This is a genomic window from uncultured Tateyamaria sp. (assembly GCF_947503045.1).
Lineage (GTDB): Bacteria > Pseudomonadota > Alphaproteobacteria > Rhodobacterales > Rhodobacteraceae > Tateyamaria.
Genome location: NZ_CANNCF010000002.1, coordinates 451,247 through 508,234, shown reverse-complemented (window position 1 = coordinate 508,234; position 56,988 = coordinate 451,247). Strand labels below are relative to the sequence as shown.

52 protein-coding genes and 1 pseudogene (2 of these 53 only partly in view) are annotated in these 56,988 nt (G+C 61.4%); 38 read left to right on the top strand and 15 right to left on the bottom strand.

Features of this window, described 5'->3' with window-relative positions:
* Both Q1A89_RS10905 and Q1A89_RS10900 read left to right on the top strand, forming a co-directional pair.
* Positions 1 to 194 carry the end of a filamentous hemagglutinin N-terminal domain-containing protein gene (locus Q1A89_RS10905; protein WP_299727535.1) on the top strand. Its footprint begins 11,710 nt before the window's first position, so 194 of the gene's 11,904 nt are visible here — the last part of the coding sequence; its start codon lies off the left edge, out of view; its stop codon occupies positions 192 to 194.
* The gene (locus Q1A89_RS10900) at positions 191 to 754 is read left to right on the top strand and encodes a hypothetical protein (RefSeq protein ID WP_299727532.1); all 564 of its coding nucleotides are present in this window, start codon (positions 191 to 193) and stop codon (positions 752 to 754) included. Before Q1A89_RS10905 ends, Q1A89_RS10900 begins: the two co-directional genes overlap by 4 nt.
* Here Q1A89_RS10900 and Q1A89_RS10895 read toward each other — a convergent pair.
* Positions 743 to 1,546: a ChaN family lipoprotein gene (locus Q1A89_RS10895; protein ID WP_299727529.1), complete on the bottom strand. Its 804-nt coding sequence runs from the start codon at positions 1,544 to 1,546 to the stop codon at positions 743 to 745. The two genes, Q1A89_RS10900 and Q1A89_RS10895, sit on opposite strands and share 12 nt — an antisense overlap.
* Positions 1,543 to 1,977 (bottom strand): invasion associated locus B family protein, encoded by a 435-nt coding sequence (locus Q1A89_RS10890; RefSeq protein ID WP_299729122.1) that lies wholly within the window; start codon positions 1,975 to 1,977, stop codon positions 1,543 to 1,545. The genes Q1A89_RS10895 and Q1A89_RS10890 overlap by 4 nt, the downstream gene beginning before the upstream one ends.
* A gap of 130 nt (positions 1,978 to 2,107) precedes the next feature.
* Between Q1A89_RS10890 and Q1A89_RS10885 the strand changes: the two genes are divergently transcribed.
* From Q1A89_RS10885 to Q1A89_RS10865, 5 genes are all read left to right on the top strand, one after another.
* A complete protein-coding gene (locus Q1A89_RS10885) occupies positions 2,108 to 3,988 on the top strand; it encodes a filamentous hemagglutinin N-terminal domain-containing protein (RefSeq protein WP_299727526.1) in 1,881 nt (626 codons plus the stop codon).
* Between the two features lies 1 nt (position 3,989).
* Positions 3,990 to 5,624 carry a ShlB/FhaC/HecB family hemolysin secretion/activation protein gene (locus Q1A89_RS10880; RefSeq protein ID WP_299727523.1) on the top strand — a complete coding sequence of 545 codons (1,635 nt, stop codon included), beginning with the start codon at positions 3,990 to 3,992 and terminating at the stop codon, positions 5,622 to 5,624.
* Between the two features lie 30 nt (positions 5,625 to 5,654).
* Positions 5,655 to 6,491: a tetratricopeptide repeat protein gene (locus Q1A89_RS10875; RefSeq protein ID WP_299727520.1), complete on the top strand. Its 837-nt coding sequence runs from the start codon at positions 5,655 to 5,657 to the stop codon at positions 6,489 to 6,491.
* Positions 6,492 to 6,708: 217 nt separating this feature from the next.
* Positions 6,709 to 7,401, top strand: coding sequence for a phosphatidylserine decarboxylase (locus Q1A89_RS10870; RefSeq protein ID WP_299727517.1), 693 nt, complete (start codon positions 6,709 to 6,711; stop codon positions 7,399 to 7,401).
* Positions 7,398 to 8,135, top strand: a complete 738-nt coding sequence (locus Q1A89_RS10865) for a CDP-alcohol phosphatidyltransferase family protein (protein WP_299727514.1) — start codon at positions 7,398 to 7,400, stop codon at positions 8,133 to 8,135. The genes Q1A89_RS10870 and Q1A89_RS10865 overlap by 4 nt, the downstream gene beginning before the upstream one ends.
* 15 nt (positions 8,136 to 8,150) lie before the next feature.
* On the opposite strand, the gene Q1A89_RS10860 is transcribed toward Q1A89_RS10865, so the two are convergent.
* Positions 8,151 to 8,705, bottom strand: coding sequence for a cupin domain-containing protein (locus Q1A89_RS10860; RefSeq protein WP_299727513.1), 555 nt, complete (start codon positions 8,703 to 8,705; stop codon positions 8,151 to 8,153).
* Between the two features lie 231 nt (positions 8,706 to 8,936).
* On the opposite strand from Q1A89_RS10860, the gene gabT reads away from it, so the two are divergent.
* The 8 genes from gabT to Q1A89_RS10820 all read left to right on the top strand — a co-directional run bounded on the left by gabT (position 8,937) and on the right by Q1A89_RS10820 (position 22,297).
* Positions 8,937 to 10,343, top strand: a complete 1,407-nt coding sequence (gene gabT, locus Q1A89_RS10855; protein ID WP_299727511.1) for a 4-aminobutyrate--2-oxoglutarate transaminase — start codon at positions 8,937 to 8,939, stop codon at positions 10,341 to 10,343.
* A 343-nt stretch (positions 10,344 to 10,686) separates the two neighbouring features.
* Entirely contained in the window at positions 10,687 to 11,649 is a 963-nt protein-coding gene (locus tag Q1A89_RS10850) for a TAXI family TRAP transporter solute-binding subunit (protein ID WP_299727509.1), read from the top strand.
* A 102-nt stretch (positions 11,650 to 11,751) separates the two neighbouring features.
* Complete coding sequence (locus Q1A89_RS10845; RefSeq protein WP_299727506.1) at positions 11,752 to 14,523, top strand: TRAP transporter permease; 2,772 nt, start codon at positions 11,752 to 11,754, stop codon at positions 14,521 to 14,523.
* Positions 14,524 to 14,713: 190 nt separating this feature from the next.
* A complete protein-coding gene (locus tag Q1A89_RS10840; RefSeq protein WP_299727503.1) occupies positions 14,714 to 15,688 on the top strand; it encodes a carbon-nitrogen hydrolase family protein in 975 nt (324 codons plus the stop codon).
* A 73-nt stretch (positions 15,689 to 15,761) separates the two neighbouring features.
* Complete coding sequence (locus tag Q1A89_RS10835) at positions 15,762 to 18,503, top strand: aminotransferase class I/II-fold pyridoxal phosphate-dependent enzyme (RefSeq protein WP_299727500.1); 2,742 nt, start codon at positions 15,762 to 15,764, stop codon at positions 18,501 to 18,503.
* A 14-nt stretch (positions 18,504 to 18,517) separates the two neighbouring features.
* The gene (locus tag Q1A89_RS10830) at positions 18,518 to 19,975 is read left to right on the top strand and encodes a biotin carboxylase (RefSeq protein WP_299727497.1); all 1,458 of its coding nucleotides are present in this window, start codon (positions 18,518 to 18,520) and stop codon (positions 19,973 to 19,975) included.
* Between the two features lie 12 nt (positions 19,976 to 19,987).
* Complete coding sequence (locus Q1A89_RS10825) at positions 19,988 to 20,959, top strand: C45 family peptidase (RefSeq protein WP_299727494.1); 972 nt, start codon at positions 19,988 to 19,990, stop codon at positions 20,957 to 20,959.
* Positions 20,960 to 20,971: 12 nt separating this feature from the next.
* Positions 20,972 to 22,297 carry an aspartate aminotransferase family protein gene (locus Q1A89_RS10820; RefSeq protein ID WP_299727491.1) on the top strand — a complete coding sequence of 442 codons (1,326 nt, stop codon included), beginning with the start codon at positions 20,972 to 20,974 and terminating at the stop codon, positions 22,295 to 22,297.
* 51 nt (positions 22,298 to 22,348) lie between these two features.
* Here the strand turns inward: Q1A89_RS10820 and Q1A89_RS10815 are convergent.
* A pseudogene (locus Q1A89_RS10815) lies at positions 22,349 to 22,902 on the bottom strand (ABC transporter permease); the annotation flags it as partial.
* Positions 22,903 to 23,024: 122 nt separating this feature from the next.
* Positions 23,025 to 23,915: a hydrogen peroxide-inducible genes activator gene (locus Q1A89_RS10810; protein ID WP_299727488.1), complete on the bottom strand. Its 891-nt coding sequence runs from the start codon at positions 23,913 to 23,915 to the stop codon at positions 23,025 to 23,027.
* A 220-nt stretch (positions 23,916 to 24,135) separates the two neighbouring features.
* Here Q1A89_RS10810 and katG point away from each other — a divergent pair, with 220 nt between their 5' ends.
* The 5 genes from katG to Q1A89_RS10785 all read left to right on the top strand — a co-directional run bounded on the left by katG (position 24,136) and on the right by Q1A89_RS10785 (position 31,839).
* Positions 24,136 to 26,313, top strand: coding sequence for a catalase/peroxidase HPI (gene katG, locus Q1A89_RS10805; protein ID WP_299727485.1), 2,178 nt, complete (start codon positions 24,136 to 24,138; stop codon positions 26,311 to 26,313).
* Between the two features lie 132 nt (positions 26,314 to 26,445).
* On the top strand, positions 26,446 to 28,296 hold the full coding sequence (gene aspS / locus Q1A89_RS10800) for an aspartate--tRNA ligase (RefSeq protein ID WP_299727482.1): 1,851 nt from the start codon (positions 26,446 to 26,448) through the stop codon (positions 28,294 to 28,296).
* A gap of 97 nt (positions 28,297 to 28,393) precedes the next feature.
* The gene (locus Q1A89_RS10795; protein ID WP_299727479.1) at positions 28,394 to 29,785 is read left to right on the top strand and encodes a DUF1800 domain-containing protein; all 1,392 of its coding nucleotides are present in this window, start codon (positions 28,394 to 28,396) and stop codon (positions 29,783 to 29,785) included.
* Positions 29,786 to 29,795: 10 nt separating this feature from the next.
* Positions 29,796 to 30,968 carry a DUF1501 domain-containing protein gene (locus tag Q1A89_RS10790; protein WP_299727476.1) on the top strand — a complete coding sequence of 391 codons (1,173 nt, stop codon included), beginning with the start codon at positions 29,796 to 29,798 and terminating at the stop codon, positions 30,966 to 30,968.
* Between the two features lie 145 nt (positions 30,969 to 31,113).
* On the top strand, positions 31,114 to 31,839 hold the full coding sequence (locus tag Q1A89_RS10785; protein ID WP_299727473.1) for a GNAT family protein: 726 nt from the start codon (positions 31,114 to 31,116) through the stop codon (positions 31,837 to 31,839).
* Positions 31,840 to 31,848: 9 nt separating this feature from the next.
* On the opposite strand, the gene Q1A89_RS10780 is transcribed toward Q1A89_RS10785, so the two are convergent.
* Positions 31,849 to 32,568 carry a response regulator gene (locus tag Q1A89_RS10780; RefSeq protein ID WP_299727470.1) on the bottom strand — a complete coding sequence of 240 codons (720 nt, stop codon included), beginning with the start codon at positions 32,566 to 32,568 and terminating at the stop codon, positions 31,849 to 31,851.
* 132 nt (positions 32,569 to 32,700) lie between these two features.
* Here Q1A89_RS10780 and mce point away from each other — a divergent pair, with 132 nt between their 5' ends.
* Positions 32,701 to 33,105 (top strand): methylmalonyl-CoA epimerase, encoded by a 405-nt coding sequence (gene mce / locus Q1A89_RS10775; RefSeq protein ID WP_299727467.1) that lies wholly within the window; start codon positions 32,701 to 32,703, stop codon positions 33,103 to 33,105.
* The gene (locus Q1A89_RS10770) at positions 33,105 to 33,380 is read left to right on the top strand and encodes a DUF1467 family protein (RefSeq protein ID WP_299727464.1); all 276 of its coding nucleotides are present in this window, start codon (positions 33,105 to 33,107) and stop codon (positions 33,378 to 33,380) included. Before mce ends, Q1A89_RS10770 begins: the two co-directional genes overlap by 1 nt.
* Here the strand turns inward: Q1A89_RS10770 and Q1A89_RS10765 are convergent.
* The 3 genes from Q1A89_RS10765 to Q1A89_RS10755 form a co-directional block, all read right to left on the bottom strand.
* Complete coding sequence (locus Q1A89_RS10765) at positions 33,367 to 34,056, bottom strand: EI24 domain-containing protein (RefSeq protein ID WP_299727461.1); 690 nt, start codon at positions 34,054 to 34,056, stop codon at positions 33,367 to 33,369. The genes Q1A89_RS10770 and Q1A89_RS10765 overlap by 14 nt on opposite strands.
* Positions 34,053 to 34,631, bottom strand: a complete 579-nt coding sequence (locus Q1A89_RS10760) for a nitroreductase (RefSeq protein WP_299727458.1) — start codon at positions 34,629 to 34,631, stop codon at positions 34,053 to 34,055. The genes Q1A89_RS10765 and Q1A89_RS10760 overlap by 4 nt, the downstream gene beginning before the upstream one ends.
* Positions 34,632 to 34,970: 339 nt before the next feature.
* Positions 34,971 to 35,456, bottom strand: a complete 486-nt coding sequence (locus Q1A89_RS10755; RefSeq protein WP_299727455.1) for a VOC family protein — start codon at positions 35,454 to 35,456, stop codon at positions 34,971 to 34,973.
* A gap of 266 nt (positions 35,457 to 35,722) precedes the next feature.
* On the opposite strand from Q1A89_RS10755, the gene Q1A89_RS10750 reads away from it, so the two are divergent.
* The 4 genes from Q1A89_RS10750 (at position 35,723) to Q1A89_RS10735 (ending at position 38,359) form a co-directional block, all read left to right on the top strand.
* Positions 35,723 to 36,868 (top strand): lytic murein transglycosylase, encoded by a 1,146-nt coding sequence (locus tag Q1A89_RS10750; RefSeq protein WP_299727452.1) that lies wholly within the window; start codon positions 35,723 to 35,725, stop codon positions 36,866 to 36,868.
* A 371-nt stretch (positions 36,869 to 37,239) separates the two neighbouring features.
* A complete protein-coding gene (locus Q1A89_RS10745; protein WP_299727448.1) occupies positions 37,240 to 37,551 on the top strand; it encodes a metalloregulator ArsR/SmtB family transcription factor in 312 nt (103 codons plus the stop codon).
* Entirely contained in the window at positions 37,544 to 37,969 is a 426-nt protein-coding gene (locus tag Q1A89_RS10740) for an SRPBCC domain-containing protein (protein WP_299727445.1), read from the top strand. Before Q1A89_RS10745 ends, Q1A89_RS10740 begins: the two co-directional genes overlap by 8 nt.
* 12 nt (positions 37,970 to 37,981) lie before the next feature.
* A complete protein-coding gene (locus Q1A89_RS10735; protein WP_299727442.1) occupies positions 37,982 to 38,359 on the top strand; it encodes a DUF1761 domain-containing protein in 378 nt (125 codons plus the stop codon).
* A 27-nt stretch (positions 38,360 to 38,386) separates the two neighbouring features.
* On the opposite strand, the gene trpS is transcribed toward Q1A89_RS10735, so the two are convergent.
* A complete protein-coding gene (gene trpS, locus Q1A89_RS10730) occupies positions 38,387 to 39,406 on the bottom strand; it encodes a tryptophan--tRNA ligase (RefSeq protein WP_299727440.1) in 1,020 nt (339 codons plus the stop codon).
* Between the two features lie 69 nt (positions 39,407 to 39,475).
* On the opposite strand from trpS, the gene Q1A89_RS10725 reads away from it, so the two are divergent.
* Positions 39,476 to 40,159, top strand: coding sequence for a rhomboid family intramembrane serine protease (locus tag Q1A89_RS10725; protein WP_299727438.1), 684 nt, complete (start codon positions 39,476 to 39,478; stop codon positions 40,157 to 40,159).
* 223 nt (positions 40,160 to 40,382) lie between these two features.
* On the opposite strand, the gene murJ is transcribed toward Q1A89_RS10725, so the two are convergent.
* The 3 genes from murJ to Q1A89_RS10710 form a co-directional block, all read right to left on the bottom strand.
* Positions 40,383 to 41,921 (bottom strand): murein biosynthesis integral membrane protein MurJ, encoded by a 1,539-nt coding sequence (gene murJ, locus Q1A89_RS10720; RefSeq protein WP_299727435.1) that lies wholly within the window; start codon positions 41,919 to 41,921, stop codon positions 40,383 to 40,385.
* Positions 41,922 to 42,036: 115 nt separating this feature from the next.
* Positions 42,037 to 43,143, bottom strand: coding sequence for a Gfo/Idh/MocA family oxidoreductase (locus Q1A89_RS10715; RefSeq protein WP_299727432.1), 1,107 nt, complete (start codon positions 43,141 to 43,143; stop codon positions 42,037 to 42,039).
* Positions 43,144 to 43,155: 12 nt separating this feature from the next.
* Complete coding sequence (locus Q1A89_RS10710) at positions 43,156 to 43,854, bottom strand: GntR family transcriptional regulator (protein ID WP_299727429.1); 699 nt, start codon at positions 43,852 to 43,854, stop codon at positions 43,156 to 43,158.
* Between the two features lie 133 nt (positions 43,855 to 43,987).
* On the opposite strand from Q1A89_RS10710, the gene Q1A89_RS10705 reads away from it, so the two are divergent.
* The 7 genes from Q1A89_RS10705 (at position 43,988) to Q1A89_RS10675 (ending at position 50,355) form a co-directional block, all read left to right on the top strand.
* Positions 43,988 to 45,142 (top strand): LLM class flavin-dependent oxidoreductase, encoded by a 1,155-nt coding sequence (locus Q1A89_RS10705; protein ID WP_299727426.1) that lies wholly within the window; start codon positions 43,988 to 43,990, stop codon positions 45,140 to 45,142.
* Positions 45,142 to 46,032, top strand: coding sequence for an aldo/keto reductase (locus Q1A89_RS10700; protein WP_299727423.1), 891 nt, complete (start codon positions 45,142 to 45,144; stop codon positions 46,030 to 46,032). The genes Q1A89_RS10705 and Q1A89_RS10700 overlap by 1 nt, the downstream gene beginning before the upstream one ends.
* Positions 46,029 to 46,544: a flavin reductase family protein gene (locus tag Q1A89_RS10695; RefSeq protein ID WP_366524481.1), complete on the top strand. Its 516-nt coding sequence runs from the start codon at positions 46,029 to 46,031 to the stop codon at positions 46,542 to 46,544. Before Q1A89_RS10700 ends, Q1A89_RS10695 begins: the two co-directional genes overlap by 4 nt.
* A gap of 126 nt (positions 46,545 to 46,670) precedes the next feature.
* Complete coding sequence (locus Q1A89_RS10690; protein ID WP_299727420.1) at positions 46,671 to 47,252, top strand: TRAP transporter small permease subunit; 582 nt, start codon at positions 46,671 to 46,673, stop codon at positions 47,250 to 47,252.
* A complete protein-coding gene (locus tag Q1A89_RS10685; RefSeq protein ID WP_299727417.1) occupies positions 47,253 to 48,725 on the top strand; it encodes a TRAP transporter large permease in 1,473 nt (490 codons plus the stop codon).
* Between the two features lie 32 nt (positions 48,726 to 48,757).
* Complete coding sequence (dctP, locus tag Q1A89_RS10680; protein WP_299727414.1) at positions 48,758 to 49,816, top strand: TRAP transporter substrate-binding protein DctP; 1,059 nt, start codon at positions 48,758 to 48,760, stop codon at positions 49,814 to 49,816.
* 122 nt (positions 49,817 to 49,938) lie between these two features.
* Entirely contained in the window at positions 49,939 to 50,355 is a 417-nt protein-coding gene (locus Q1A89_RS10675) for a VOC family protein (RefSeq protein ID WP_299727411.1), read from the top strand.
* Here the strand turns inward: Q1A89_RS10675 and Q1A89_RS10670 are convergent, their stop codons facing one another.
* On the bottom strand, positions 50,356 to 53,112 hold the full coding sequence (locus Q1A89_RS10670; protein ID WP_299729116.1) for a [protein-PII] uridylyltransferase: 2,757 nt from the start codon (positions 53,110 to 53,112) through the stop codon (positions 50,356 to 50,358). It lies immediately after the preceding gene.
* A 43-nt stretch (positions 53,113 to 53,155) separates the two neighbouring features.
* On the bottom strand, positions 53,156 to 54,346 hold the full coding sequence (locus Q1A89_RS10665; protein WP_299727409.1) for a penicillin-binding protein activator: 1,191 nt from the start codon (positions 54,344 to 54,346) through the stop codon (positions 53,156 to 53,158).
* 89 nt (positions 54,347 to 54,435) lie between these two features.
* On the opposite strand from Q1A89_RS10665, the gene rsmI reads away from it, so the two are divergent.
* The 4 genes from rsmI to Q1A89_RS10645 form a co-directional block, all read left to right on the top strand.
* Entirely contained in the window at positions 54,436 to 55,293 is an 858-nt protein-coding gene (rsmI, locus tag Q1A89_RS10660) for a 16S rRNA (cytidine(1402)-2'-O)-methyltransferase (protein WP_299727407.1), read from the top strand.
* A gap of 14 nt (positions 55,294 to 55,307) precedes the next feature.
* Entirely contained in the window at positions 55,308 to 55,730 is a 423-nt protein-coding gene (locus Q1A89_RS10655; RefSeq protein ID WP_299727404.1) for a YraN family protein, read from the top strand.
* Positions 55,731 to 55,840: 110 nt separating this feature from the next.
* A complete protein-coding gene (gene gshB / locus Q1A89_RS10650; RefSeq protein ID WP_299727401.1) occupies positions 55,841 to 56,776 on the top strand; it encodes a glutathione synthase in 936 nt (311 codons plus the stop codon).
* Positions 56,773 to 56,988, top strand: partial view of an alpha/beta hydrolase gene (locus Q1A89_RS10645; protein WP_299727398.1) — the start only. 702 nt of this gene lie beyond the right edge of the window; 216 of the gene's 918 nt are visible here — the first part of the coding sequence; its start codon is at positions 56,773 to 56,775; the stop codon falls past the right edge of the window. Before gshB ends, Q1A89_RS10645 begins: the two co-directional genes overlap by 4 nt.

Below are 56,988 nucleotides of genomic sequence, written 5' to 3'. Positions count from 1 at the left end.
TGAAAACCGGGAATGCTACCCTTTCTACCAATCAGACCTTGATCTATCCGCAAATCCGGAATGGTTCTTCCATTCCAACCGGGGATGTTGCTCGTTCTTTGGGTCTGCGGCCCGGTGTGCGGTTGAGGGATCAAGGCTACCCGAATGGTATCAATATCTACGAACAGAGCTTTCCAGGATTGAATGGGCAATGACGAAGGAGGTCGTCGACCAAGCTGCAATATCTTTGTCGGGACGGGGATGGACCATTTCCAGAGACAAAACAGAAGTTGTGGCGCGAACATCCAAAGCTGCTGAACAGGCGCAGATCATCATCCAGGCGCGTCCAGCACGGGGTGAAACAAGAGTTACATTTATTTGCTCGGCCGCGCCGGAACGGTTCAATCATGCTGTGGCGAAGATCTCAGGTGATGGAGTGCCCGCGCAGGAACCCATTGAGCAATGCCGGATTGTTCGGAGCCGTTCCGAATATATCGACGAAGATTTTGCCGGGATGGAAACTGAGTTTCAGGAGTGGTGGTCTCAGCGGAATCTGGATGAAACTGTCCGAAAGCTAGTGACACAATACTCCGAGTTTGGCTCAGGTCCGCTACACCATCTTGCTGCATTGGCTGTTTGCCAGGAAAATGAAACGCTCAATTTGATCAAGAGTAGATTCGAGGATGGAGACAAATCCGGGTTTCTACCCTACATAACAGTTGACTATGTGGATCGGGCAATCGAAATCGCACAGAAAAAGCATTCAGCAGTTTGATGGACCTTGAGCAGAAGCGTCGTGCCAAAGGAAGCCTGGGGTATACCCGTCCAGCATCCCAAGCCCTACTGTTGTCGCGGTACTTTCCCGCGCAGTTAAGAGTTTTTCAATTGGTTCCATATGGCGGTTCCCGACAAGAGCGACCAATGGACTGTGCGCTTGTACAATCATAGCAGAAATGTGTCGATCCCGGACCGTCTGTCTGGTGGCAACATTTTCGATCCATCGGTCGGAAATCGGATTGCACTGAATAGATGCTACAATAGGTTTCCAATAGTCGATCAACCATGAAAACTGTGACGGAACGATTTCGCCGTTTTGGTCAATGTCCCGCTGCTCCTCTCTCGGCAAATCCGCCGCCACCACGTCCAGCTTCGCCCGGAACGCCGCGCGGAAGATCGGCTCGTAGAAACTCCATGCCGGCCAGCCGGTATTCGCCCAGTCGAGTGCAGCGCCCAATGCGCCTACATATTCGGGGTTGTCCGCCCGGTAGGCCTCCAGCGCGGGCATTTGGGCGGGTTCCAGCATCTCGAGAGCGAGGGTCGGAAAGCGTCCGCGCAAGGCCAGTTCTTCGAGGATCAGGGCGACCAGGTTCTGATGAGGGGCAAAGCCGTGCCGTTCGCCGATCAGGATCGTGTCCGCCTGTTCAAGCTGGTCAAGCAGCTCCTGAAATCCGAGCGTTTTGCCTGTGGCAGTCTCGATGATGTCGCCGCTGGTCAGGTCTTCGGTCCATGCGCGCAGGGGCAGGGCGGAGGCGGCGGTGCCGGACAGAAACGTGCGCCGCGAAATCATTCGCTGCGCGCCTCGGTCAGGCGCTGCATGCCGTTGGTAAAGCCGACCAGTGACAGCGACAGGGACACCTGTTCCTGGGTGCCGTCGACAAAGGCGATCTCGGCCTTGAGCCCGCGTTTGAGATCACGCAGCAACCCGTCATCGAGAGGCACACCTGCGTGGCAGCCAAACTCATCACAGATTTCAAATGCGAAGGCCCTTGGTGCCCCGTCATCGATGGCCATCAGCAGACCCGGTTTCAGAAAGCTGCCCAGCGGCACGGTCAGCACCAGTGTTGGCGTTGCGCTGTCAAAGACGCGGGCCATCAGAACCGTGGTTTCGGACTGCGCCAGAACGAGGCTTTGGGCCAGGCGGCAGCCCTGATCGTCGCAGATTGCCTGCCAGTCTCCGGTGCTTGGTTGGTCCTGCGCCGCAAGCGGTTGAGCGGCCATCGCAAGCACGACAGCAACAGCGTGTACGCACGTGGATCGTACAACTTTGAATAGCCTTGCCATGATTTTTGGGGTCCTTTACACGTTCTGCGAGTTCACGCGATGTTGGTGATGTTCAGGGGTTCAAAACATGAAATCTTCGCAGGAACTGCTTGCCCTTGTCACTGTCTGTGCCGCGATGTTCACATCGATGCCCGCGCTGGCGCAGAGCATAACTTTAGACGGGCAAACTGCAACATCTCTTCGGTCAGGGACAGGCGGGCGGATCGAAATTGAGATTGCGCCGCCCAGCAATGGCGTGTCTGTCAATTCCTTTGATCGCTTCAACGTGCCCACGACTGGCGCCGCCTTTGACAACACTTCGACCGGGGCCAGCGCGATTGTGGCGGATGTCACCGGGCGCGAGGCCAGCCGCATGGAAGGCACGCTGGAAGTGCTGGGTGCGCGGGCCGATGTCATCGTGGCCAACCCCAATGGATTTTTGCTGAACGGTGCGCGGTTTGAGAACATGCGCGGACTGGCGATGGTCGCGGGGCGGCGCCAGGCCGGGACGCTGGCCTATGAAGTGGCTCCGGGTGGCGGCGCGATCGAGGTGGGCTCTGCCGGGGTGGTCGCCGATGTGCGCCGTCTGGACCTGATCGCGCGCAGCATCCGCGTGAGCGGGGCCGTGGGTGAATCCGGAAGTGCGCCCTTTTTGCGGTTCAATGCAATCGCCGGGGCCGGAGGTGCGACGTTTGATCCCAATGCGGTGTCTGTTGATGTTGACGGGTACCTCGCCCTTACCGGACGCGGCCAGCCGGTGGGCGACGCAGTGTCCCTGACCCTGACTGAAGGCGCGATGGTGTCTGGAGGTCGGCTGACCCTGACGGCGGATGGCCGCGGGGCCGGGGTTGTCATGGCCGGTGAGGGTCTCGCCTCGGCCGGGGATTTCACGATGACGGCGGATGGACGGATATCGCTGGGTGGCGCAACCATCCGCGGTCTGACGGGCGTTAAGATCAAGGGCAACGAGATTGCCGCCACCGACACGACCATTGGGTCGGATTTCGAGGGTGCAGACCTTGAGGCCGTGGCGGGGATGTCATTGGCCGATACGGATATTGCGGCCGGCGACATCGCCCTGAACGCAGGCGGGTCGCTGTCGATCACCGCAGGCACAATCGAGGCGCTGGAGGATCTGACCGTCTCCGCCGCGTCGCTGAGCCTGACCAGCCGCAGCGCGGCCGATATCGCCGTTTTGCGCGCGCAACAGGACGTCGTGCTGCGCCTTGGTGGTGAATTCACCAACAATACCGGGCTTGTGCAAAGCCGGGGCGACACCGAGATCGCGGTCGGCGGCACGCTGCACAACGTGCTGAACACCGATGCGCGAAATGAACCGATTGCCGGGCTCAACCTGGCGACCTTGCAGGCGGATGGCACGCTGAGCATCACGGCCAATCACCTGCACAATGATGGCGGGCTGATCCGGGCTGGCAGCGGTCTGTCGCTGGCGGGCGGAGATGTGACCAACACCCTCAAGCGCATTGGCGAGGTGCAGGTGAACCGCAGCTGTTTCCTGTTTTTGTGCCGCAGCTATGCCACGGGTGCCTTCCGGTTCTCTGGGGGCGGGATCGAATCTGATTCAACCATCTCTGCCGACCTGAGCGGCGCGTTCCGCAATATCGGCGGCACGGTTAGCGCGACCTCGGGGCTGTCGATTGATGCGGCGTCCATTGATTTCCAGCCCCTGCGCTATGACAGCTTTTACACGCTGCCCCGTGGTCCCAGCACCCTGTTCTTTGGCAAGCGGACGCGGCGTTTTGCGACCTATGAGACTGGCCAATTGTTTGCGCCGAATTTCGGATTTTCGATGATCGCGCGCACCGGTCCGTTACGGTTTGTGGGCACCGATGTGTCGCCGAATGAATTGTTGGACAGCCTTGCGGAGGCCGAGATTGTCGCCGTCCCGCCAGAGGTGATCCGTGCCAACGGTCAGGGGTTCGGGGTCTTTTCCGGGATTCTGGATTGAGATGCGCTGGCTTGCTGTCCTAACAGCCATCGCGGGACTTGCCGCAACGTCGGCATGGGCGCAAGGCGTCGGTCCGGGCGGGCAGACACTAGCCAATACCGTGCGCGACGAGGCCGCCCGCGCCGCCGCCCGCCAATCTGCCGAAACGGCCAAGCCCGGGCTTGCCATCGACATAACACCGGTTGATCCGGTCGAGGCGGAGGCGTTTTGCCTGCCGATCACGGCAATCAATGTGGAAGGGGTCACGCTGGTCGCGGACGAATTGGTCAACGAAACCCTTGCCCGCTATGCCCGCGACTGCATGGGGCCAATCGGTGTTGACCAGCTTTTGCAGGCACTGACTGACCTATATCTGGAAAGCGGCTATATCACCTCGCGCGCATATATCCCGGAACAGGATGTGAGCGGAGGCACCCTGACCCTTGTGGTGGTCGAGGGGTTCGTCGAGGCGGTTGCGATCAGCTATGTGGTCAACGGCCAACCGGTCGCGGATGTGCCTGCCAGTCGGTTGTCTCGTGCGCTGGGATTGCGGGCGGGCGATCCGTTGGAGTTGCGCACACTCGAGCAGGGCCTTGATCAGGTGAGCCTACCGGGCTCGGCGCAGACGGCGCTCGATATTCAGCCCGGCACGCAAATCGGTGGGTCAGTTCTGGTGCTGGAAATTGCTGACGACGACCGTGTGCGGGGCAACCTGTCGCTTTTGACAAGTGTGCAGGACGGGGAAGTGGCACCGCGCCTCAGCTTTAACGTGACGGCGGACAACCTGTTGCAGGTCAATGATATCTGGTCGATCAGCTTTTCTGGTACAGAGTCCAGCAACGCCCTGACCGGCAACATCGCGCTGCCCCTGCACCGGGCGACTTTTGATCTGAGTTTTGGATTTTCTGAACAGCTTTCGCTGATTTCTCCCACGGTCGAATTGCTGGAACAGACACCCTCTGTCGGCCTTGGCTATACGTTTCTGATCAACCGCAATGCCAACAGCAAGACCCGCCTGTCGCTGCGTCACGCGCGGGAAAAGACCTTTCGCTATGCCAACGGTGTGTCGCTGACTCCGGTGGGTGTCTGGCTGACCCGCATCGGGGTTGCGCGTGACATCATAGGCAACGGTACCTTTACCGGGCTGAGCGCTGCATTGTCGCAAGGGCGCGCGGATGGCGGCGGGGGATACAGCATCTTTGAGGCGTCTGCCCGGCACTTTCGAGGCTTTGAGAATGGTGGGCAGTTGTATGTGAGCGCCGCCGTGCAGGCGGCCTCGGACGAATTGCCAAGTGCGCACCGCATCTTTATCGGCGGCACCGGGCAGGTACGCGGGTTCGAGACGGGATCGTTCGGCGGTGATCACGGTCTGACCCTCAGCGCCGAATACTCCGCACCCCGATTGTTCGAGTCCAAAAGCGAGACCAAGCTGATGATGGACTTCGCCAATCTGCGTCCGTATATTTTCACCGATGCGGGCACAGTGCGCCAGATCAATGGCGTGGATACGGTGATGATGTCCGTGGGCGGAGGCGTGCGCGGAAACATCGGGCGCATGACCCTCGACATGGGATTGGCACTGCCGGTTGCAGCAAGCGGTTTCGCCAGAAAACAGGGTCTGGGTGTGCGCCTGACCCTGGGAACGAAAATATTCTGATTCACTCTGACAAGAACGGAAAGACACTCAATGACATCCAAGTTCATCACGGCGGTTTTCGCCACCTTCCTGACCTCCACCGCCGTGCTGGCCGATCTGAATGAAGGGCTGGCCGCGCTTGAGGCCGGGGATTTCCCCGTTGCCGCAGAGCAGCTGGCCGCCGCAGCCGACGCGGGCGAGGCGGATGCAAATTTCTACCTTGGCCGTATGCTGGAACTTGGCATGGGGGGACAGGCGGACCTGCCGACGGCGATTGAGCTTTACAAACTGGGTGCCGAAGGCAACAGCGCGCTGGCCCAAAACCGTCTGGGTCTGTTGTATCTGCAGGGTGAATTCGTGCTGCAGGATTATGAACGCGCGGCCGAATTGCTCTGCGGGTCTGCCGATCAGGGCGACGCCAACGGTCAATTCAATTGCGGTCTGCTTAAGCTGCAAGGGCAGGGTATGGAGGCGGATGCCGAAGGTGGCATCGCAATGCTGAAAGACGCCTCGGGCCAAGACCACATTGGCGCGATGAACGTTTTGGCACAGGCGCTGATTGCTGGTGAGATCACTGAAAAAGACGAGGCCGAAGGCCTGCGCCTGATCCAAAAGACCGCCTCGTTCGGAAATCCGGTTGGGCTGTTTTCCCTGGGGCAGGCCTATGCCGTGGGTCTGGGGATCGACAAGAACCTCGTCGAGGCCCACAAGTATTTCAACCTCGCCGCCGCGAATGGCCATCCTGATGCGCTGCAGGCCCGGCAGGTGGTCGAGCAACAACTCGAGTCTGATCAGGTGATCGAGGCGCAGCGCGCCGCACGGATCTGGCGCCCCGAAGTGGTGGCGCCGCGGTCGCTGCAGGATACGGACGCAACGGTTACGGAATAAGTGACAGCAGGCGATGGCAATGCGCCTTCGCCGCAATTCGAACGGTCAATGCCCCTCCATGGATGGGGCATTGACGAAGACACCGAAACGATGATCGCCCCTGTTCCGGCGATATGGACTGCCATAACCTCTGCATTCGCGTGCATGCCTTGGGCAATTGGATTATGTCTGACAGAATTGCCGCCGCACACTGTCGTTTAGACCCGAAAGATTTCTCATGAATATGCTGAAAATTGTTGCGGTTCCCATGCATGAAGAGGGCCGCAAATTCGTGGCGATCTTTGCCGGGATCACGGTTGCGCTGTCCTTTGTCTGGATGCCGCTGTTCTGGCTGGGTGTGGGCGCGACGGTGTGGTGTTATTACTTCTTTCGCGATCCGGTGCGTGTCGTGCCCCAGCAAGAGGGGCTGGTGCTGTCCCCGGCGGATGGCATCATTTCCCTGATCGAGGATGTCGCCCCATCCGCTGATCTGGACCTTGGCGATGATCCGGTGACGCGGGTGTCCGTGTTCATGAACGTGTTCAACTGCCATGTGAACCGCGCGCCCATCTCAGGCAAGGTGACCCATGTGGTGTACCGGCACGGCAAGTTCCTGAATGCATCGCTGGACAAGGCAAGCGAAGACAATGAGCGCAACAGCATCACAATCGAGGCAGTGGATGGCGTCCGGATCGGGGTTGTGCAGATCGCTGGTCTCGTGGCGCGCCGGATTGTCTGTTTCGTGAACGAAGGGAGCAGCTTGGGCGTCGGTCACCGCTTTGGCCTGATCCGGTTTGGCAGCCGTCTGGACGTCTACCTGCCCAAGGGCGTGTCACCCCTTGTCGCGGTGGGACAGACGGCCGTTGCCGGGGAAACGGTGCTGGCTGATTTGTTGGATCCATCGCGCGTCCGCATCGGGCACCCTGAATGAGCGGCGCGTCCCGCATCAAGCTGCGCCATATTGTGCCGAGCGTTGTTACGGCCTTTGCCATTTGCGCGGGCATGTCCTCGATCCGGATGAGCCTTGAGGGCCATGTGGAAATGGCGCTCTATTTTATCTTACTGGCGGTCTTTCTGGATGCAGCGGATGGAAAACTGGCCCGGTTCCTCGATTCAGCCAGCCCGTTCGGGGCTGAACTGGACACGCTTGCCGATTTTTTCAACTTTGGCATCGTTCCGGGCATATTGCTTTACAACACGCTTTATATCGACACGCCTTATGCCAGCTTTGGTTTTCTGGCGACGCTGGTACTGGCGGTATGTTGTGCGCTGAGGTTGGCGCGGTTCAACCTGTCTGTAAAAAGCACGGATGTGAGCCTGAAAAGGGACAATCATTTTGTCGGCGTTCCGGCCCCGGCGCTGGCCTGTCTGGCGCTGTTGCCGATCTACATGCACCTGCACGGGTGGCAGGATACGGACCTGCCGGTTGCACGTGCGTTCTACATCATCGGGGTCGGGATGCTGGCTGTCAGCACCCTGCCGACGCTGTCGATCAAACATGCCAGCATTCCGCGGTCCTATCTGCCGATTGCGATTGTCGCGGCCATGGTGCTGGTGATGTGTTTGACGGTCTTTCCCTGGCCGACGCTGATCGCCGCGAACTGCCTTTATCTGGCAACCCTGCCGCTGTGCTACGTCGCGCAGTTGAGGCAGGCCAGGGCCTGACAGCGCTTGCGTGCATTAGAAGGTTGGCGGGGTGCAGGCGCTCACGATCCGGCAGGTTGTCTTGCCGACATTACGGAACCGATGGAGCTGGCGGCTGTCAAATAGGTATCCGTCGCCCGGGCCCAGCACCCTGACCTGATCGCCGACGGTGATCTCGATCTCGCCTTCCACGACCAGCCCGCCTTCTTCGCCCTCGTGGCTGAGCAGTTCGGGGCCGGTATCGGCATCGGGTGGATAGGTTTCGTCAAGGATCTGGAGCGTGTGTGTGGTCGCGTCACCCAATTGCCGCAACGAGACTGCAGCAGGACCGGATTGCGGCGCAACTTCTGTCAGCTCTGCCGCGGTGAAAAATATCTTGGTGTCATTTGAGTCTTCGAGCGTTGCAAAGAACTCGGCGATGCTCATGGGAATCGCATCCAACAGGCTCTTTAGCGACGCGATCGACGGGCTGGTCTTGTTCTGTTCGATCAGCGAAATCGTCCCGTTGGTCAAACCGGCCCGTGCGGCAAGTTCCCGCTGAGACATGCCCTTTTCCTTGCGAATGGCCAGTATTCTCTTGCCGATGTCCACAAAGCCGCCCCTTTGTCTGTGAATTTATCTTGTGGATACAAGGTAGTGCAAAGTTCTGTGCCCCGTAACCCGCTGGCGTCGAAATAACGACCTGCAAATCGCATTTTGATGTGGTCACAAACGCGGTCTCAAATAGCCATTGACAGTTTATTTAAACGGATTATGAGAATTTTAAACGCTGCCTTCAGGATTGGCTGGGGGCGCATTTCAGTCTGAAAAGGGATCTGAACCATGCCAAAGACGTCCAAAGCCAAGCGTACCTCCTCGACCACGAAACGCGCCACTTCGGCTGCAAAGCGCAAGCCGCTGATCGCGGTTGTGCCGGACGCGGCGAGTGAAAAATCCAGCAACGCGGCCCTGCTTGAGCGTCGTGAAGCTGCTGTTCCACGCGGTGTCGCCTCGGCTGCACCGATCTTTGCTGAGCGCGCCGAGAATGCGGAACTGTGGGATGTCGATGGCAAGCGTTACATCGACTTTGCAGGCGGCATTGCCGTTCTGAACACGGGCCACCGCCACCCCAAGGTCATCGCCGCCGCCAAGGCGCAAGAAGACCTCTATACCCACACCAGCTTTCAGGTTGTCCCTTATGAGCCCTATGTCGCGCTGGCTGAAAAGCTGAATGCGCTGGCCCCGGGTGATCATCCGAAAAAGTCGCTGCTGGTCACCACTGGTGCCGAAGCGGTCGAAAACGCGATCAAGATCGCGCGTGTTGCAACGGGCCGTTCCGGCGTCATCGCCTTTAGCGGTGGCTACCATGGCCGCACGCTGCTGACGCTGGGCATGACCGGCAAGATCAGCCCTTATAAAAAGGACGTTGGTCCGTTCCCAGCGGATATCTACCGCGCGCCGTTCCCGTCCGTGCGGGATGGCATCAGCGTGCAGGACGCCCTGACCGGCCTACAAAACCTGTTCCTGACAGATGCGCAGCCCGACAAGGTCGCGGCCATCATCATCGAACCCGTTCTGGGCGAAGGTGGCTATACGCCAGTGCCGTTCGAGATGATGCAGGCGCTGCGCCAGATCTGTGACGAACATGGCATTCTGCTGATCGCCGATGAGATTCAAGCAGGCTTTGGCCGGACCGGTACGTGGTTTGCGATTGAGCATTCCGGCGTGGTGCCTGACCTGATCACGGTCGCCAAATCCATGGCCGGTGGGTATCCGATTGCCGGTGTGATCGGACGTGCCGACGTGATGGACGCGACATTGCCTGGCGGTCTGGGTGGCACATACGGTGGCAACCCGGTGGCTTGCGCCGCCGCCCTCGCCGCAATCGAGGCGATCGAGGAAGAAGGTCTGCTGGCCCGCTCTACGGCGTTGGGCGAAACGTTCCGCGCCCGCTTTGCCGACATGGGCGCCCGCGTGGCCCCGTTCCGGATGTGGGACATTCGTGGGCTCGGCGCGATGCTGGCCATCGAATTCGTAACCGATTTCGAAACGGCCACGCCTGACGCGGCCCTGACCAAGGCGGTCATCGCGCATGCGCTGAAACGCGGTCTGATCCTGCTGGCCTGCGGCATGCACGGCAACGCGCTGCGCATCATGGTGCCGCTGACAGCCAGCGACGAGATCATCGCCGAAGGGCTCGAGATGTTCGAGGCGGCGCTGGCCGACGCGATGGCAGAACTGCACGGGTAAACCCCCGACCGAACAAGACAACACGAAGGCGGGCCAATGGCCCGCCTTTTCCGTTGTGCGTGAACGCTCGCGCCTGCGTTTCGTCGATGTTCCGGCAAAACGCTGATGCCCTGTTTAACCAACTTGCTAAAAATAATTAACAGCGCTAGCCTTCCCCGATGATGCTTCCTTGGTCATCTGCAACCAGAACAGGAGCGAGAGCATGCGCTGCAACGCAGCTTTTGGTTGAGTTCTTTTGAGAATCCGCTGACTAATGGAGCATGGAGGGTGCGCAACGCGCCCGAAAAGAGACAGACCTTCGTCAAAGAGGGCAGAGATCATCACGATAATCCGGGAGAAAAAAATGAAGTCTTTTAAATATCTTGCGTTCGCTGGGGCCATGATGGCCGGTGGCGCGGCCACGGCCCAGGAACAGTTCATCACCATCGGGACCGGTGGTCAGACGGGTGTCTACTTTGTTGTGGGTCAGTCGATTTGTCGTCTGGTGAACCGGGGCACAGCCGATCACAACCTCAAGTGCACCGCGCCCTCGACAGGTGGGTCCATTGCCAACATCAATGCGATCAAAGCAGGTGACATGGATATGGGTGTGGCCCAGTCCGACTGGCAGTTCCACGCCTATAACGGGTCGGCCAAATTCGAAGAGGACGGCAAGTTCGAGAACCTGCGCGCCGTATTCTCGGTGCATGGAGAACCCTTTACCGTCATCGCGCGCGCGGATGCGGGCATCAAGACGTTTGACGACCTCAAGGGCAAGCGTGTGAACGTGGGCAACCCCGGATCCGGTCAGTTGGCCACGATGCAGGTTGTTCTGGACGCCAAGGGCTGGTCGATGGACGATTTCGCACTGGCCTCTGAACTCAAGCCAGCCGAACAGGCCGCCGCACTGGGCGACAACAAGGTGGATGCCATCGTCTACACCGTTGGCCACCCCAACGGCTCGATCCAGGAAGCGGTGTCCACAACCGAAGCCAACATGGTGACGGTTGACGGCGAAGCAATCGAAGGTCTGATCGCGAACAACCCGTTCTATGCTGCAGCCACGATCCCCGGCGGCATGTATGAAGGGTCGCCCGATGACACGTCCACATTTGGCGTCAAGGCGACATTTGTCACATCCGCAGATGTGGATGACGACGTGGTCTATCAGGTGGTCAAGGCCGTCTTTGACAACTTTGACCGCTTCAAGCGCCTGCACCCCGCCTTTGAAAACCTGACCGAAGAAGAGATGATCTCCGGCGGTCTGTCTGCTCCGCTTCATGACGGTGCGGCCAAATACTACCGCGAAAAAGGCTGGATCGAATAAGCAGCAATGCCTGTTTGATCGATTGAACATCAGCGCGGCGGTGCATTCGCCGCGCTGACACATCCATACAAAGGCCGGTTAACGTGCCGTCGGGGGGATATCATGACTCAAGATCCAAACCAGCAACAGGCGGCTGCCGTCGAGAACGAGGCTGCCGGACGCGGAGGACTGTCCCAGGAAGAGCTGGACGCACTGGTTGCGTCCTCTGACACTGGTGGACGGGGCGCAACGGGCCCGGTCGGAGTTTTCCTGACATGTGTGGCGCTTGCGTGGTCGCTGTTTCAGCTTTGGATCGCCTCGCCCTTTCCTTTCATCGTCGGCTGGGGCGTGTTCAACGACACCGAAAGCCGCTCTATCCACCTGGCTTTTGCCATCTTTCTTGCCTTTGCCGCCTTCCCGGCGTCGCGCACCAAATTCCAGCTGGGCCTTGGCATCGTCGTGCCGGTTGTGCTGGCCTATCTGTTCATGACAGGCGCCAAGGCCGAGACCACGACGTGGTGGATTCCCGTTGTTGCGCTGGGTGTGATCGGGGCTGTTGCCCTTGGGTCCCCCAAGGATCGTGTGCCGGTCTGGGAATGGGCGCTGGCCATCATCGGTGCCATTGCGGCCCTCTATCTCTTTGTCTTTTACCGCGACATTTCGGGCCGGGTCGGTGCGCCCATCCTGCAGGATTTCGTCGTGGCCGTGATTGGCCTCATGCTGCTGCTTGAGGCGACGCGACGTGCGCTTGGGCCTGCGTTGATGATCGTGGCCTCGGTGTTTCTGATCTACACCGTACTCGGGCCCGTCATGCCCAGCATCATCGCCCATAAGGGCAACAGCCTGTCCGAGATTGTGAACCACCAGTGGATCACCACCGAAGGGGTGTTTGGCATCGCGTTGGGGGTGTCGACCGGGTTCGTTTTCCTCTTCGTGCTCTTTGGGTCGCTTTTGGACCGTGCGGGTGCTGGCAACTATTTCATTCAGGTCGCATTCAGCCTCATGGGCCACATGAAGGGTGGACCGGCCAAGGCTGCTGTCGTTTCCTCGGCCATGACCGGTCTGATCTCGGGGTCTTCCATTGCCAACGTTGTGACCACCGGTACGTTCACCATCCCGCTGATGAAAAAGGTCGGCTTCAACTCAGAAAAGGCGGGCGCGGTCGAGGTGGCCAGTTCCGTCAACGGGCAGATCATGCCACCCGTGATGGGCGCGGCTGCGTTCCTGATGGTCGAATATGTGGGCATTCCCTATTTCGATGTGGTCAAGCACGCGTTCCTGCCTGCGGTGATTTCCTACATCGCGCTGGTCTATATCGTGCACCTAGAGGCGCTGAAGGCCGGGATGGAGGGTCTGCCTCGCGCCTACGTGCCCAAGCCCATTGTGCAGCGACTGATCGGTATCGCCTTCACCATCGCCGCAATCTGCGCGATTTCCTTCGGGGTCTATTACGGGATGGGCTGGATCCGGCCTGCATTCCCAGACACGGCCGGGTATATTATCTTTGCCTTCCTCACCATCGTCTACGTCGCCCTGCTATATGTTTCGAGCAAGGAAGAGCCGTTGGAACTGGACGACCCCAACGCGCCGGTGACGGCGCTGCCCTTGCCGGGGCCGACAATCCGGTCGGGTCTGCACTTTGTGCTTCCAGTTGTGGTGCTGGTCTGGGCGCTGATGGTGGATCGTCTGTCGCCGGGCCTGTCGGCCTTCTGGGCGACGTCCTACATGATCTTTATCCTGCTCACCCAGCGTCCGCTGACCGCGCTGATGCGCGGTGAGGGGCGTCTGGCCAGTGCCATCGGCAACGGTGTGACCGACCTGATCGACGGGTTGGAGACCGGCGCGCGCAACATGATCGGGATCGGCATCGCCACGGCGACCGCTGGTATCATCGTGGGCGCGGTCAGCCAGACGGGGGTCGGTTCGGCCCTTGCAGACGTGGTCGAAGTGCTGTCGGGGGGTAATATCCTGGCCATCCTGTTCCTGACGGCGATCCTGTCTCTGATCCTCGGGATGGGTCTGCCGACGACGGCCAACTACATCGTGGTGTCGGCCTTGTTGGCGCCAGTCATCGTGACGCTGGGCCAGCAGAACGGTCTGATCGTGCCGCTGATCGCCGTGCACCTGTTTGTGTTCTACTTTGGGATCATGGCGGATGTGACGCCGCCCGTGGGGCTTGCCAGTTTCGCCGCTGCGGCGGTGTCAGGGGGCGATCCGATCAAGACGGGTGTGGTGGCGTTCTTCTATTCGCTGCGCACCGCCGCCCTGCCGTTCCTGTTCATCTTCAACACGGAGTTGTTGTTGATCGACGTCAGTTGGGTGCAGGGCATATTCGTCTTCATTGTCGCAACAATAGCGATGTTGCTGTTCGCAGCCGCAACCCAAGGCTTCTTTCTGGCGCGCAACCGCTTTTACGAGACGATTGCGCTGTTGCTGATCGCCTTCACCCTGTTCCGGCCCGGTTTCTGGATGGACATGGTGTCGCCGCCCTATAGCGAGGAACAGCCCGCCGAGATTGCCGATGCGGCGTTGGCAACCCCCGTGGGTGAGGACCTGCGTCTGCGCGTGGCCGGTGTGAATGATCTGGGTGATCCGATCGAGTTTGTGGCCGTGCTGACCATTCCGGACGGCGCAACCGGCGAAGAACGCCTTGAAAACGCGGGCCTGTTGTTCCGCAACGAAGGCGAGACGCTGTTCATCGACGATGTGTCCTTTGGCAGTGCGGCGGAAACGGCGGGGCTGGATTGGGATCAGGAAGTGCTGCGCGTGCTGCGCCCGGTGGGTCAGCCCAGCAAGTATTTGATGTTCCTGCCTGCGTTGCTGCTGCTGGCCGGTGTCATATTCCTGCAGCGGGGTCGGGCTGCCCGAGCGCCCGCCAAGGCAGTGGCGACATAGAGGAGGACGCCGTGACCCAACCCGTCTTTGCCACCGTGCATGTGGCCGCGCCAACCCATGGGCGAGAAACTGACGGAATGGTGTGCAAATCACCTGTTTTCGTTCGTTGCGTAAGGGCGTAGGGCATGTGCAAAGCAGTGCTTGAATGGGTCCGACATGGACCGGCCTGCGTGCATGGAGATATGGACGAATGACCCCTTTCGCAATTGCTGGCGTGCAGATGTACGTCAACGCCTTGCAGCCCAACGTTGACGGCATGATGCAGCGTCTTGACGTGTTGATGGCGCGCTTTCCCTGGACCCAGATGGTGCTGTTCAGCGAACTGGCCCCCTTTGGCCCGCTTGAGCGGTTCAAGCTGCCGCAGGAAAACGACATCATCAACAAATTCTGTGATGCCGCACGGCGTCACAAGGTCTGGCTGATCCCGGGGTCGATGTTTCTGACCCATCCCGAGGACGGGCGCGTCTATAACACGTCGCTGGTGATCGACCCCGACGGCAATGTCATCCGCCGCTATGCCAAGATGTTTCCGTTCCTGCCATACGAGGCGGGCATCGCGCCGGGCGCCGAATTCTGCGTCTTTGACGTGCCGGGTGTGGGCCGATTCGGCCTGTCGATCTGCTATGACATGTGGTTCCCCGAAACGACCCGCCAACTGACCAGTCAGGGCGTCGAGGTGCTGTTGCACCCGGTGCTGACCGGCACCACGGACCGCGACGCCGAACTGGCCATCGCACGCGCCACGGCAGCCCAGTTCCAGTGCTATGTGATCGATGTGAACGGCCTTGGGGCCGGGGGCGTCGGCAAATCCTGCGTGGTCGATCCGACATCGCTGGTGCTGCACCAGTCCGGCGGGCAAGAGGATATGTTCCCGATCGAGGTGGACCTGTCGATGGTCCGTCGCCAGCGCGAAACGGGGATGAAGGGCCTTGGTCAGGTGCTGAAAAGCTACCGGGACCGGGCTGTCGATTTTTCGGTTTATGACCGCAGCAGTGGAACGGATGCGTTCCTGCACACGTTGGGTCCATTGGAGGTACCACAGCAGGGCTCGCGTGCGGGGTTGCATGTCGATGTGCCCGCAACACTGGAGGCTGAACGAGCGGCGCGTGCGCCGATCTTTGGCCGCGACGCTTCGCCCGCCATGGGCAAAACAACAAGCGGCTGATCCGCAGGGTCTGCCAGCGGCAACGCTGACGGGCCATTCATCGCGGATCAGCCCATAATAGGGAGGACGACCGATGGATTCCGTCAGCGACTATTACTCGGCAACGCAATTGCGCACCGACAGATGGAGCGCCTTGCGTGAAGTGTCCGCAGAACTTGCGCGCAACGCACCTGCCAAAATCTCTGCCAAGAACCGCGCCAAGGTGCAGGAGCTGTTTGACTCGCTGGCCCTGATCGAACCCTATTGGGCCTTTCCGGGCATGGCCGCCTTTGATCACATGCGTCGTCTGTTTGATCACGGCAGTTACGAGGATCTGTCCTTTTCCGTCCACCGTGTCACACGCGCGCTGACCACTGGCGCCTATCGACGGCGCCACATTCCGCTGGAACGCGACAGCATCGACAAGGAAGAACATGACGACGAGGCGCTGTTGTCCCCCGAGGCACGGGCGCTGACCAAACCCTATTTCGAAGTGCTGATCGTCGATAGTGTCAGCGAACAGCAGGAACGCTGGCTGAAATCCAACGTCTCGCGGATGCGCCGGGTCGAAGACCCGTTCACCTACGAGGCCGTCGTGGTCCCCAGCCTTGAGGACGCGCTGATCGCGGTTCTGTTCAATCACAACATTCAGGCCATCGTCGTGCGCCCCGGGCTGGTGCTGAAATCCAAGCTCGACAATGAAATCCTGCACAGTTTCCTGAACCGCGCAGGCGGGTCCGAAACCATCGATGCGATGCAGCCCGAGGATTACGGCCCCGAACTCTGTCGCCTGATCGCCCGGGTCCGTCCCGAGCTTGATGCCTATCTGGTCACCGAACGTTCGGTCGAGGATATTGCCGGGCTAGATTTGGGGATTTGCCGCCGCGTCTTCTATAATCAGGAAGACTTTATGGAACTGCACCTCAACATCCTGCGCGGTGTCGAGGCGCGCAACAAGACGCCGTTCTTTACCGCGCTAGTGAATTATTCCAAGCAGCCCACGGGCGTGTTCCATGCCATGCCCATCAGTCGCGGCAAGTCGATCACCCGCAGCCACTGGATTCAGGATATGGGTGCGTTTTACGGGCCCAACATCTTTCTGGCCGAAACCTCGGCGACGTCCGGGGGCCTCGACAGCCTGTTGGAACCACACGGGCCCATCAAGGAAGCCCAGGAAATGGCCAGTCGGGCCTTTGGGTCCAAACAGACCTTCTTTGCCACCAACGGGACGTCGACCTGCAACAAGATCGTGGTGCAGGCCGTGGTCCGCCCCGGTGACATCGTGCTGGTAGATCGCGACTGCCACAAGTCGCACCACTACGGCATGGTGCTGGCGGGGGCCGAGGTGGTCTATCTCGACAGCTATCCGCTCAATGAATACTCGATGTATGGCGCGGTGCCCCTGCGCGAAATCAAACACCAGTTGCTGGAGCTGAAAGCGGCGGGCAAGCTGGACCGCGTGCGGATGCTCTTGCTAACCAACTGCACCTTTGACGGGCTGGTCTACAATGTTGAACGGGTGATGGAGGAATGCCTCGCCATCAAACCCGACCTCGTATTCCTGTGGGACGAGGCGTGGTTTGCTTTTGCCCGCTTCAGCCCGACATACCGTCAACGTACGGGTATGCGTACCGCCAACAACCTGCGCAAGCGGTTGCGCACGGACGAACACAAGGCGGCCTATGAGGCCCAGCAAAAGGAATTGGCCGATGCCAGTGACGAGGCCTTGCTGGACGCGCGCCTGATCGCACCGCCGAATGCGCGCATCAGGGTCTATGCCACGCAATCCACCCACAAGACGCTGACTTCGCTGCGGCAGGGGTCGATGATCCACGTGAACGATCAGGACTTCAAGGGCGAGGTCGAACAAAGCTTTCACGAAGCCTACATGACCCACACCTCCACTTCGCCGAACTACCAGATCATTGCCTCGCTTGATGTCGGGCGCAGGCAGGTGGAACTGGAAGGGTTCGAGTTCGTGCAGCGCCAGATCGAAGCGGCGATGTCCATGCGCCGTGCGATCACGTCCCATCCGTTGCTGCAAAAGTATTTCAAAGTGCTGACTGCAGGCGACATGATCCCCAACCAGTACCGGCAAAGCGGCGTGACCAGCTATTACGACACCGAACAGGGCTGGACGGATATGTGGGATTGCTGGGCGCAGGACGATTTTGTGCTCGATGCAACCCGCGTGACCCTGTCCGTCGGCGGCACCGGCTGGGACGGCGATACGTTCAAGAACGACGTGCTGATGGATCGCTATGGCATCCAGATCAACAAGACCTCGCGCAACACCGTGCTGTTCATGACCAATATCGGCACCACGCGGTCCTCGGTCGCCTATCTGATCGAAGTGCTTGTCGAGATCGCCAATGAGCTTGATGACCTTCTGGATGATGCCTCAAAGATGGAGCGGCTGTCCTTTGATCGCAGGGTCAAGAACCTGACGGAAAACTACCCGCCGCTGCCGGATTTCAGCCGCTTTCACGACGCGTTCCGACCCGACAATGAGACGCCCGAAGGGGACATCCGCACGGCCTATTACCTCAGCTACGATGAAAAGAACTGCGATTACCTGGAACTCGACGGCTCGCTTCAGGCGTCCCTTGAGGCGGGCGAGGAAATCGTCTCGGCCAGCTTTATTATCCCCTATCCGCCGGGCTTTCCGATCCTTGTGCCGGGGCAGGTGATCAGCCCCGAAATCCTCGCCTTCATGCGCGCGCTCGATGTCAGCGAAATCCACGGATACCGCCACGATCTGGGCCTGCGCGTCTTTACTCCTCAGGCCTTGGCCAGCGTGCCAAAGGCCAAAACACTTAAAACTGCAGCCGAATAAGGAAGGGCCACACCATGCCAACAGTTCTCAAGAATATCTCGGAAATCCGTCGGTTCTTTCATCGCAACGACGACCCGATCTATTTCATCTCGGCCACCAACTTTAATCTTCTGGGCCTCGACGAATGGGTCAAGAATTTCAAATATATCTGCTACATCGACTGCTATGGCGGCAAGCATCCCAACGTGTTCTGCCCGTCCGAACAGCCCCATGCGGAATTCCAGTCCATCGAGGACATCAACAATTATCTGCTGCAGCACAAGGAAGTCATCGACTTTATCAAGCGCCGTGGCGGCAAGCCCAAATTCGTCTTTCTGATGTTTGATGAAGAGACCGAGCGTTTGTCCAAGGAGCTGGGCGCGCAGGTCTGGTTCCCAAAGGCCAAGCTGCGGTCTTCCATGGACAACAAGATCGAAACCGTCCGCATCGGCAACAAGGCCGGGGTTCCGTCCGTGCCAAACGTGCTGGCCGAGGTCACGTCCTACGAAAACCTGCGCGAGACCTGCGAGAAGGCCAATATCGGCCACGATCTGGTCTTGCAGTCCGCCTTTGGCGACTCTGGTCACACCACGTTCTTTATCAAGTCCGAGGCCGATTTCCGTCGACATGAACACGAGATCATCGGCGAGGGTGAGATCAAAATCATGAAGCGGATCGACTGCCGTGGATCGGCGATCGAGGCCTGCGCGACCAAAGAGGGGACAATTGTCGGCCCGTTGATGACCGAACTTGTCGGTTTCAAGGAATTGACCCCCTATCGGGGCGGCTGGTGTGGCAACGAAATCCTCTCCACCGCCTTCCCGCCCAAAGTGCGTCAGAAGGCCCGCGAGATGACGTTCAAATTCGGTGAGCAACTCCGCAAGGAAGGCTATCGTGGCTATTTCGAGCTGGATTTCCTGATCGACAAAAAGACCAACGACATCTGGCTGGGCGAGCTGAACCCGCGCATTACCGGGGCCTCGTCCATGACCAACCATGCGGCCTTTGCCCATGCCGACGCGCCGTTGTTCCTGTTCCACCTGCTTGAATTCTCGAAAAAGAAATTCGATCTGGATACGTCCGAACTGAACGACCGGTGGGCCAACCCCGACATGATCGACAGTTGGTCGCAGATGGTCATTAAGCACACCGACGACACCGTCGACATCTGCACCAGTGCGCCTGAAACCGGTATCTACAAGATGCTCGAAGACGGGCGCGTAGTCTTTGACCGGTTCGACTATCACCGTCGCGCCGTGGAATCCGAGAGCGAGGCGTTCTTCCTGCAGATCATGCAGCCGGGCAGCTATCGCTATGAGGGCGCCGATATCGGTATCCTCGTGACCCGTGGCCGCTCCATGACCAAAGGTTTCCAGTTGAACGAGCGCGCGAAAAAGTGGATCCACGGCATCAAGCAAACCGTGGACGGCAAGGCGCTGCCCGTGGCCCATGCCGAACCGGCGATCGCGGACCCAGCGTTCAAGATCCTGTAAAGGAAAACACCTATGCTTTGGCGCGCCCTTCGCGAAGACACGCCCGGTCCCAAGTGGGCCGGGCTGTTTGCCGAGTATTGGCCGGATTACAAACGCTGGTGGCTGAAAGAAGGGGATGCGGCCCGCCCGTCCTATCTGGAAAGTCGTCGCGCGCTTGAACAGCATATGCCCGAAATGATGCCGCTGTACGATTCCTTGTGCGAGCTGGCCGGGGGTGGCGATCAGGCGGCGCGTTTCCTCAGTTTTTACTGCCCGCCGCCCTACCTGTCGGCATGTTCACAGGCGATCTGGACCGGCGAAGAACCCGTGCTGGTGCGCAATTACGACTACAATCCCAACGCCTTTGACTGCCTTTTGTTGCGTACAGGCTGGCAGGGACGGCAAGTCATTGGCACCTCGGACGGGCTGTGGGGGCTTGTGGACGGGATGAACGATGCGGGCCTTTCGGTCTCTTTGACCTTTGGTGGGCGCAGCATAGTAGGCAGCGGCTTTGGCGTGCCGCTGATCCTGCGTTACGTGCTGCAGACCTGCGAGACGGCCGAAGAGGCGGGCAAGGTGCTCGCCCGAATTCCGACGCACATGAGTTACAATGTCACCGTGCTGGATGCCAAACGCCACTATCTGACGGCCATGGTTGCGCCCGACCGCCCGGCCGTGATCACCCATGCCGCCGTGGCCACCAACCATCAGGAAAACGTCGAATGGGTCAGCCACGCGCGGTTCACCGCCACCGTTGAACGCGAGCGGTTCCTGCTGCAGCGCCTCACGCTGCACCGTGATCCCGAAGACAAGTTCATCAGCGCCTTCCTGCGCCCGCCGCTTTATTCCACCGCCTTCGAGGCGGGGTTCGGCACGCTTTACACGGCCGTCTATCGCCCCCGTCTCGGCGAGATGGAGGTGCGCTGGCCCGGCACCGTCTGGGCGCAGTCATTCACCGATTTTCAGGAAGGTGGCCGCCGCGTGCAAATCCCCGGAGCCGCATAACAGGAGAAGCCGATGTCGCATATTTTTCCCCGCCATACCAAACAGTTACCCCCAACGGCTGTGCGCGGAGAGGGGTGTTACCTATTCGACGAGACCGGCAAGCAATACCTGGATGCCTCGGGCGGCGCGGCTGTGTCCTGCCTTGGCCATGGCGATCAGTTGATCATCTACGCGGTCAAGGCGCAGCTCGACAGTCTGGCCTATGCCCATACCGGCTTTTTCACCTCGGACCCTGCCGAGACATTGGCCGATCTGCTGATTGAGCACGCTCCTGGTGATCTTGACCGGGTCTATTTGGTCTCCGGCGGGTCCGAAGCGATGGAGGCCGCGCTGAAGCTCGCCCGACAATACTATGTCGAGAAAGGAGAGCCGAACCGGGGCCGCGTGATCGCCCGCAAGCAAAGCTATCACGGGAATACGATGGGTGCGCTTTCGGCGGGCGGAAACGCGTGGCGACGCGCGCAATTTGGCCCCTTGCTGATCGACATGAGCCATATTGATCCCTGCTACGAATACCGTCTGCGCCGCGATGGCGAAACGCTGGAAGAGTACGGGATCCGGGCCGCCAACCTGCTGGAAGAAGAGTTGCTGCGTGTCGGTCCCGAGACGGTCATGGCCTTTGCCGCCGAACCCGTGGTGGGCGCCACCGCAGGCGCGCTGACCGCCGCGCCGGGCTATTTCAAGCGCATCCGTGAAATCTGCGATCAATACGGCATTCTGCTGATCCTTGATGAGGTCATGTGTGGGATGGGGCGCACCGGCAGTCTCTTTGCCTGCGATCAGGACGGAGTCGCGCCGGATATTCTGTGCATCGCCAAAGGGTTGGGGGCTGGGTATCAACCCATCGGTGCGATGCTGTGCAGCCGCCACATCTACGAAACGATCGAGAATGGCAGCGGTTTTTTTCAGCACGGGCACACCTATCTGGGCCACCCGACCGCAGCGGCAGCGGGCGTTGCAGTGGTCAACGCCATGCTGGACCGCAACCTGATTCCGCGTGTGAAGACGCAAGGCGACAAGCTGATGGCGGCCCTGCAGGCCGAGTTTGGTCAGCATCCGAATGTCGGAGACATCCGGGGCCGGGGCCTGTTTCAGGGTGTTGAGTTGGTCGAAGATCGCGAGACGAAGACGCCCTTTGCCGCTTCGCGCAAGATCGCCGGGCGCATCAAGACGGCGGCCTTTGAGGCGGGCCTGATCTGCTATCCCATGAGCGGGACAATTGACGGGCAGAACGGCGATCACGTGCTGCTCGCGCCGCCCTTCATCATCAGTGACGACCAGGTCGACGAGTTGGTCACCAAGCTGTCAGGCGCAATTGAGACCGCGCTGCAGGCCTGAGGTTCAATCCGTGGCGTTGAACACGAACAGCGACAGCGCGATGAAGACAAAGTCCCCTTTCGAGGTTTCAAGGGCGATGGCGGTGGTCAGCACGCGCGGGATGTGATCGATATTGCCGCCCGCGATGATGATCGCACCCATCCAGCCAATGGCGCGCCCGAACCCGACCAGCGCGGCGGTGAGCAGCTCACGTCGCCCGTCCCACAACAGCGTGCGGACCCGCTCGCCCGGCGTCGTGTTCAGGGATATCAGCAGGTCGTGACATTCGGCCCACAATTCGCGAATGGCCTGATAAGTGATCGACATGATCAAGGGCGGGATGATGACAACCTGGGCAATGATCATGGCGGTGGCGGTGAACAGCAGGCCCATAACGCCAAACGGCCCACCGCGCGGCAACAGCAGGTAGCCGATCAGGCCGAGGACAACGGAGGGCAGACCCATGAGAGCATTGAGCGTCATGATGGCTGCAGGGCGGTATTTGAACCGGCGCATGGCCAGCCATGTGCCCGCTGTCAGCGGGATGATGCAGGCCACGAATAGCGCCTTGAGCTCACATGCAGTGAGCGCCGCGTGATTTCCACTAGGTCCGCATCAAGCCGCATGATCAGCTAACAGGCCGCGCGCAGGCTGTCCAAAATCTCTATCATGCGTGACCCGCCTTGTCGTCGGGGTCCGTTGGTTTCGGGTGTGGCTCAACGCGTCGCGTGGACCGTGCAAAAGGGGCTCAGGGCCGCGCGGCGGTCTTCACGATCGCGCCAATCTGCGCTAGCGCATCAGCCATCGGGTTCGTCTTGCGCCAGACAAGCCCCACCGTCCGCATCGGCGCTGGCGTTTGGAAACGGGTCACGCAGACCGGGGCTGAGCGGGTTTCGACCCCCACAGCCATGTCGGGGATCAGGGTGACGCCAATGCCCGCGCCCACCATTTGCACCAGCGTAGACAGCGAACTGCCGTCCAGCCCATCGCGCGGGCGGGACGGGCTGATATTGCAGAAGGACAGGGCCTGATCGCGGAAACAGTGCCCTTCCTCGAGTAGCAGCAGGCGCATGTCCTCAAGCGCGCCCGGTGGTACAGGCGGGGCACCTGCATCGCGTTCGGGGCGCACCAGCACCATTTCCTCGGTGAACAGGGGCAGTTCGCTCAGCGCGGGTTCCTCGATCGGCAGGGCGACAATCGCCGCATCAAGCTGCCCATCCAGCAATTCGGCTGTCAGGCGCGGAGTGACGGTTTCGCGAATGTGCAGGTCGATCTGGGGAAAGGCGTCGGTGACGTCCGCGATTATCCGGGGCAGCACATAAGGCGCGATGGTGGGAATGACCCCAAGGCGCAAACGCTCGAACGTGCCAGAGCGTGCGGAGTCAGCCCATTCGCCCATATCCGCAACCTCGCGCAGAATGGCGTTGGCGCGTTTGCCAAAGGCCTCGCCGCGCGCGGTGAGGCGGACGTGACGGGGCCCGCGTTCGAACAGGGCAAAGCCGAGGCTCTCTTCGAGGTCCTTGATCTGCACCGACAGGGCGGGTTGCGAAATGGCGCAGCGCTCTGCGGCGCGGCCAAAGTGCCCCTCGCGGGCGAGGGCATCGAAATAGCGCAACTGGCGCAGGGTGAGGCTCTTCATAAGGCAAAGCTATTATCACGATAAAGAAATGCAACTTAAACTAATGAATTTCCCTTGGTATGGTCGCCGTGATCAATAAGGGGGGAAGACAGGGCGTGGCCGAATCAAAAGTATGCCTGCCCCACATTCGTGACCTTGTTGGACCAATTGCGATGTCAGGCTGGACTGGGTTCCGCCCTGGCTTACTTCGCTGACTGATAACCTTTGATCGGAGACACACATGGACGGAAATGACAGCGGTAAATGCCCGGTGATGCACGGTGCGAGCCTCGCGAGCACCTTTGGCGGGCGCACCAACGAAGACTGGTGGCCCAATGCGCTGAAAGTTGACGTGCTGCACCAGCATGGCAAGCCCACCGATCCGATGGACGCCGACTTTGACTATCGCGAAGCGGTCAAGGGACTGGACTATGACGCGATCAAGGCCGACCTGCATGCGCTGATGACCGACAGCCAGCCGTGGTGGCCAGCCGATTGGGGGCATTACGGTGGCCTGATGATCCGGATGGCGTGGCACGCGGCGGGGACCTATCGCACCTTTGACGGGCGTGGTGGCGGTTCGACCGGAAACCAGCGCTTTGCGCCGCTGAATTCGTGGCCTGACAATGCCAGCCTCGACAAGGCGCGCCGTCTGCTGTGGCCGATCAAGAAGAAATACGGCAACGCGATTTCCTGGGCTGACCTGATGCTGCTCGCGGGCAACATCGCCTATGAATCCATGGGGTTCAAAACCTTTGGCTTTGGCTTTGGCCGCGCGGATATCTGGGCACCGGAAACGGACATCAACTGGGGCGTGGAAGAGGAATGGCTGGCCCCGTCCGAGAACCGCTATGAGGACCTCGAAGACACCTCGACCATGGCCGACCCGCTGGCGGCGACACACATGGGCCTGATCTATGTGAACCCCGAAGGCGTGAACGGCGAACCCAACCCGGCGCGCACCGCGCTGCATGTGCGTGAAACCTTTGCGCGCATGGCGATGAACGACGAGGAAACCGCAGCCCTCGCGGCAGGCGGCCACACGGTCGGCAAAGCGCACGGCAATGGCGATGCCTCTGTTCTGGGTGCCGAGCCCGAGGGTGGCAGCATCGCGGATCAGGGCTTTGGCTGGGCCAACCCGAACCAGACGGACAAGGCCAGCTCGCTTGTGACCTCCGGCATCGAAGGGGCGTGGACGACCGAGCCCACCAAGTTTGATATGGGCTATTTCAAGCTGCTGTTCGGCTATGAGTGGCAGTTGACCAAATCACCTGCCGGGGCAAACCAGTGGGAACCGATCGACATAAAGGAAGAGGACATGCCGGTCGATGCCTCTGATCCATCCGTGCGCCGCATGCCGATGATGACGGACGCGGACATGGCGATGAAGGTCGACCCGATCTACCGCGAAATCTGCGAAAAGTTCATGGCGGACGAGGCCTATTTCCGCGACACCTTTGCGCGGGCGTGGTTCAAGCTGACCCACCGCGACATGGGCCCCAAGGCCAACTATATCGGCCCCGATGTGCCCGCCGAGGACCTGATCTGGCAAGACCCGATCCCCGCCGGCAAGTCCGATTATGATGTGGCAGCCGTCAAGGCCAAGATCGCGGACGCTGGCCTCAGCCAGTCCGACATGATCACAACCGCATGGGACAGTGCGCGCACGTTCCGTGGGTCGGACAAGCGGGGCGGGGCCAATGGTGCCCGCATCCGTCTGGCACCGCAGCGCGACTGGGAAGGCAACGAAAGAGACCGCCTCGACGGCGTGTTCAAAAAGCTGGAGCCCATCGCCGCAGAAACCGGCGTATCGCTGGCAGATATCATCGTGCTGGCGGGCAACATGGGGGTCGAAGCGGCGGCCAAGGCGGCAGGCTTTGACGTCAAGGTGCCGTTCAGCCCCGGACGGGGCGACGCGAGTGAAGAGATGACCGATGTGGACAGCTTTGATGTGCTCGAACCGCTCTCGGATGGGTTCCGCAACTGGCATTCCGACCGCGCCCACAAGAGCCGCGAAGATTTGCTGCTGGATCGGGCGCAATTGCTGGGCCTGACGGGGGCGGAACTGACCGTGCTCTTGGGCGGCATGCGGGTGCTGGGCACCAACCATGGCGGCACGGACCACGGTGTGTTCACAAACCGGGTCGGGCAGCTCACGCAGGACTTTTTTGTCACTCTGACGGACATGTCCTATGTCTGGAAACCGGCAGGCGAGGGGGTCTACGAGATCTGTGATCGCGCCAGCGGCAAGACCAAGTATACCGCCACCAGCGCGGACCTCGTGTTTGGATCGAACTCGATCCTGCGGGCCTATGCCGAGGTCTATGCGCAGGACGACAATGCCGCCAAATTCGTGCACGACTTTGTCGCTGCATGGGCCAAGGTGATGGACAACGACCGCTTTGACTTGGCGGCCTGATCGGCCCCAAGCCTGACAGAACCCGCGCGGGCCTCGAAAGGGGCCCGCGTTTTCAGTTTGCGCGCTTGACTTTCCTGCCCCCGGGCGGTGTATCTGCGCCGAATTCCGACACGCGCCGAAAGGGCCTTTCCCATGCATGCATACCGCTCACACACCTGTGCCGCTCTGACGTCGGCCAATGTGGGCGATACCGTGCGCCTGTCGGGCTGGGTCCACCGCGTGCGCGACCATGGCGGTGTGATGTTCATCGACCTGCGCGACCACTATGGAATGACGCAAGTGCTGTGCGACCCCGACAGCCCGGTCTTTGCCGACGTCGAAAAGGTGCGCAGCGAATGGTGCGTTCGCATCGACGGTGAAGTGAAGGCGCGCGATGCGTCGCTGGTGAACCCCAAGATCCCCACGGGCGAGATCGAAGTGTTCGTGCGCGACATGGAAGTGTTGGGCGATGCGGGAGAATTGCCGCTGATGGTGTTCGGCGATCAGGAATACCCCGAGGAAACCCGCCTGACCTACCGCTATCTCGACCTGCGCCGCGAGAAAATGCAGGCCAACATGAAGCTGCGTTCGGATGTGGTTGCATCCTTACGCAAGCGCATGTGGGATCAGGAGTTCCGCGAATACCAGACGCCGATCATCACTGCGTCCTCGCCCGAGGGTGCGCGCGACTTCCTCGTGCCGTCGCGTCTGCATCCGGGCAAGTTCTATGCTCTGCCGCAGGCTCCGCAACAGTTCAAGCAGCTGTTGATGGTGTCGGGCTTTGACAAGTATTTCCAGATCGCGCCCTGTTTCCGCGACGAAGACCCACGTGCTGACCGTTCGCCCACCGACTTTTACCAGCTCGACCTCGAGATGTCCTTTGTCACCCAGCAGGATGTGTTCGACACAATCCAGCCGGTGCTGACTGGCGTGTTCGAGGAATTTGGCGGCGGCAAGAAGGTCGATCAGACGTGGGAACAGATCAGCTATCGCGATGCGGCCTTGTGGTATGGGTCGGACAAGCCCGACCTGCGCAACCCGATCAAGATGCAGGTGGTCAGCGAGCATTTTGCAGGTTCCGGTTTTGCCATCTTTGCCAAGCTGCTGGAGCAGGATGGCACTGAAATCCGCGCAATTCCCGCGCCGAAAGGTGGCAGCCGCAAGTTCTGTGATCGCATGAACGCCTATGCCCAGAAGGAAGGGCTGCCGGGGATGGGTTACATCTTCTGGCGCGAAAAGACTGCCGATTCCGTGGCTCAGGAACTGGGTATCCCGGTGAAAGAGGCGCAGGCCAAGCTGAAATCCGGCGAGGTCGAGGGTGGCATGGAAGCCGCAGGCCCGCTGGCCAAGAACATCGGACCCGAGCGGACCGAAGCGATCCGCCAGCAACTTGGTCTTGGTGTCGGCGACGCGGCGTTCTTCCTCGGCGGCAAGCCCAAGACTTTCGAGGCCATCGCAGGCCGTGCACGCAACGTGATCGGGGCCGAGTTGGGGCTGACGGACGAAGACCGCTATGCCTTTGCCTGGATCGTCGATTTCCCGATCTACGAGCGGGACGAGGAAACCGGCAAGATCGACTTTGAACACAACCCGTTCTCCATGCCGCAGGGCGGGATGGAGGCGCTGCAGGGCGATCCGCTGGAGGTTCTGGGCTATCAATACGATCTGGCCTGCAACGGCTACGAACTCGTGTCCGGCGCGATCCGGAATCACCGCCCCGAGATCATGTTCAAGGCCTTCGAGATCGCAGGCTATGACGAAAGTGAAGTGCGCAAACGTTTTGGCGGCATGGTCAACGCTTTCCAATATGGCGCGCCCCCTCACGGTGGTTGCGCCGCCGGAATCGACCGGATCGTGATGCTGCTCGCGAACGAGGCGAACATCCGCGAAGTCATCCTGTTCCCGATGAACCAGCGGGCCGAAGACCTGATGATGAACGCGCCCTCCGAGCCGACAAGCGATCAGCTGATGGAACTTGGTCTGCGCGTCATTCCGCAGGACTAGGCGATCCTTTGCACATCGTGAGCGCCGGTCGGGTGCGCGCCGCAGCACCTTGTGCTAGGTTGCCTCATCTCGTGAGGTAACGCGCCGGGTACCGTGAATGCGCAGCTTTGATCCCCAACTGGCGGAAATACGGTTCGGCTATGGGCTGTCACCGGACATCGCGGCCCCGCGCGATGCGACGCAGATTCTGGACGGGCTTGCCGCACCGGATGACATGGCGGCGCGCTATCCGACCGAACCGTTCCGCACCTTTCTCGACCGCTCGGTCGCGGCGCAAGCCACCCGCGTCATGGAACGCAAGAACCGCGGCACCCCGCAGGAAAAGCAGGCCAGGCAAGAGCGTCAGCAACTCAACCGGGATGCGCGAAAGGCATGGATCGGCTGGGTGGGGCAAAACCTGTGGCGGCGTAGTTTCACGGACACGGCCTTTCGCGAACGGCTGGTGGCGTTCTGGGCCGATCACTTTACCGCGCGGGGCAAGGTTGGCGTGTTTCGGCGCGCCACGACGCCTTATATCGATGATGCCATCCGCCCGGCGATCACCTTGCGCTTTGCCGATCTGCTGCAATCGGCGGTGATGCATCCGGTGATGCTGGACTATCTGGATCAGGCGCGCTCGATGGGGCCAAACAGCCGTGTGGCCAAACGCAGGGCGGGGCGCAAGCCCTCGGGAATGAACGAGAATCTGGCACGCGAAGTGCTTGAGCTGCACACATTGGGCGTCGGTGCGCCGTATACACAGACGGACGTGACCGAGCTGGCCAAGCTGTTCACGGGCATGACCTATCAGGCCAAGAAAGGGTACTATTTCCGCGCCGGTTTTGTCGAACCGGGGGCGGAGAGAGTGCTGGGTCAAACCTATGCGGATGCGTGGGATGACGGGTCTGTGCGCGCCGCGCTCGAGGATCTCGCGATGCACCGTTCCACCGCGCGCCATATCGCGTGGAAACTGGCGGTGCATTTCACTTCGGACGATCCGGAAGCGGCGCTGGTCGATGCGCTTGAGGCGACATATCTGGCCCATGACGGGGCGTTGATGCCGGTCTATGCGACCCTGCTGGATCACCCCGCGTCGTGGCAGCCGCAGTTGGTCAACGCGAAACCACCCATTGATTTCGTGTCCTCCGCCATCCGGGCCCTATCGCCCGCACAGGACGTTGCCGGTGCGGCCACACCCAAGCAGTTTATCAAGTTTATCCTCAGACCACTGGCCCAGATGGGGCAGGCGTGGGAGCAGCCCATCGGCCCGGATGGCTGGTCCGAAAACGATGCGGACTGGATCACGCCGCAGGGGATCGCGGCCCGTGTCACATGGGCGATGCAGGTCCCGCGGCATGTGCGCAACCCGCTGCCTGACCCGCGCGTGTTTGTGGAGACGACCCTTGGCGGTTTTGCGGATGAGCCGGTGCGCTTTGCCGCCGCCGCCGCCGAAAGCAAGCCCGAAGCCATCGGGATTGTTCTGATGTCACCGGCCTTTCAACGCAGATAGGAGCCTGATCATGCCCGCCGCCCTGTCCCGCCGCGACTTCTTGTTCCGCTCAGGCCTTGTGGGCTGTTCGCTGGCGGCCAGTCCGCTGCTGACCCCGGTCAGCTTCGCCGCCGCGCCTTGGGACACGCGCCTTGTGGTAATCATCCTTCGCGGCGGAATGGATGGTCTGGACGTGGTGCAGCCTTATGGCGACCCGGCCTTTGCCGCGTTACGCGCGACCCTCTCGGGGGGACCTGAGCAAGGCGCACATGATCTTGATGGCTATTTCGCGCTGCATCCGGGGCTCGGGGCGCTGATGCCCATGTGGCGCGCTGGGCAGTTGGCCTTTATGCATGCCGTCTCGACCCCTTATCGCGACAAGCGTAGCCATTTCGACGGTCAGGACCTGCTGGAGGCGGGGACGGCCACCCTGTCGGGTGCGCGGGATGGTTGGCTCAATCGGATGCTGCAGGCGGTGCCGGGGGTGACTGCGCAGACGGCCTATGCGATCGGGCGCGACAACATGCGCTTGCTGACCGGTGCGGCGGATGTAGCGAATTGGTCGCCGGATGCCGAACTTACACTCAGCCCGCGGGCCGAACGGCTGCTCGATCTGGTCACGGAACCCGATCCGGCCCTGCACGCCGCGTTGTCCGAGGCGCGCCTTTTGGCGGCAAGCGGGCCGGGACCGGACAAGAAGCGCGCAGCCGATCATGTGCAAGTGGCGGAATTCGCTGCGCTCCAACTTTCGGCAGAATCGCGCATCGCAGCGTTTTCACTGAACGGATGGGACACCCATGGCGGTCAGAAACGGGCGCTGGGCAACGCGCTGGGGCGGCTCGCTGACACGTTGCTGACGCTGGAAAAACGGATGGCGGGTGGTGTCTGGGACAAGACGGCTGTGGTTGCGATGACCGAGTTCGGGCGCACCGTGCGCCAGAACGGGACCCAAGGCACCGATCACGGAACCGGTGGTTTGATGGTGCTGGCCGGGGGCGCGGTGCGTGGCGGACGCGTCTATGGCCAGTGGCCGGGCCTGGGCGAAGGAGACCTTTATCAGGATCGTGACCTCATGCCGACGGGAGATGTGCGTGCCCATGCCGCCTGGATCATGCGTGGGCTGACGGGTCTTGATCACGCGGCGCTTGAGGGGGCGGTGTTCCCTGGACTCGATATGGGGCGCGATGCCGGGCTGTTGCTGTAAGGCATCTGGTTTGGCGTGATGGGATGGCTGAAATCACGTCTCGAACAACCTGCGGTAGCCCGATACGGCATCGATTCTCAGAATTCGGATGCGCAAGGTGACAATGATGTTTCAGCTCGGCAGGCAAGTGCTGTAACGTCCCGGTATGTTTGAGCTTTATCGCCCCCACAACAATCTGGTTCCGGACTGGACTCCGCCGCCTGCGCCGGACGACACCCTAGTCCTTGACGGCGCCTATTGCTGTCTGGAACCGCTGGTGGCTGAAAAGCACGCCGCGTTGCTTTATCGCTCATATGTGGGTCAGGATCATGTGTGGGACTATCTGCCTTATGGCCCGTTTTCGTCGTCGTCCCAGTATCACCGCTGGATTCGCGAAACCGAAGAGGACAGCAGCGTCGAGTTCTTTGCCGTCATGAACAGGATCAGCGGCGCCTATGAAGGTGTCGCCAGTTTCCTGCGCATCGCCCCACAGGCAGGCAGTATCGAAGTTGGGCACATCAATTTCAGCCCGGCCCTGCAGCAGACCCGCGCGGCGACTGAGGCGCTTTATATGATGATGGCGTGGAGTTTTGACGCGGGATACCGCCGGTTTGAGTGGAAATGCGATGCGCTGAACGTGGGATCGCGCCGGGCCGCGCAGCGTCTGGGCCTCAGCTATGAAGGGGTGTTTCGTCAGGCGACCGTGGTCAAGGGGCGCAATCGGGACACCGCCTGGTTTGCCGCCATCGACGCGGAATGGCCAGCGTTGAAAGAGGCGTTTCGTGTCTGGCTGGACCCGGCCAATTTCGATGATAAGGGCCGACAGAAAGAGCGCCTGTCAGACCTCACGCAATTGGTGCGGGCCGCCGAGGACCCTTCGCTTTCGGGGTGATCCCGGAATTCAGATTGCGATCTTGTCGGACAGTCTGCGTTGTACAAGCCCGGCCACTGTTGCCGCCTCGGATGCCGCAGAATCGCCGCGTGCCCGTTTGGCGGCCAGCAGGGCCGTCGCCTGCATCAACTCGCTGTCATCGGCGCTGCGGGCAACGCCGCCAAGAAACTGCGCGATATAGTCGAGAGTCCGGGTATCATTGGCGCCTTCCATGACATCGGCCACATGCGCCATGTCATCGCGATAGGCGATGGGATCGGGTTCCACCACCTCTTTGGGAACGGGGCGCGGGCCGGTGGGGTGTCGGTCCTTGGGCAGATGCGACAGGATCTTGTCCTGAAATTCTGCCAGCGAAACAATGGGTTTGCCCAGATACCCGTCGGCGCCGGCGTCCATCACGATGGCCTCGCTGTCGGCATCACCGGACAGGCCAAGGATCACGTCGGGGCGCTGGTTGGACGGGGCAAGTTCGCGAATCAGGTCCGACCCGTTGCCATCCGGCAATCCCACATCGATGATCGCCACCGAAGGGCGGTAGACCTGCAAATGCCGGCGGGCAGCGCGCAGCGTGTCGGCGCGCCTGATCCGGGCGCCACTGCGCAAACACAGGAGGCGCAAGGCCTCGCAGGCAAATCGGCTGTCTTCAATCACCAGCACCGTCAGCCCCAGCAGGGGTCGCATGGCGGTGGGGGCCGGATAGTTAGGCGCAAACGGGTCGTTCGTATCCATTTTCATTCTCCAGGCAGCTATTGCGACTCATCGTTACGTGTCGATACCTAACAGGGCGTTAACGCCACACTTGCATGGTGTTCCCGGCTTGGCGATAAGGGCGCAAATTTATCCCGTTCACAGGAGCTTTGCATGATTGGTCGCCTGAATCACGTAGCCATTGCCGTGCCCGATCTTGAGGCCGCTGCCGATCAGTACCGCACGGCCCTTGGCGCCAATGTCGGCGCGCCGCAGGACGAGCCGGACCATGGCGTCACGGTTATTTTCATCGAGTTGCCCAACACCAAGATCGAGCTGCTGTATCCCTTGGGCGATAACAGCCCGATCAACGGGTTTCTGGAAAAGAATCCGTCGGGCGGCATCCACCATGTCTGCTATGAGGTCGAGGATATTATCGCCGCTCGCGATCATCTCAAGGCCAGCGGCCTGCGGGTTCTGGGCGATGGCGAGCCCAAGATCGGTGCCCATGGCAAGCCCGTCCTGTTCCTGCATCCCAAGGACATGAACGGCACCCTGACCGAGTTGGAGCAGGTCTGATGGGGATCACCTCGGCCCTCGTTCTGTACGCCGTGATCTGGTGGATGTGTTTCCTGATCGCACTGCCGATCAAGGTGCAGACCCAGGGCGATCTGGGCAAGATCGAACCGGGCACCCATGCCGGCGCGCCCGAGCATCATCACACCAAGCGCAAGGCCCTGATCGTGACCGGTGTGGCCGCGGTTCTGTGGTGCATCATCGCCGGGATCATCCTGTCGGGATGGATCACACTGGGTGATCTGAGCTGGTTCGATCGGGCGCTCAAGCCGTTGTAATCTTGTGATAAAGATGGGTGAATGTGGCCGCTCCGATGATCGGGATCAGCAGGTTCACCAGCGGAATGGACAGCGGGATCGCCATCAGCGTACCCGCCAGCCAAATAGTGCCGGAATGGGCGCTGCGCAGTTCCTTGGCCCGCTTGCGCCCCACGCGGCGCATGGCCGCGAGCGTGAAATATTCACGCCCCAGCAGGAACCCGTTCAGCCCCCAGAAGATGAAAATCGCCGTGGGCGGAAACATCACATAGAGGATCAGCGCGAGGATATTCGCCGCGATCAGCACGCCGAGAAAATTTACCGTGTCGACCAGCGCATCGCCAAAGGGCACCTTGGACGCAGGCGGCAGGTGGGGGTAGTGGCGGTCTTCGACGGCGGCGGCGACTTCGTCCAGAAACATCGAGGTGATGGCCGAGGCCACGGGCATCATCAGAAAGATCGACAGCGCGAAAAACAGAAAGAACGACCCCCAGCTGATCACGTCATCAAGCCAGGTGATTTCGCCGACCCATGGCACGCTCACGCTGTCGGATGTCAGAGTGCCGATCAGCCAGACAAAGCCTGATGTCGCCCCGATCAGCAGCGCGATTGTGAGGGCAATACCGAGCAGGAGGACGCGGCGAAACCGGGCGTCTCCGATCTGCCCGAGGGCGGCAAAGAAGGATGTCAGGATCATGCGTCGACCCATGTGGTGAGGGTGGCTAGGTCCGGGCGCGGGCGCTCGGGCGGGGCGCTGGTTTCGGTGCCGATGTGGATCAGCCCTGCGATCCGTTCGTGTTCTGCAAGTCCAAGTGCTGATTGCATAAATTCCCGATCATGGCTGGGCCAGCCGCTGAGCCAATTGGCCCCCCACCCCGCCGCAAGTGCGGCGTTGAGCAAGGCGAGACAGACCGCTCCGGCGGAGTAGGTCTGTTCCAGCGCGGGGATTTTTTCGGATGGTTTTTGCACCTCGATCACGGCCACAGCGAGGTGACCCTGATCGAACTGGCTGCGCCCCTTGGTGATCTGTTCGGGATCGAGCCCCATGGCCTCTCCGCGTGCCTGTGCCGCGGCGGCCAGACGGGGCATCGCACCCTTGCCCAACACGATGAAGCGCCAGGGTTCCAGCTTGCCATGATCAGGGGTCCGCGCAGCGGTTGTCAGCAGGGTTTCGAGCGTGCCGCGATCGGGCACGGGCTCGGCCAGCGTTTTGGCCGGGCGAGAGCGCCGCGTTTGCAGAAAGTCGAGCGCAGTGGGGTTGGGTGCGGGCATATGTTACGCCTTTTTACATACTCAGTTCCATGTCGTGGCGAAGGGCGGCGACGTCAAGGGGTTAAAGGCCCAATTCTGTGGCCATACGGTCGATTTCACCGATCAGGTGCGCGTCCAGACATGACCCCCGTTTTGATGGCGGCAACGTGGCGGAAATCAGGGGAGGACGCAACGTACGGTGGGCCGTTGGGCCCGGGCGACGCGAATCAGGGTTAACGGCATAGAAAACAGGGGAATGCGCTGTGCACCAGGCGTACACAGGGCGTGCACACACTGTGCACCGATTTGTGCACCGGGGCGGGGTTAACGGGGCGTGCGGTGGTAAACCTTAGCGAAGCCTTAACGCGCCTCGGCCAGCAGCGCGTCCACGTCGAGGCGGGTGTTGACCATCCTGAGCGCTCCGTTTTCGTCCCGTGGCCAGTCGGCGCGCGGGCGGTCACGATAGAGCTCGACGCCATTGCCATCGGGGTCGCGCAGATAGACGGCCTCGGACACGCCGTGATCGGCGGCACCATCCAGCGGCGTGCCGTGATCAAGCACCCGCTGCACCGCCGCCCCAAGCGAGGCGCGGTCCGGGAACAGAAAGGCGCTGTGATAAAGCCCGGCCGCCCGTTCCGGCGCAGGCCCCGCGCCAAGGGAATGCCACGTGTTGAGCCCGATATGGTGGTGATAGTCGCCCGCCCCGAGAAAGGCCGCCTGATCGCCGTAACGCTGGGTGAGCGTGAAACCGAGGACGTCGCCATAGAAGTGGATCGCCCGTTCAAGGTCGGTGACCTTCAGGTGGATGTGACCGACTTGGGTTTCGGGGGGCGCTTTTGCGGGCATGGGATGTCTCATCGTGTTGGGCTGGGTTGAACCTGTGCGGTTCTGCGTTTTGTCGCAACCGGTATGCGCGCGCAGGATTGGTGCAGGGATGCAGATGTGACGCTGGGGTGGTGGGGGCTGTTTTCTGACGCAGAAAACCGCGTATGGAGCGGAAACCAAGTCGGTTTCCGGCCGGTCTTTGCGTCAAAGACCGGGGCAGCAAGACCGCGCTTGCGTGAAAGGCGCGACGCGCTAGGCTGCGCAAAAGCATAGAGGTGAGCAGACCCATGAATGTGACACGCAGAACTGCCCTGTTGAGCATCGGCGCTTTTGGTCTTGCCGGGTGCAGCACGGGCAGCGGCGTGGTGGCGCCGTCCCGGTCCGCAGGTGCCGCCGGATTGCCTGCCGATTTGCGGCCCGCGCCGAATGCGGCCTATGACGCGTGGGTGCGGGCATTTCGTGCCCGCGCGGGTGCGCAGGGGCTGTCGGAGGCGACATTGGCTGCGGGTTTTCGCGGCACAGGCTATTTGCCCGGCGTGGTCAAGCGCGACCGCAATCAGGTCGAATTTTCCCGCACGCTTGAGGATTACCTGTCCATCGCCGCCAGCGACGAGCGGGTCAGCAAGGGCCGCGCCGCCTTTGCCCGCCACCGCAGCACGCTGGACGCGGTCGAGGCGCGCTATGGCGTGGCCCCCGAGATCGTGACGGCGATCTGGGGGCTTGAGAGCTTTTTCGGCGAGCGGCGCGGCAATGTGCCTGTCGTCTCAGCCACGTCGACGCTGGCCTTTGACGGGCGGCGCGGGGCGTTCTTTGAAAAGCAGTTGGTGGCCGCCCTCAAGATCCTGCAATCAGGGGATGTCGCCCCGGCTGATCTGAAAGGGTCATGGGCCGGTGCGATGGGGCATACGCAGTTTATCCCCACATCTTATCAAGCCTTTGCGGTCGATTTCACCGGGGACGGGCGGCGCGATATCTGGTCGGAGGATCCCACAGATTCGCTCGCCTCAACCGCCGCTTACCTGTCGCGCAATGGCTGGACCAAAGGTCTGCGCTGGGGTCGGGAAGGGCCCGGGCCGGGTCGGTCGATCACGCCGCAACCGGGCGGGCCGTCCTTTAGCGTGACGTCGAATTTCAATGCGATCAAGCGGTATAACAACTCGGATTCCTATGCGATCGGGGTGGGTCATCTGGCGGACCGGATTGCCGGGGGAGGCCCCTTGCGCGGCAGTTTCCCGCCGGATCGCTATGGGCTGACCAAGGACGACCGGGTGGCGCTGCAACAGCGCCTGACGGCAGCCGGATTCGACACCGGTGGCGCGGATGGGGTTCTGGGACCAAAGAGCCAGGCGGCGATTTCGGCCTATCAGACGAGTATCGGGCAAGAGGCGACGGGAGAGCCGTCGGTTGCGCTGTTGCGGCGTTTGGGCGGGTAGGTTTGGTTGCTGCGCTAGCGGTAGCTGGGTCGTCGCCATCCCGTCATGCCAAAGGCATGCCGATCTGTTGTTGGCGCACGTGCGGTGCGACGGGACGGGCTGGCCCCTCTCGGCAGATTTGGCCCGGGCCAAATCGCCTACCGGGAAATGGGTGACCCGGCGTCTTCGGCTTGAGTCCGGGTTGAGTGGTGCGTTGTTCCAATGGCTGTTTCGTCCGACGGATGGTCGGTTGTGCCTGTCCGAGCCATTGCGCTGGCAACGGCTGACTGTTTTGTCGACTGCCATCAATCACCCAAACGGTTGACTGACAGCGGGGTGCGTTGTTATTCACCCATATGGTTGAACGAATCACATCAGATGTTTTGAGCGACTTGCTCAAGGCCGCCAGCGATCCGACGCGGCGGGCTATTCTGACGCTTTTGGCGCAAAACGGTCCGATGCGCGTGACGGATATTCACGGTCAGTTCGATATGAGCCTCAACTCCGTATCCAAGCACATCAAGGTGCTGGAACGGGCGGGACTGGTGAAGCGCCGGACCGATTGGCGCGAGCATTTGATCGAGGTCCAGATGGGCCCGCTTTCGGAAATTGACAAGTGGTTCGCTGACCTGCGCTCGATCTGGGATCTCAGGTTGGACGCGCTTGATGCATTGATAACAAAGGGAAATGAAGAAGATGAATGATCTCAATCTGACAGTGGAGCGCACGATCAAAGCCGCCCAAACGGATGTGTTCAACGCGTGGTTAAACCCGGACATGCTGCGCCAGTTCATGATGCCTGCGTCTGGCATGTCGGTGTCCAAGGCCTCCAATGAGCCGAAAGAAGGCGGGCGGTTTGAAATCGTCATGGTTGCCGGGGAGGATGAGATTCCGCACTCCGGGACCTACCGTGAGATCAGCCCGCATGATCGAATCGTTTTCACCTGGGAGAGTCCGTATTCGGTGGAGGACAGTACGGTCACTTTGGCCTTTGCGCCGACCGAAGACGGCACGCGCGTCACTCTCACCCATGTGCGATTTCGCGACGAGGAAACACGGGACAATCATCAGGGCGGCTGGACGGGTATCCTCGGCGCCCTTGAAACAGCTCTGGCCGCATAGACAGGAAAAACGATGGATATTGCACTCATGAATTGGGCGGCTGTTGTCGTCGGAACGATCGCGGCGTTTGGTTTGGGCATGCTTTGGTTTTCGCCAAAGCTGTTTGGCAAGGCCTGGGCGGCGGGGAGCCATGACATCACCACGCCGGACTCGCCGCCGATCCTTGCGATGATCATCCAGTTTGCAGGTACGGCCCTGTTGGCGCTGGTGGTTGGGATCACTGAAACCAATCAGGCGATCATGACCGCCATAGGCGCGATCATGGCCGTGGCCCTGATCGTGGCCGGGATGGACCTGTTCAGTCAGAAATCAGGCAAGGCCACGATGATTGACGCAGGCTATGTCGTCGCTGCGGGCGTCGTGATGATCCTTGCGCAGGGGCTGATTTAGCGCGGGCGCAATCGTGGCAAGGTCGCCTCAGCCGCCAACCATCCCCACGATGTCGTAGGTCTGTTTCAGGATCGGCGCGGTGATCTCGCGGGCCTGTTCGGCGCCGCGTGCGAGGATGCGGTCGATTTCTGCCGGATCATCCATCAACCGTGCCATCTCGGTCGAGATGGGGGCCAGTTTGGCCACGGCCAGATCGGCCAGCGCGGGTTTGAAACTGCCGAACTGGGCGCCGCCATGTTCGGCCAGCACCTGATCGACGCTAATGTCCGCAAGCGCAGCGTAGATGTTGACGAGGTTGCGCGCTTCGGGGCGGTCATCCAGCCCCTTGGCCTCGCTGGGCAGCGCGTCGGGGTCGGTTTTGGCCTTGCGGATTTTCTTGGCGATGGTGTCTGCGTCATCGGTCATATTGATGCGGCTGGCGTCCGAGGCGTCGGATTTGGACATCTTTTTGGAGCCGTCGCGCAAGCTCATAACCCGCGTCGCTGCCCCTTCGATCACCGGTTCGGTGATGGGGAAGAAATCGACGCCATAGTCGTGGTTGAACTTGATGGCGATGTCGCGGGTCAGTTCCAGATGCTGTTTCTGATCGTCGCCCACAGGCACGTGCGTGGCGTGATAGATCAGGATGTCGGCGGCCATGAGGGCCGGGTAGCCGAACAGGCCCAGCGACGCGTTCTGGGCGTTTTTGCCGGCCTTGTCCTTGAACTGGGTCATGCGCTGCATCCAGCCCATGCGGGCGACGCAGTTGAAGATCCACGCCAGTTGCGCGTGTTCGGGCACCTGGGACTGGTTGATCAGGATGGATTTGTCGGGGCTGATGCCGGAGGCGATGAACCCGGCGGCCAGTTCGCGCGTGTTGTGGCGCAGCTTGGCCGGGTCCTGCCAGACGGTTATCGCGTGCAGATCGACCATGCAATAGATCGTCTCGTACGCCTCTTCCTGCATCGACACGAACCGTTTGATTGCGCCAAGATAGTTGCCGAGCGTCAGCCCGCCGGAGGGCTGGATTCCGGAGAAGACTCGGGGGGTGAAAGCGCTGTTCGTCATTGGACCCTCTGGGCAAAACTGTCCGGCTGGCTTACCCATGGGGGCAACAAGCGTCAAGCAGGCCCACCCATGTCCGATCATCGCGAACCAAGCCCCGTAAATCCGCTGCCGCCCGCCGTGTGGCTGCTGTTCCTTGCCCTTGCTCTGCCCGAGCTGATTTTCAGCGCGGGCGAGGCTGGACTGGCCGGAGGCGCGGGGGCTGTGGGCTGGCGTCTGAACGCGCTCAACACGTTTTCCTTTTCCGGGGATGCGTTCGATTTCATGGTCGAAAATGCCCGTCTGCTGCCCGAGCACATGATGCGTTTTGTGACCTATCCCTTTGTCTTTGGCAGCTTTACCTCGTCACTGTTTGCAGGGGTGATCCTGCTGGCCATGGGCAAGATGGTGGGCGAGGTGCTGGGCGGCTGGGCCGTGGTGCTGATGTTCTTTCTGTCCGGCATTTTTGGCGCGCTGGTGTTCGGGCTGGTCACGAACGAGCCTTGGTTGGTTGGCGCTTATCCTTGCGTCTACGGGCTGATCGGCACCTACACGTTTCTTTATTGGCAGCGGCAGGTCGCGACGGGTGGTCCGCAAAGTCAGGCCTTTATGCTGATTGGCGTTTTGATGGGCATTCAGTTGCTGTTTGGAGTGCTGTTCCAGACGGGTCTGGGCTGGATCGGGGAGTTGTCGGGGTTTGTCGCGGGCTTTGCGCTGACGGCCTTTGTGGTGCCGGGCGGCATGGCGCGAGTGATGGCGGTGTTGCGGCGGCGGTAGGGTGTGTCGGGGTGGGCCAGCCCGGCGGCCGCAAGGCGGCCCTGATTTCGGGCGAGGACGCGACAAAGTTCTGATGAGGTCTTTCGCCTGGAATTCAGGACCTGCCCGACGGCAACGTCGGGCCGCGCCGGTCCGCCCCCACGGGGCGGCGCTTTTGCACAACGGATAGCCATTTCGCGGCTTGGCGATGCGCGGCGGGGCTTTGCCCCTTGAATCCGCGTGGTCAGCGCCGCCTGACCGCGCCTTTGATCTCGGTCAGTTTCAGCGCGCCGAACATCTGTGCCGCCCCGAAATAGCTGGCTACGCCAAGGGCGATCAGCCCCAGCAGCGCGCCATAGCGGACAAAGTCGGTGCCCAGAGCCGGTTTCAGCAGAACAGCCATGATCCACATCACAGCGCCCATCGCGAGGGCGGCGGCCAGAATGCGGGGCAGGCGGCGGCGATAGCGGGCGTCGACCTCGACCGTGTCACCCATGCCGCGCAGACCCCAATAGAGCAGGCCCAGCATCGCCCAGCCTGCCACCGTGGTGGCCAGCGCCGGGGCAATCCAGCCCACGACCGGCGCAAGACCCACCGCGATCGCGGCATTGATCACCATGGCGACTACGGCAAAGTGGAACGGGCGGCGCGTGTCGCCGCGTGCGAAATATTGCGGCTGCACCACCTTTTGCAGCACGAAGGCGGGCAGTCCGAGCCCGTAGATGGCCACGGCAAAGGCGATGGCGGCCACGTCATCCACCCCCGTCTCGCCCCGTCCGAAGAGGACGGACACCAGCGGCAGCGGGATCACCACCAGTGCGACGGCAGAGGGGATCGTGAGGGCCATGGCGAACTCGCTGGCGCGGGAATAGGCGTCGCGCGCGCCGCTCATGTCCTCTGCCTTGAGGCGGCGTGACAGGTCCGGCAGCAGTACGATCCCGACGGCGATTCCCACCACGCCAAGGGGCAGTTGGTAGAGCCGGTCGGCGGCAAAAAGCCAGCTGACTGCGCTGTCATATTGGCTGGCCACGAGTTGGCCGACCACGAGGTTGATCTGCATCACGCCGGTAGCAAGTGCCGCGGGCACGGCGGTGCGCACCATCAGGCTCATATCCGGAGTCCAGCGCGGCAGGCCGGGTTTGAGCGCAAAGCCTGCTTGCGCCGCCGCCCCCCATGTGAGCGCCAGTTGCGCGACACCTGCCGCCGGGATCACCCAGATCAGCCATGTGATGATCGTGCCCCCCGTGGCCCATGCCAGCCCCATCGCCGCGATGACAAAGATGTTGAGCAGGACGGGAGCGGCGGCGGCAGCGGCAAAGCGGCCCGTGGCGTTGAGCACACCGGAAAACAGCGCAGAGAGCGACATGAAGAAGATGTAGGGAAAGACGATGCGTCCGAAGCCGACGGTGAGGTCGAACCGCTCGGCATCGAACCCGCCTGCCGTGGCCCAGACCAGCGCGGGCATGAAGATCATCGCCAGTCCCGTCAGCAGCAATGTGGCCAGCGCGAGCCCGTTGAGCGCATCGCGCCCGAAACGCGCGGCATCCTCGCCCCCTTCGACCTTGGCCGAGAACATCGGCACGAAAGCGGCGTTGAACGCCCCTTCGGCGAAGAAGCGGCGGAACATGTTGGGCAGGCGGAAGGCCGCGACAAACGCGTCCATCAGTGGCCCCGGCCCGATCAGGCCCAACAGCATGATCTCGCGCACAAATCCGAGGATGCGGCTGGCCAGCGTCCAGAAGCCCACGGTCAAAAAGCCGGACATGAGGCGGATCGGTTTCATGTGCGTTGGCGTAGCGTCTGGCGGGGGGCGGCGCAACTGGGCAGATGTGCAGGGGCTGTGCAGAGTGCGCGCACGTAATTGGCTGCGCGCATCGTCTATCGGGCGGTCGCCGCCACTACATCCACTTGCGCGGGTCCACCGCTGCGCCTGTGCGCGCGCTTTCCTGTGCGGCGATCCCCATCGCCACGGCGGCCCAGCCGTCGGTCAGGGACACTTCGGGTGTGTCCGTCTCGCCGCGCACAAGGGCGACAAAGCGTTGGTGCTGGAAGAAGGTCGAACCGTTGTGATCACCGGCCTGCAGCAGCATCGGGTCCACGGGGATTTCGTGCACCATCGGCCCTTGCGGTGCGCGCGGCGAAGTCACCAGCTTTGCCACCGGGGCCGGTCCCAGATGGGCGGGCCAGAACCGGCCCGGGCCGGGGACAAAGGCCTCGATCTTGCCCAGGGGGCCGACCGCCGACAGTTCCTCCTGATAGGCGGAGCCTTCGGCGAACATGCACAGTTCCAGCATCGCCCGCGTGCCATCGTCAAAATCCACGATGACATAGCCGCTGTCGATGATGTCGGGGATCTGCTCGTCATAGACCTCGTCCAGATGGTTCACCGCCTGCGCGGCCGAGGCCATGACCCGCACCGGATCGGCCCCCAATGCGTGGCGCATCAGGTCAAAGAAGTGACAGCATTTCTCGACAAAGGTGCCGCCGGTGTAGCGGTTGAAGCGGTTCCAGTCGCCGACCTTTTCCAGAAAGGGAAAGCGGTGTTCGCGGATCGACAGCTGCTTGATCCCGCCGGTTGCGGCCTCGGCATGGGCCAGAAAGCTCGTGATGACGGGCATGTAGCGGTATTCCATCGCGACCCAGACCGGTGCCGGGTAGCTGTCGCGAAAGGCGGCCAGTTTGGCCACGTCATCGGGATCGGTGAACAGCGGCTTTTCCACCAGCAGGGGCAGGGGACGGGTGGCGGCGATTTCGAGCACCTGTTCCACATGGCAATAGTTCGGGCTGACGATCACTACGCAATCAAGTGCTTCGACGGCGAGCAATTCGGCGACACTGCCCACGAGGCGGGCATTTGGCGCGATCTCGCGCGCCTTGGCGGCCATCTCGGCATCGGGTTCAAAGACCGCCGCGACATCCGTGTCGGGCAGCAGGGCGATGTTGCGCAGGTGTTCCTGCCCCATCATGCCGCATCCGATAATGCCGTATCTCACCATTTGTGCCATGACAGGCGTTCCTTATTTCAATCGTTGGACATAGACCGCGCGGGTCGGGTCAAACCATGTGCGCGAAAATTCGATGGGGACGGGGGTCGTTCCAGAAGGACTGGTGTCCGCCCAGCTGAGCCGTTCGATATAGCCGACCGTCTGGCCGGGGCGGGGGGCGTAGGCGTCGGGCGCCCAGTCGGGCACGGAACCGAGGCTGACCCGGTCTTCGGCCCGCTGAATCCACAGTCCCAGCACCGAGCGATAGGTGGCGTAAAGAGATTCGGACATCTTGTCGGGATCGATCAAACCGGCATCTGCATCCAGCCAGATTTCCTCGACTCCCATGATTGTGTCATTGAGCGAGCGCAGGCGGCGGATGCGAGTCGCGCGGCTCGACGTGCCGAATGCAGGCAGATCGGCGGGCTTGTCCATGTGATCCAGCGACAGGATCTGCGCGCGTGGCAGGCCGCCACCTTCCAGCAGTTCAAGCCGGAACATCGCATAGACCGTGCCGGTATCACCGCCCGCCCGCACATAGTTGCCCGAGCCCTGCACGCTTTCGATCAGGCCTTTTTCGCCCATATCCCGCAGGGCCTTGCGCAAGGTGCCGACGCTGACGCCCAGTTCGGCCGCCATCTCGCGTTCGGGGCGCAGCCGTTCACCGTCGATCAGCCGCCCCGACACGATATCGCGGGTCAGAAGCTCGGCGATCTGGACATAGATCGGCAACGCGTGAGGGGAGTTCTGGGGCTGTGACACGGCGGCGTCTGATCCGGGCAGATGAAAATTGATACACTATTGATCTACATCAATGACAGTGTTACGCAAGAGGCAAGTTACCAGATTCAAGGCGCTGCCCCACATGACCATCGTTCCTATCACCTCTCCTGACCTTGATGGCGCCGAAGTGTCATGGTTTTCGGCCCTTTGTTCGGACGATTACCAGTTTCTCGGGGTGCCGGATGGCGATCTGCGATCGAGCTGGGCGCATTGCTCGGACATCGTCAAAGAGGCCGAAGCGCAGGGCTTTCGCAACATCCTGTGCCCATCCTCCTATCAGGTGGGGCAGGACACGCTGTCGTTTGTTGCGGGCTGCGCGCCGATCACCGACAAGATCAACCTGCTGGCTGCTGTGCGCTGCGGCGAGGTGCAGCCCATCATGCTGGCGCGCACCATCGCCACACTCGATCACATGCTTGAGGGCCGGTTGACGGTCAACATCATCAGCTCGGACTTTCCCGGCGAAAAAGCCGAAAGTGATTACCGCTATCAGCGTTCGCGCGAGGTGGTCGAAATCCTGAAACAGGCGTGGACGCGGGACGAGATCAATTACGAGGGCGAGGTTTATAACTTTTCCGGTCTGACCACGGACCCGGTGCGTCCTTACCAGACAGGTGGCCCGCTGCTTTATTTCGGGGGCTATTCGCCGTCCGCGCTGGAGCTGTGCGGGCAACATTGCGACGTGTACCTGATGTGGCCCGAGCCGATGGAAAACCTCGCCGGGCGCATGCGCGATGTGAACGCGGTGGCCGAAAAGTACAACCGGACCCTCGATTACGGGCTGCGCGTGCACATGATCGTGCGCGACACCGAAGCAGAAGCGCGCGAATATGCCGATTACATCGTGTCCAAGCTGGACGACGAATATGGCCAGTTGATCCGCGACCGGGCGCTGGACAGCACGTCGTTGGGTGTGGCGCATCAGGCCAAGGCGCGCGAGCTGGCGGACAAGTTCGGCTATGTCGAGCCCAACCTCTGGACCGGGGTGGGCCGCGCGCGGTCGGGCTGTGGCGCTGCATTGGTCGGGTCGACCGATCAGGTCCTGTCCAAGATCGAAGAGTATCAAAAGATGGGCATCCGCGCCTTCATCTTTTCGGGCTATCCCCATATCGAGGAAGCCAAGCATTTCGGGTCGCGCGTCATGCCGCACTTGAAAACCTGCTCGCTGCCCCATGCTTATGGCCGGGTGCCCGCAAGCGCACCTGCCACACCCCTTGCCGCAGGAGAGCGCCGCTGATGGACCGCGTCCAACTATCCCCAAACCTGAACTTTTCCCGCATCGTCTATGGCATGTGGCGGATTGGCGATGACACCGACACCTCGACCTCCCATGTGCAGGCCAAGATCAACGCCTGCCTCGATCAGGGCATCACGACCTTTGACCAGGCGGATATCTATGGCGGCTATGTCGCCGAGGCGATTCTGGGTGAGGCGCTGAAGGCGGATACAGGTCTGCGCGCAAAGATGGAGATCGTGACCAAGTGTGACATCGTCGCCCCTGCGGGCCGCTATGCCGACGCGCCCGTCAAGTATTACGACACCTCCCGCGCCCACATCATGTCGAGCATTGAACATTCGCTGCGCGACATGGCGATTGATCACATTGATCTGCTGCTGATCCACCGCCCCGATCCGTTCATGGACCATCATGAAACCGGCGCGGCGCTGGACGAGGCCGTGGCAAGCGGCAAGGTCGGCGCGGTGGGTGTTTCGAATTTTCGCCCCTATGACTGGGACCTGCTGCAATCGGCGATGAAGACGTCGCTGGTCACCAACCAGATCGAGATTTCGCTGGGCGAGATCGGCCCCTTTTCCAACGGCGATCTGGCCTTTCACCAACGCCACGGCCATCACCTGATGGCGTGGTCGCCCCTTGGCGGTGGCGGGCTGATGTCGGGCAGTGACAAGCTGCACGCCGTCATGGACGAACTGGCCGCGGCCCATGGCGTGGATCGCGCCGCGATCGCAGTGGCCTTTCTGCTGGCGCATCCTGCAGGCATTCTGCCGGTGATGGGCACCAACAATCTGGACCGGATCAAGCGGATCAGCGATGCGTGTTCCGTATCGCTTGACCGACCCACATGGTTTCGCCTTTACGAGGCAGCCCTTGGACACGAGGTGGCATGATGACAATGCAAGACCCCAACCAACCCAAAGTGTTTTCTCCGGACGAAAACAGTGGCCGGCAGTTGCGTGACGCCTTTGGCAAGTTCGCAACCGGGATCACCGTGATCACCGCAGCCAGCGCGGATGGGCCTGTCGCCATCGTCGCCAACAGTTTTTCCTCTGTGTCGCTGGATCCGGCGCTGGTGTTGTGGTCGGTCGACCGCGCCGCGCGCCGCTTTCCCTATTTCGATGCGGCAAATCACTATGCGATCCACGTGCTGGCCGCTGAACAGCAGGACCTGTGCACACAGGTTGCCCGCAACGTTCACGCGCTGAACGACGTCCCCCACGAGATAAATGCCGACGGTGTTCCGCTGCTTGATCATTGCCTTGCACGGTTTGAATGTCGCAGGGTGGCCGCACATGATGCGGGCGATCACGTCATCGTCGTCGGTCAGGTGCAGCGCACCTCCATGCGCGACGGCGTGCCGCTCACATTCTTTGCCGGAGGTTTCGGCACGTTGCCGCGCTAAGGCGCGACAACCCACAAACAGACCCGCCGCAAAAGGCGGGCACACCAAGAAAACGCGCGGGAAAACCGCGCATCTTTGGCACCGACGGATTGAAACCGCCGGGCCACGACAAAAGGGAGGGCCCTCATGGGCTTACTACTGGCGGTGCTTGCACCGATGGGGGCCGTGATTGCGTTTGTCCTGAAGATCGGACGTGCAATCGGTATTGTCGCGATTGCCGTCATGGTGGTTGCCATTCTCATTCAGGTTGTTGCGCGATACGTGTTCAACAACGCCCTTCCCTGGCCGGACGAGGCCGCCCGGTTCTGCATGCTCTGGATGACGGGTCTGATGGCCCCGACCGCGTTTCGGCGGGGCGGCTTTGTCGCGCTCGACATGATTTCGGGGCTGATGTCCGAGCGGGTCGCGGCGGTGTTGTCGCTGGTCCTGCTGGTGATTTCGGGCCTGATCCTGTTTGTCGCCGTGCAGATCGGGTGGAGCGAGGTCACCGGGTTCGGCGGCCGCTTTGCCACCGCGTCTCTTTACATCCCCACCTTTGACGGTTGGTTCCGTATCCCGCGCAGCTGGATGATGCTGTCGCTGCTGGTTGGCGTGATCCTGCTTTTGGTGGTCAATGTCGAACTGATCCTGCGCAGCCTTGTGCGGATGCTGGGCGGCGGAGATCGACTGCCCGAGATTGACATGGGCGATATGGCGGGGGCTGAATAAATGCTGATCTGGTTTCTTCCGCTTTTCCTGCTGTTCCTTCTGATTGGCCTGCCGGTGTTCTTTGGCCTTCTGGCCGCGCCCGGTCTGCTTTTGTGGCTGAACGGTCAGGAAAAAGACCTCACCCTGCTTTACCGCAATGTTTACAACGGCATGGACAGCTTTCCGCTGATGGCTATCCCGTTCTTCATGCTGGCGGGCGAGATGATGAACAAGGGCGGGATCACGATCCGCCTTGTCCAATTCTCCCAAGCCTTGATGGGCCACCTGCGTGGTGGTCTTGCGCAGGTGAACATCCTGTCCTCGATCCTGTTTGCGGGGCTTTCGGGGTCTGCCGTGGCCGACACCTCGGCGCTGGGCTCGATGCTGATCCCTGCGATGGAGAAAGAGGGCTATACCCGCCGCTATGCCGCAGCGATCACCGCCGCGAGTTCGGTGATCGGGCCGATCATTCCGCCGAGCGGCATCATGATCATTTATGCCTACGTGATGGGCGAAAGCGTTGCGGCCCTGTTCCTTGCGGGCATCGTGCCGGGGGTTCTTGTGGGCGTCGGTCTGATGGTCATGGTGCGCCTGACGGCGGATCACTACAACCTGCCTGCCGCCAAGCGGGTCGAGTTTGACGGGGTCGAGCTGAAGCCGTTGGAGCAGTGGGTGTCCTTCATCCTCGTGCGGTTGAACCTTGGTGTGTTGATCTGGTCCATCGCGCCATTGCCTGACGGGTCGGCGGCGATGAACTGGGCGACATTGGCGGGTTCGATTGCGGCAGCCCATGCGCTGATGCTGGCGCTGCGCACTTTGGTGAGTTCGGAATTCCGCACCATCTGCAAACGCGCCATCGTGCCGTTGCAGACACCTGTGCTGATCCTTGGTGGTATCCTTGGCGGCGTGTTCACCCCGACAGAAGCGGCCGCCGTTGCTGTGGCCTACGCGGTGTTTGTCGCCTTTTTCGTGCTGCGCACCATGTCCCTGAAAGACCTGCCTGACATCCTGAGCCGGGCGGGCCTGACATCTGCCATCGTGCTTTTGCTGGTCGGGGCTGCTATGGCGTTCAAGACGGTTGTGTCGCTGTCCTACGCGCCGCAGATTCTGGCGGATTACATTCTGACGCTGTCGGAAAACCCGCTGATCCTGCTGTTCCTGATCAACCTGCTCTTGTTCATTGTGGGCATGTTCCTTGATGCGGGGCCGGCGATCATCATTCTGGGGCCGATCCTTGCGCCGATCTTTACCGATCTGGGTGTCGATCCGATCCACTTCGCCATCATCATGAGCGTCAACCTGACCGTCGGGCTGGCGACGCCGCCCATGGGGCTTGTGCTATTCGTGGCTGCTGCGGTCAGTCGGGAGAAGGTGGAAACCATTGCAAAGGCGATCTTGCCTTTCCTTGCGATCGAAATTGCTGTCATCTTTCTGATTACATACGTACCGGCCATATCCATGACCATTCCCCGCCTGACGGGGTTTGCAAACTAAACGATTGAGACATAACGGGAGGAACCAAATACATGCTCAATACAACCCTCAAAACCCTCATGGGCGCCGCGCTGGTCGCGGGCTCTGCCATGATGGCGACCGCGCAGGAATACACGATCCGCGCCACGGCCAACTCGAACGAGAACGACGAAGACTATGACGGTCTCGTGGTGTTCAAGAACTATGTCGAGGCGGCCAGCAACGGTGCCATCGCCGTAGAATTGTTCATCGGCACGCAGCTGTGCAGCAACGGTGCGGAGTGCCTTCAGGGTGTCGCGGATGGGTCTATCGACGTCTACATCTCCACCTCCGGCGGCGCGTCGGGCATCTTTCCTTACGTGCAGGTCCTCGATCTGCCCTACCTGATGGCGGATGACCGAATTGCCGAGCATGTGCTGTCGGGTGACTTCACCCGCACGCTGCGCGACATGGCGCTTGAGGATTCCGGTGATGCAATCCGTCTGATGACCGTGGGCAACACTGGTGGCTGGCGCAACTTTGCCAACACCAAACGCCGCGTGGCCGAGCCTGCGGACATGGATGGTCTGAAGATCCGTACCGTGGTTGCGGACCTGCCGCAGGAACTGGTCAAGGCGCTTGGTGCGTCCCCGACTCCGATCCCGTGGCCTGAGCTGTTCACCTCGTTCCAGACGGGCGTTGTTGAAGGCTCAAAGAACGGCATCACCGACATCATGGGCATGAAATTCCCTGATGCGGGTCTGCAATATGTCACTCTGGACGGCCATGCCTACATGGGTGCGCTGTGGTGGATGAGCAACCAGAACTTCATGGCGATGCCCGAGGACATGCGCCGCGTTGTGGTGGATGGGTTCTATGCCCTGCAACAGGCCACATTCGCCTCGCCCAAGCGCAAGTCGATCGCCGCCTACGAAGAGTTCGTGGCCGGTGGCGGTGACCTTTACGTGCCGACACCTGCGCAAAAGGCAGCCTTCGCCGAAGCGGCGACACCGGTCTATGACTGGTTCAAGGAAAACGTGGCCCGTGGCCCCGAAATCTTTGACGCACTGACAGCGGCTGTTGCTGCGGCCGAAGCGGATGTGAATGCCGCCCGCGACGCAGATCTGAACTAAAGCGGGGCGGGCGACACGCCCGCCTTACTGGAAAGGCCGCTCCGATCCGGGGCGGCCTTTTTCGTGTTCCGGGGTGGTGATAGGAGTGCGCCAAACCGCTGTCCGGAAAGGGAGCCTACCGCATGATTGCCTATGTCACCGTCGGTGTGGATGACATCGCCCGCGCCAAGCGGTTTTATTCGGCCTTCCTGCCCGCCCTTGGCTACGGGTTGGAGGAAGGGCTGGAGGGTCTGAGCTTTGCCCTGCCCGTGCCGCCGGGGCAGTCGCCCATCCATCCGGATTTCTACGTCAAGCCGACCTTTGATGGCCGCCCCGCATCAGCCGGGAACGGGACCATGGTGGCCTTTGAGGCCAAGAGCCAGCAGCAAGTGCGCGATTTGCATGCCGCAGCACTGGCGGCGGGTGGGTCTGATGAGGGGCAACCGGGCTTTCGCGCGTCTTATGGCCCCAATTTTTATGTCAGCTACTTGCGCGACCCGCAGGGCAACAAGATCGCTGTATTCTCAAGCGATCCGAATGAGCCGGGGCGCGACGGGTAGCTAGCCCCCGGCCCGCTCTGTCCCTTCGGCGATGGCGGCGCGCAGCTTTTTCTCAAGGCTCGCCTGCTTGCTTTCCGAGAAGTATTTCAGCCCGAACATGTCCTTGACGTAGAACGTGTCGACCACCTGTTCGCCATAGGTCGCGATCACTGCATTGGCGATGTAGACGTTGCTGGCCGCCAGCGTGCGCGTCAGATCGTGCAGCAGCCCGGCGCGGTCGCGGGTGTCGACCTCGATGATGGTGTAGATGTCCGAGCCATCGTTGTCGAAAGTGATGTGGGTCGGGACCTTGAACGCCTTTTCGCGTTTCTTGATCTTGTCGCGGTCGCGCATGGCCTCGCGAGTGATGACTTCGCCCGCCAGCGTGCGTTCGATCATCTTGCGCAGCCGGGGCAGGCGGGCGGGATCATAGGGGTTGCCGTCGGCGTCCTGCACCCAGAACGCATCGGTGATGAACCCGTCCTTGGTGGTGTAGCTGCGTGCATCGACCACATTGGCCCCGACCAGCGCCAGCGCCCCGGTGAGCCGGGCAAAGATGCCGTGGTGATCGGGCATGACAAAGCAGATGCGGGTGGCGTCGCGGTCCTCGTCCGGGTGCAGATCGATGCCGATCTTGTCCTCGTCCGTGTTGCGCAGCAGGTTGGCAAAGGCCACGTGGGCCGTCACATGCAACCCTTGCCAATAGGGTTCGTAATGACGCGCGGTTTCGATCTGCAGGTCCTTGCGGGGCCAGTCTGACAGCGCGTCGCGCAGTGCCTTCTTGGCCACTGTGCCGCGACCTTCGCGCGTCAGCGCCTCCATCCCGTCCTCGAGCGCCCGCTTGGTCTGACGGTAGAGCGCACGGATCAGCACCGCCTTCCAGTTGTTCCACACGTTGGGCCCGACGCCGCGAATGTCGCAGACCGTGAGCACACAGAGCAGGTCGAGCCGTTTGACTGTCTGCACCGCCTTGGCAAAGTCGCGCACGGTGCGCGGGTCGGCGATGTCGCGTTTCTGAGCCATGTCCGACATCAACAAATGATAGCGCACCAGCCACTCGATGGTGTCGACCTCGTCCTGTTTCAGACCAAGGCGCGGTGCGATTTTGCGCACCATTTGCGCGCCCAGAATGGCGTGATCCTCGGGGCGGCCCTTGCCGATGTCGTGCAGCAGCAGTGCCACATAGAGCACCTTGCGGTTCACCCCGCGTTTGAGGATCGACGAGGCGACGGGCAGGTCTTCGACCAGTTCGTTTTTCTCTATCATCGCCAGCTGCGCGATGCATTGGATCGTGTGTTCGTCCACCGTGTAGGAGTGGTACATATTGAACTGCATCATCGCCACGATGTGTTTGAATTCGGGGATGAAGGCGGCCAGCACGCCCAACTCGTTCATCCGCCTGAGCGCCCGTTCCGGGTTGCCGTGTTTCAGCAGCAGATCAACAAAGATGCGCTGGGCCTCGGGGGTGGTGCGCATCTCTTCGTCGATCAGCGACAGGTTGGATTTGATCAGCCGCATTGCGTCCGGGTGGATCAGCATGCCGGTGCGCAACGCCTCTTCGAAGATGCGCAGGAGGTTCAGTTTGTCCGCAAGAAAGGCGACGTCATCCGCGATGGCGATCCGGTTGTGGATCACTTCAAAGCCGGGTTTGATCCGGGGTTTGCGCTTGAACAGCCGTTCCAGCAGCGGTTCGTCCTTGAGGTGCACCGCCTCGAGCCCGGTGAGGAAGATGCGCGTCAGGTCGCCCACGTCGGTGGCCGCCAGAAAATAGGTCTGCATGAAGATTTCGACGCCGCGCCGCCCGGCCTTGTCCTGATATCCCATGGCCTCGGCCACGGCGACCTGCATGTCGAATGTCAGCTGTTCGGTGGGCCGCCCGGTCAGCAGATGCAGGTGGCAGCGCACGGCCCAGAGGAAATCCTCGGCCTTGACGAAAGAATGGAATTCTTCCTGCGTGAACAGACCCAGCGGCACCAGTTCGGCGGCGTCCTGCACCTTGTAGATATACTTGCCGATCCAGAACAGGGATTGCAGATCGCGCAAGCCCCCTTTGCCCTCTTTCACATTGGGCTCAACCACATAGCGTTGCCCCTGCCGCAGGTGGCGCGCATCGCGTTCGGCCAGCTTGGCACCGATGAACTCGCGTTCGGTTCCCTGAAACAGGTCGGCCCGCAGCCGGGTGTCGAGTGCGCTGGCGAGGTCCTGATCCCCCAGCAGGAACCGGTGTTCCAGCATCGCTGTGCGGATTGTGAAATCCTCGCCCCCCAGCCGGATGCAATCCTGCACCGTGCGGCTGGAATGGCCGACCTTCAGCTTGAGGTCCCAGAGCATGTAGAGGGTCGCCTCGATCACGCTTTCGGCCCATGGGGTGATCTTGTAAGGCGTCAGGAACAGCAGATCGACATCCGAAAAAGGGGCCATTTCGCCGCGCCCATAGCCGCCCACGGCTAGTAGGGCGATCCGTTCGCCCTTGGTCGGGTTCGGGTTGGGGTGCAGCAGGCGCTGGGCCGTGCGAAAGGCTGCATCCACAAGGCAATCGGTGAGATGGCAATAGGCTTGCGTGGTGGGGCGCGACTGATACGGGTCGGCGCGAAAGGCGTCCGCAATCCGGGCCCGCCCCTGTTTCTGGGCCGCCTTCAGGTGGTCCAACAGGCTTGTCCGCGCGCTCTTTTCCTTGTTCGCGATCGCTGCCTTGAGTGCTGCATCAAAGGCTGCGCCGTCAAAGATGTCGGGCGCAGCACAGATCAGGTTTGGCGCAGGCTTAACCGGCGTATCAATCGCAGGTTTGGTCACAGCGTACTCTTTTTGGGCGCGCGCCGGTTCAGAACCCGGACCCGCCAAAGCCGGAAGGTGCGGGGCTGATGATCGCGACCTGGTTGTTGCGCACTGTGGCGACGGCCAGACCCCGTTCGTTGGTGCCATCCCCGCGCAGACGGAAGATGCCCGATGCGCCCTGGAACCCCGACCCTTGGGTCAGCGCAGAGCGCGACAGCGCATTGGAATTGCCACGGCTGACAAGGGCCCCGATCGCGGCGATCCCGTCAAAGGCCAGCCCGGCCAGCGGGTGTGGCGCACTGCCATAGGCCGCCTGGTACTGGCTGTTGAAGGCCGCACTGCGGTTCGGGTCAGGCAGGGTGAACCAGCCCCCTTGCACGCCCGGCAGGTCCAGCGTTTGTGACGGAACATCCCAACGTGTCAGACCGATATACTGGGTGGCGGTTGTCGACACACCCGCCTCGGGCAACAGCTGGGTCAACAGCGGCAAGCCCGCGGATGGGGCGGCGGTCAGGAACACGCTGTCCGCCCCGGAATTGTCCACGGTTGCCTTGACCCGTGGTACGGCCGCGATCAGGCCCTGTTGCGACAGGGGATAGTCGACTGTCCCGGCGAGCGAGGCGCCATTGCGCGCGATGGCCTGACTGATGGCGTTGCGCCCCAACTGCCCGGCCACGTCGTCGGCATGCACCACAACTATCCGTTTGCGCCCTTGTGAGGTTGCGTAGCTGACCAGCCGGTTGGCCGTGTTGTCAAAGGTCGCCCCCAGCACAAAGACATTGCCGCCCGCGATGGTGGGGTTGTTGGAAAAGGCCAGCACGTTGATCCCGGCAGAGGCCGCCGCAACGCCCGCTGCGTTGGCCGCTTCGGCGTAAAGCGGGCCGATGATGATCTGCGCGCCGTCATTGATTGCGGATGCCGCTTGACTCGCTGCTGTTTGCGCGTTTCCGGCTGTGCCATAGACCCGCAGGTCGATTTCGACGCCGTTGAGGCTGCGCATCGCAAGCCGCGCGGCGTTTTCGAGGTTTTGGGCCAGAAGGTCGTCGCTGGCCTGCCCTGACCCGCGCGGGACAAGCAGGGCGACGGGCACGGGCTTGGTGGCGTCGATGGCGGGCCCGCCGCCTCCACCGGTCAAACCACTGATGGCCGCGGGGTCGCAGGCCGCCAAGGCAAGGGCGGCGAATGGCAGGATGGCGCGGCGTGCTGCCTTGCGCAGAGACCTGAAAAACGCAAACATGATAACTCTCTCCCAGCTGTCCCGGGCGGTGCACTTTTGGCCCGCTCCATTTGGGCGGATCATAAACGTACAAAAAGGCGGGTCCAGCGTTGAATCATATCAAGGTCGTTCTGAGCGGCGGACTGTGGTTTGTCGGGGTGCCCATCGGGACGGCGCGCGACATTACGCTCAGGGCGCTGGATGTGCTGGCGTCGGCCGATGTGCTGGTGGCCGAAGACACGCGATCCCTGCGCAAATTGATGGACATTCACGGCGTGCCGCTTGGAGAGCGATGGATCGAAGCGTTGCATGATCACACAAAAGGCAACCTTGTGGCGCGTTTGGTGGCGCGTGCGCGGGCGGGAGAAAGCGTGGCCTATGCATCCGAAGCCGGGATGCCGCTGATCGCGGATCCGGGGTTTGAACTGGCGCGCGCTGCGCGTGAAGCCGGGGTCGCGGTGACCTGCGCGCCGGGCCCATCCGCGGTTCTGACGGCTTTGGTCGTGGGCGGGCAGGGGACGGATGCCTTTCACTTTGCCGGGTTCCTGCCAGCGAGCCGCAGCGCGCGCAAGGCCGCGCTCGCCGACTTGATGGGCGTGAAGGCAACGTTGGTGTTGTATGAATCGCCCAAGCGGTTGGGCGCGTTGCTGGGGGACGCAGCGGCTGTTTTTGGCGCGGACAGACCGGCAAGCGTGTGCCGCGAGCTGACCAAGAAATTCGAGGAAACCCGGCAGGGCACGCTGGGCGAACTGGCGGATCACTATGCGTCGGCGAGCGTCAAGGGCGAGATCGTTGTCCTGATCGGGCGCGGTGAAGCGGTGGCTGTTAATGAAAAAGACATCGAATCGGCCCTAGAGTCAGCACTGCGGGATATGTCTGTGAAGGATGCGGCGGCTTTTGTTGCCGAAACTCTGGGTGTGCCCAAACGACAAGTCTATCAGCAGGCGCTTGCCCTCGCCCGCGACTGAACAAGGATAACATCATGACCTATGCACCTGCTGCCCGCGATTTTGAAACCGGGTGCGCTGTTGCGCTGGATCGTGAAAACCGGGGGCGCATGTCGTATCTGGCCGGGCTGGCCGCCGAGGACGCTGTGGCAGCCGATTATCGTGCACGCGGTTATGCCCTTCTGGACATGCGCTGGCGCGGCAAGCGCGGCGAGATTGATCTGATTTTTGCGGATGGTCCCGGCGTCGTGTTGGTCGAGGTGAAGAAAAGTCGCAGTTTTGAGGCGGCAATGTCGCATATCACCCCGGCGCAGGTGCGCCGCCTGTTCGCCACTGCAGATGAATATGTCGGCACCCGCCCGATGGGCAACCTGACGGATATCCGCTTTGACGTGGCACTGATGGATCAGCACGGTCAGGTGTCGGTCCTTGAGAACGCGTTTTGCGGCTGGGTCTGACCGGCTAGGTCAGCCCTTGCACGTGCCAGTGCGCATTTGCGCACCCCTTCGCCATTGCACAGGCCGCATCGCTACGCCATCTAGGGCAGGTCATATGCCGGAGATGCGCCATGAAGATCGCCTTTCAGATGGACCCGATCGGGGACGTTGATATCAATGCTGACAGCAGCTTTCGTCTTGCCGAAGAGGCCCAGGCGCGCGGGCACAGCCTGTTTTTCTACTCTCCCGATCAACTGGCCTATCAGCAGGGCCGCATCACCGCGCGCGGTCAGGATTTCACGGTCCAGCGCGTGCAAGGCGAACATGCGCAGCTGTCGGAAATGCGCGAGGTTGATCTGACCGATTTCGACGTTGTCTGGCTGCGCCAGGACCCACCCTTTGACATGCACTACATCACATCGACCCACTTGCTCGACCGGTTGAAAGGCCATGCTTTGGTCGTCAACGACCCGTTCTGGGTCCGCAACTATCCCGAAAAGCTGTTGGTGCTGGATTTTCCCGATCTCACGCCCCCCACAACCATCGCCCGCGATCTGGACACCATCAAGGCCTTCAAGGCCGAGCATGGCGACGTCATCCTCAAGCCCCTTTACGGCAATGGCGGGGCGGGAGTGTTCCGTCTGGATGCCAACGACCGCAACCTGTCTTCGCTGCACGAATTGTTCACGGGCTTCAGCCGCGAGCCGCTGATCGTGCAGAAATTCCTGCCGGACGTCAGCAATGGCGACAAGCGTGTGATCCTTGTAGACGGCGCCGCCGTTGGGGCCATCAACCGTATCCCGGCCGCCGGAGAGACCCGCTCGAACATGCATGTCGGCGGCCGTCCGGAAAAGATTGGCCTGGCCGAGCGTGATCTGGAAATCTGTGCCCGAATTGGTCCGTTGTTGAAAGAGCGCGGTCAGGTCTTTGTCGGGATCGACGTGATTGGCGATTACCTGACCGAGATCAATGTGACCTCGCCCACCGGCATTCAGGAGCTTGAGCGCTTTGACGGTGTCAACATCGCCGAAAAGATCTGGGAGGCGATCGAGGCCAAGTGCGCATGAGCCTGCGCGCCCGGATTTTGAACGGCTGGTTGCGCTGGACGGAAAAGACGTTTCTGGCCCGTGCCAGTGATCCTGCTGCGCTGCGCCGCAGTCTGGAGTTCAAGGCGCGCCTGTTTTTCCACGCCCCCGTCGGCATGGCACAGGTCTGGCGCGATCTGGCCGGTGCGCCTGCGCTGCGCATTGCCCCAAATGCCGGTGCTGGCCCTTGCCAT

Bases quoted from the DNA above. Each gene is read 5' to 3' on its own strand.
- Q1A89_RS10900 (WP_299727532.1), top strand. From the start codon at position 191: ATGACGAAGGAGGTCGTCGACCAAGCTGCAATATCTTTGTCGGGACGG.
- Q1A89_RS10895 (WP_299727529.1), bottom strand. From the start codon at position 1,546: ATGATTTCGCGGCGCACGTTTCTGTCCGGCACCGCCGCCTCCGCCCTG.
- Q1A89_RS10890 (WP_299729122.1), bottom strand. From the start codon at position 1,977: ATGGCCGCTCAACCGCTTGCGGCGCAGGACCAACCAAGCACCGGAGAC.
- Q1A89_RS10885 (WP_299727526.1), top strand. From the start codon at position 2,108: ATGAAATCTTCGCAGGAACTGCTTGCCCTTGTCACTGTCTGTGCCGCG.
- Q1A89_RS10880 (WP_299727523.1), top strand. From the start codon at position 3,990: ATGCGCTGGCTTGCTGTCCTAACAGCCATCGCGGGACTTGCCGCAACG.
- Q1A89_RS10875 (WP_299727520.1), top strand. From the start codon at position 5,655: ATGACATCCAAGTTCATCACGGCGGTTTTCGCCACCTTCCTGACCTCC.
- Q1A89_RS10870 (WP_299727517.1), top strand. From the start codon at position 6,709: ATGAATATGCTGAAAATTGTTGCGGTTCCCATGCATGAAGAGGGCCGC.
- Q1A89_RS10865 (WP_299727514.1), top strand. From the start codon at position 7,398: ATGAGCGGCGCGTCCCGCATCAAGCTGCGCCATATTGTGCCGAGCGTT.
- gabT (WP_299727511.1), top strand. From the start codon at position 8,937: ATGCCAAAGACGTCCAAAGCCAAGCGTACCTCCTCGACCACGAAACGC.
- Q1A89_RS10850 (WP_299727509.1), top strand. From the start codon at position 10,687: ATGAAGTCTTTTAAATATCTTGCGTTCGCTGGGGCCATGATGGCCGGT.
- Q1A89_RS10845 (WP_299727506.1), top strand. From the start codon at position 11,752: ATGACTCAAGATCCAAACCAGCAACAGGCGGCTGCCGTCGAGAACGAG.
- Q1A89_RS10840 (WP_299727503.1), top strand. From the start codon at position 14,714: ATGACCCCTTTCGCAATTGCTGGCGTGCAGATGTACGTCAACGCCTTG.
- Q1A89_RS10835 (WP_299727500.1), top strand. From the start codon at position 15,762: ATGGATTCCGTCAGCGACTATTACTCGGCAACGCAATTGCGCACCGAC.
- Q1A89_RS10830 (WP_299727497.1), top strand. From the start codon at position 18,518: ATGCCAACAGTTCTCAAGAATATCTCGGAAATCCGTCGGTTCTTTCAT.
- Q1A89_RS10825 (WP_299727494.1), top strand. From the start codon at position 19,988: ATGCTTTGGCGCGCCCTTCGCGAAGACACGCCCGGTCCCAAGTGGGCC.
- Q1A89_RS10820 (WP_299727491.1), top strand. From the start codon at position 20,972: ATGTCGCATATTTTTCCCCGCCATACCAAACAGTTACCCCCAACGGCT.
- Q1A89_RS10810 (WP_299727488.1), bottom strand. From the start codon at position 23,915: ATGAAGAGCCTCACCCTGCGCCAGTTGCGCTATTTCGATGCCCTCGCC.
- katG (WP_299727485.1), top strand. From the start codon at position 24,136: ATGGACGGAAATGACAGCGGTAAATGCCCGGTGATGCACGGTGCGAGC.
- aspS (WP_299727482.1), top strand. From the start codon at position 26,446: ATGCATGCATACCGCTCACACACCTGTGCCGCTCTGACGTCGGCCAAT.
- Q1A89_RS10795 (WP_299727479.1), top strand. From the start codon at position 28,394: ATGCGCAGCTTTGATCCCCAACTGGCGGAAATACGGTTCGGCTATGGG.
- Q1A89_RS10790 (WP_299727476.1), top strand. From the start codon at position 29,796: ATGCCCGCCGCCCTGTCCCGCCGCGACTTCTTGTTCCGCTCAGGCCTT.
- Q1A89_RS10785 (WP_299727473.1), top strand. From the start codon at position 31,114: ATGTTTGAGCTTTATCGCCCCCACAACAATCTGGTTCCGGACTGGACT.
- Q1A89_RS10780 (WP_299727470.1), bottom strand. From the start codon at position 32,568: ATGGATACGAACGACCCGTTTGCGCCTAACTATCCGGCCCCCACCGCC.
- mce (WP_299727467.1), top strand. From the start codon at position 32,701: ATGATTGGTCGCCTGAATCACGTAGCCATTGCCGTGCCCGATCTTGAG.
- Q1A89_RS10770 (WP_299727464.1), top strand. From the start codon at position 33,105: ATGGGGATCACCTCGGCCCTCGTTCTGTACGCCGTGATCTGGTGGATG.
- Q1A89_RS10765 (WP_299727461.1), bottom strand. From the start codon at position 34,056: ATGATCCTGACATCCTTCTTTGCCGCCCTCGGGCAGATCGGAGACGCC.
- Q1A89_RS10760 (WP_299727458.1), bottom strand. From the start codon at position 34,631: ATGCCCGCACCCAACCCCACTGCGCTCGACTTTCTGCAAACGCGGCGC.
- Q1A89_RS10755 (WP_299727455.1), bottom strand. From the start codon at position 35,456: ATGCCCGCAAAAGCGCCCCCCGAAACCCAAGTCGGTCACATCCACCTG.
- Q1A89_RS10750 (WP_299727452.1), top strand. From the start codon at position 35,723: ATGAATGTGACACGCAGAACTGCCCTGTTGAGCATCGGCGCTTTTGGT.
- Q1A89_RS10740 (WP_299727445.1), top strand. From the start codon at position 37,544: ATGAATGATCTCAATCTGACAGTGGAGCGCACGATCAAAGCCGCCCAA.
- Q1A89_RS10735 (WP_299727442.1), top strand. From the start codon at position 37,982: ATGGATATTGCACTCATGAATTGGGCGGCTGTTGTCGTCGGAACGATC.
- trpS (WP_299727440.1), bottom strand. From the start codon at position 39,406: ATGACGAACAGCGCTTTCACCCCCCGAGTCTTCTCCGGAATCCAGCCC.
- Q1A89_RS10725 (WP_299727438.1), top strand. From the start codon at position 39,476: ATGTCCGATCATCGCGAACCAAGCCCCGTAAATCCGCTGCCGCCCGCC.
- murJ (WP_299727435.1), bottom strand. From the start codon at position 41,921: ATGAAACCGATCCGCCTCATGTCCGGCTTTTTGACCGTGGGCTTCTGG.
- Q1A89_RS10715 (WP_299727432.1), bottom strand. From the start codon at position 43,143: ATGGCACAAATGGTGAGATACGGCATTATCGGATGCGGCATGATGGGG.
- Q1A89_RS10705 (WP_299727426.1), top strand. From the start codon at position 43,988: ATGACCATCGTTCCTATCACCTCTCCTGACCTTGATGGCGCCGAAGTG.
- Q1A89_RS10700 (WP_299727423.1), top strand. From the start codon at position 45,142: ATGGACCGCGTCCAACTATCCCCAAACCTGAACTTTTCCCGCATCGTC.
- Q1A89_RS10695 (WP_366524481.1), top strand. From the start codon at position 46,029: ATGATGACAATGCAAGACCCCAACCAACCCAAAGTGTTTTCTCCGGAC.
- Q1A89_RS10690 (WP_299727420.1), top strand. From the start codon at position 46,671: ATGGGCTTACTACTGGCGGTGCTTGCACCGATGGGGGCCGTGATTGCG.
- Q1A89_RS10685 (WP_299727417.1), top strand. From the start codon at position 47,253: ATGCTGATCTGGTTTCTTCCGCTTTTCCTGCTGTTCCTTCTGATTGGC.
- dctP (WP_299727414.1), top strand. From the start codon at position 48,758: ATGCTCAATACAACCCTCAAAACCCTCATGGGCGCCGCGCTGGTCGCG.
- Q1A89_RS10675 (WP_299727411.1), top strand. From the start codon at position 49,939: ATGATTGCCTATGTCACCGTCGGTGTGGATGACATCGCCCGCGCCAAG.
- Q1A89_RS10665 (WP_299727409.1), bottom strand. From the start codon at position 54,346: ATGTTTGCGTTTTTCAGGTCTCTGCGCAAGGCAGCACGCCGCGCCATC.
- Q1A89_RS10655 (WP_299727404.1), top strand. From the start codon at position 55,308: ATGACCTATGCACCTGCTGCCCGCGATTTTGAAACCGGGTGCGCTGTT.
- gshB (WP_299727401.1), top strand. From the start codon at position 55,841: ATGAAGATCGCCTTTCAGATGGACCCGATCGGGGACGTTGATATCAAT.